45 protein-coding genes, 2 tRNA genes and 1 pseudogene are annotated in these 44,145 nt (G+C 70.6%); 24 read left to right on the top strand and 24 right to left on the bottom strand.

The features are described 5' to 3' along the window. Positions 1-401 precede the first annotated feature (401 nt). From CEK66_RS18220 to CEK66_RS18185, 8 genes are all read right to left on the bottom strand, one after another. Positions 402-1,376 (bottom strand): phosphatidate cytidylyltransferase, encoded by a 975-nt coding sequence (locus CEK66_RS18220; RefSeq protein ID WP_017909398.1) that lies wholly within the window; start codon positions 1,374-1,376, stop codon positions 402-404. Continuing rightward, positions 1,373-2,005 (bottom strand): lysophospholipid acyltransferase family protein, encoded by a 633-nt coding sequence (locus CEK66_RS18215; RefSeq protein WP_152237847.1) that lies wholly within the window; start codon positions 2,003-2,005, stop codon positions 1,373-1,375. The genes CEK66_RS18220 and CEK66_RS18215 overlap by 4 nt, the downstream gene beginning before the upstream one ends. Then, the gene (locus CEK66_RS18210; protein ID WP_152237846.1) at positions 2,002-2,655 is read right to left on the bottom strand and encodes a CDP-alcohol phosphatidyltransferase family protein; all 654 of its coding nucleotides are present in this window, start codon (positions 2,653-2,655) and stop codon (positions 2,002-2,004) included. The genes CEK66_RS18215 and CEK66_RS18210 overlap by 4 nt, the downstream gene beginning before the upstream one ends. Then, the gene (locus tag CEK66_RS18205; RefSeq protein ID WP_152237845.1) at positions 2,655-4,124 is read right to left on the bottom strand and encodes a TIGR04222 domain-containing membrane protein; all 1,470 of its coding nucleotides are present in this window, start codon (positions 4,122-4,124) and stop codon (positions 2,655-2,657) included. Before CEK66_RS18205 ends, CEK66_RS18210 begins: the two co-directional genes overlap by 1 nt. Continuing rightward, entirely contained in the window at positions 4,121-4,570 is a 450-nt protein-coding gene (locus CEK66_RS18200) for a hypothetical protein (protein WP_152237844.1), read from the bottom strand. Before CEK66_RS18200 ends, CEK66_RS18205 begins: the two co-directional genes overlap by 4 nt. Then, positions 4,567-5,904, bottom strand: a complete 1,338-nt coding sequence (locus CEK66_RS18195; RefSeq protein ID WP_152237843.1) for a phosphatase PAP2/dual specificity phosphatase family protein — start codon at positions 5,902-5,904, stop codon at positions 4,567-4,569. The genes CEK66_RS18200 and CEK66_RS18195 overlap by 4 nt, the downstream gene beginning before the upstream one ends. Next, the gene (locus tag CEK66_RS18190) at positions 5,901-7,655 is read right to left on the bottom strand and encodes a bifunctional alpha/beta hydrolase/class I SAM-dependent methyltransferase (protein WP_152237842.1); all 1,755 of its coding nucleotides are present in this window, start codon (positions 7,653-7,655) and stop codon (positions 5,901-5,903) included. The genes CEK66_RS18195 and CEK66_RS18190 overlap by 4 nt, the downstream gene beginning before the upstream one ends. A 62-nt stretch (positions 7,656-7,717) precedes the next feature. After that, entirely contained in the window at positions 7,718-8,332 is a 615-nt protein-coding gene (locus CEK66_RS18185) for a CDP-alcohol phosphatidyltransferase family protein (protein ID WP_017911013.1), read from the bottom strand. Between the two features lie 256 nt (positions 8,333-8,588). On the opposite strand from CEK66_RS18185, the gene purH reads away from it, so the two are divergent. The 6 genes from purH to yccS all read left to right on the top strand — a co-directional run bounded on the left by purH (position 8,589) and on the right by yccS (position 16,415). Beyond that, a complete protein-coding gene (purH, locus tag CEK66_RS18180) occupies positions 8,589-10,172 on the top strand; it encodes a bifunctional phosphoribosylaminoimidazolecarboxamide formyltransferase/IMP cyclohydrolase (protein ID WP_152181636.1) in 1,584 nt (527 codons plus the stop codon). A gap of 11 nt (positions 10,173-10,183) precedes the next feature. Further along, entirely contained in the window at positions 10,184-11,047 is an 864-nt protein-coding gene (locus tag CEK66_RS18175) for a hypothetical protein (RefSeq protein ID WP_193312707.1), read from the top strand. Positions 11,048-11,102: 55 nt separating this feature from the next. Continuing rightward, positions 11,103-12,392: a phosphoribosylamine--glycine ligase gene (gene purD, locus CEK66_RS18170; protein WP_152237841.1), complete on the top strand. Its 1,290-nt coding sequence runs from the start codon at positions 11,103-11,105 to the stop codon at positions 12,390-12,392. 798 nt (positions 12,393-13,190) lie between these two features. Beyond that, entirely contained in the window at positions 13,191-13,721 is a 531-nt protein-coding gene (locus tag CEK66_RS18165; RefSeq protein WP_226978674.1) for a uracil-DNA glycosylase family protein, read from the top strand. Between the two features lie 212 nt (positions 13,722-13,933). Further along, positions 13,934-14,134 (top strand): hypothetical protein, encoded by a 201-nt coding sequence (locus tag CEK66_RS18160; RefSeq protein WP_226978673.1) that lies wholly within the window; start codon positions 13,934-13,936, stop codon positions 14,132-14,134. A 52-nt stretch (positions 14,135-14,186) separates the two neighbouring features. Beyond that, entirely contained in the window at positions 14,187-16,415 is a 2,229-nt protein-coding gene (yccS, locus tag CEK66_RS18155; RefSeq protein WP_152237840.1) for a YccS family putative transporter, read from the top strand. Here yccS and CEK66_RS18150 read toward each other — a convergent pair. After that, a complete protein-coding gene (locus CEK66_RS18150; RefSeq protein ID WP_152237839.1) occupies positions 16,354-17,571 on the bottom strand; it encodes an MFS transporter in 1,218 nt (405 codons plus the stop codon). The two genes, yccS and CEK66_RS18150, sit on opposite strands and share 62 nt — an antisense overlap. Positions 17,572-17,785: 214 nt before the next feature. Between CEK66_RS18150 and CEK66_RS18145 the strand changes: the two genes are divergently transcribed. The 8 genes from CEK66_RS18145 (at position 17,786) to CEK66_RS18110 (ending at position 23,723) form a co-directional block, all read left to right on the top strand. Then, a complete protein-coding gene (locus CEK66_RS18145; protein ID WP_152237838.1) occupies positions 17,786-18,712 on the top strand; it encodes a hypothetical protein in 927 nt (308 codons plus the stop codon). An 88-nt stretch (positions 18,713-18,800) separates the two neighbouring features. Continuing rightward, entirely contained in the window at positions 18,801-19,745 is a 945-nt protein-coding gene (locus tag CEK66_RS18140; protein WP_043093558.1) for a LysR family transcriptional regulator, read from the top strand. A gap of 27 nt (positions 19,746-19,772) precedes the next feature. Continuing rightward, entirely contained in the window at positions 19,773-21,695 is a 1,923-nt protein-coding gene (locus CEK66_RS18135) for an MFS transporter (RefSeq protein WP_152237837.1), read from the top strand. Positions 21,696-21,848: 153 nt separating this feature from the next. Beyond that, complete coding sequence (locus CEK66_RS18130) at positions 21,849-22,076, top strand: CD225/dispanin family protein (protein ID WP_017915514.1); 228 nt, start codon at positions 21,849-21,851, stop codon at positions 22,074-22,076. 46 nt (positions 22,077-22,122) lie between these two features. After that, positions 22,123-22,404 (top strand): CD225/dispanin family protein, encoded by a 282-nt coding sequence (locus CEK66_RS18125; protein ID WP_152237836.1) that lies wholly within the window; start codon positions 22,123-22,125, stop codon positions 22,402-22,404. Between the two features lie 56 nt (positions 22,405-22,460). Further along, the gene (locus CEK66_RS18120; RefSeq protein WP_043093564.1) at positions 22,461-22,883 is read left to right on the top strand and encodes a DUF2752 domain-containing protein; all 423 of its coding nucleotides are present in this window, start codon (positions 22,461-22,463) and stop codon (positions 22,881-22,883) included. 76 nt (positions 22,884-22,959) lie between these two features. Beyond that, the gene (locus CEK66_RS18115) at positions 22,960-23,310 is read left to right on the top strand and encodes a CD225/dispanin family protein (RefSeq protein WP_017912540.1); all 351 of its coding nucleotides are present in this window, start codon (positions 22,960-22,962) and stop codon (positions 23,308-23,310) included. Positions 23,311-23,315: 5 nt separating this feature from the next. Then, positions 23,316-23,723 carry a DUF2752 domain-containing protein gene (locus CEK66_RS18110; protein ID WP_152237835.1) on the top strand — a complete coding sequence of 136 codons (408 nt, stop codon included), beginning with the start codon at positions 23,316-23,318 and terminating at the stop codon, positions 23,721-23,723. Between the two features lie 73 nt (positions 23,724-23,796). On the opposite strand, the gene CEK66_RS18105 is transcribed toward CEK66_RS18110, so the two are convergent. Genes CEK66_RS18105 through CEK66_RS18085 form a run of 5 tightly spaced genes read right to left on the bottom strand, consistent with a single transcriptional unit; the run spans position 23,797 to position 27,333 of the window. Continuing rightward, positions 23,797-24,693, bottom strand: coding sequence for a membrane protein (locus tag CEK66_RS18105; protein ID WP_043093566.1), 897 nt, complete (start codon positions 24,691-24,693; stop codon positions 23,797-23,799). Between the two features lie 52 nt (positions 24,694-24,745). Beyond that, positions 24,746-25,675: an NAD(+) diphosphatase gene (gene nudC, locus CEK66_RS18100; protein WP_152237834.1), complete on the bottom strand. Its 930-nt coding sequence runs from the start codon at positions 25,673-25,675 to the stop codon at positions 24,746-24,748. A 48-nt stretch (positions 25,676-25,723) separates the two neighbouring features. Next, positions 25,724-26,110, bottom strand: coding sequence for an iron-sulfur cluster insertion protein ErpA (gene erpA / locus CEK66_RS18095; RefSeq protein WP_017908990.1), 387 nt, complete (start codon positions 26,108-26,110; stop codon positions 25,724-25,726). A gap of 31 nt (positions 26,111-26,141) precedes the next feature. Further along, positions 26,142-26,591 carry a polymer-forming cytoskeletal protein gene (locus CEK66_RS18090; protein WP_017908989.1) on the bottom strand — a complete coding sequence of 150 codons (450 nt, stop codon included), beginning with the start codon at positions 26,589-26,591 and terminating at the stop codon, positions 26,142-26,144. Positions 26,592-26,598: 7 nt separating this feature from the next. After that, on the bottom strand, positions 26,599-27,333 hold the full coding sequence (locus tag CEK66_RS18085) for a DUF6776 family protein (RefSeq protein WP_043093568.1): 735 nt from the start codon (positions 27,331-27,333) through the stop codon (positions 26,599-26,601). 185 nt (positions 27,334-27,518) lie between these two features. Here CEK66_RS18085 and CEK66_RS18080 point away from each other — a divergent pair, with 185 nt between their 5' ends. The 3 genes from CEK66_RS18080 to CEK66_RS18070 are packed head-to-tail and all read left to right on the top strand — an operon-like array spanning position 27,519 to position 32,811. Beyond that, the gene (locus CEK66_RS18080) at positions 27,519-28,148 is read left to right on the top strand and encodes a DUF4126 domain-containing protein (protein WP_043093569.1); all 630 of its coding nucleotides are present in this window, start codon (positions 27,519-27,521) and stop codon (positions 28,146-28,148) included. Between the two features lie 41 nt (positions 28,149-28,189). After that, positions 28,190-30,124: an EAL domain-containing protein gene (locus CEK66_RS18075; RefSeq protein WP_152237833.1), complete on the top strand. Its 1,935-nt coding sequence runs from the start codon at positions 28,190-28,192 to the stop codon at positions 30,122-30,124. Between the two features lie 2 nt (positions 30,125-30,126). Beyond that, positions 30,127-32,811: a hybrid sensor histidine kinase/response regulator gene (locus tag CEK66_RS18070; RefSeq protein WP_152237832.1), complete on the top strand. Its 2,685-nt coding sequence runs from the start codon at positions 30,127-30,129 to the stop codon at positions 32,809-32,811. Between the two features lie 645 nt (positions 32,812-33,456). On the opposite strand, the gene bfr is transcribed toward CEK66_RS18070, so the two are convergent. From bfr to CEK66_RS18055, 3 genes are all read right to left on the bottom strand, one after another. Beyond that, on the bottom strand, positions 33,457-33,927 hold the full coding sequence (bfr, locus tag CEK66_RS18065) for a bacterioferritin (protein WP_017910327.1): 471 nt from the start codon (positions 33,925-33,927) through the stop codon (positions 33,457-33,459). A gap of 103 nt (positions 33,928-34,030) precedes the next feature. Continuing rightward, the gene (locus CEK66_RS18060; RefSeq protein WP_017912292.1) at positions 34,031-34,240 is read right to left on the bottom strand and encodes a (2Fe-2S)-binding protein; all 210 of its coding nucleotides are present in this window, start codon (positions 34,238-34,240) and stop codon (positions 34,031-34,033) included. An 80-nt stretch (positions 34,241-34,320) separates the two neighbouring features. Further along, on the bottom strand, positions 34,321-34,932 hold the full coding sequence (locus CEK66_RS18055; protein ID WP_010341422.1) for an RNA pyrophosphohydrolase: 612 nt from the start codon (positions 34,930-34,932) through the stop codon (positions 34,321-34,323). A gap of 120 nt (positions 34,933-35,052) precedes the next feature. Between CEK66_RS18055 and CEK66_RS18050 the strand changes: the two genes are divergently transcribed. Further along, positions 35,053-35,129, top strand: a tRNA-Met gene (locus CEK66_RS18050). 41 nt (positions 35,130-35,170) lie between these two features. Continuing rightward, a tRNA-Gln gene (locus tag CEK66_RS18045) sits at positions 35,171-35,245 on the top strand. A 493-nt stretch (positions 35,246-35,738) separates the two neighbouring features. Here CEK66_RS18045 and rpsI read toward each other — a convergent pair. Next, the gene (gene rpsI, locus CEK66_RS18040; RefSeq protein ID WP_010341421.1) at positions 35,739-36,131 is read right to left on the bottom strand and encodes a 30S ribosomal protein S9; all 393 of its coding nucleotides are present in this window, start codon (positions 36,129-36,131) and stop codon (positions 35,739-35,741) included. A gap of 2 nt (positions 36,132-36,133) precedes the next feature. Next, positions 36,134-36,562 (bottom strand): 50S ribosomal protein L13, encoded by a 429-nt coding sequence (gene rplM / locus CEK66_RS18035; RefSeq protein WP_010341420.1) that lies wholly within the window; start codon positions 36,560-36,562, stop codon positions 36,134-36,136. A gap of 214 nt (positions 36,563-36,776) precedes the next feature. Between rplM and coq7 the strand changes: the two genes are divergently transcribed. After that, the gene (gene coq7 / locus CEK66_RS18030; RefSeq protein WP_017913963.1) at positions 36,777-37,421 is read left to right on the top strand and encodes a 2-polyprenyl-3-methyl-6-methoxy-1,4-benzoquinone monooxygenase; all 645 of its coding nucleotides are present in this window, start codon (positions 36,777-36,779) and stop codon (positions 37,419-37,421) included. 228 nt (positions 37,422-37,649) lie between these two features. Then, the gene (locus CEK66_RS18025) at positions 37,650-38,114 is read left to right on the top strand and encodes a hypothetical protein (protein WP_017910330.1); all 465 of its coding nucleotides are present in this window, start codon (positions 37,650-37,652) and stop codon (positions 38,112-38,114) included. 24 nt (positions 38,115-38,138) lie between these two features. Here the strand turns inward: CEK66_RS18025 and CEK66_RS18020 are convergent, their stop codons facing one another. Both CEK66_RS18020 and speD read right to left on the bottom strand, forming a co-directional pair. Then, positions 38,139-38,456, bottom strand: a complete 318-nt coding sequence (locus CEK66_RS18020) for a multidrug efflux SMR transporter (RefSeq protein ID WP_017910331.1) — start codon at positions 38,454-38,456, stop codon at positions 38,139-38,141. A 116-nt stretch (positions 38,457-38,572) separates the two neighbouring features. Next, on the bottom strand, positions 38,573-39,367 hold the full coding sequence (speD, locus tag CEK66_RS18015; RefSeq protein ID WP_017910332.1) for an adenosylmethionine decarboxylase: 795 nt from the start codon (positions 39,365-39,367) through the stop codon (positions 38,573-38,575). A gap of 147 nt (positions 39,368-39,514) precedes the next feature. Here speD and crp point away from each other — a divergent pair, with 147 nt between their 5' ends. The 3 genes from crp (at position 39,515) to CEK66_RS18000 (ending at position 42,201) form a co-directional block, all read left to right on the top strand. Then, a complete protein-coding gene (gene crp, locus CEK66_RS18010) occupies positions 39,515-40,204 on the top strand; it encodes a cAMP-activated global transcriptional regulator CRP (protein ID WP_010341415.1) in 690 nt (229 codons plus the stop codon). Between the two features lie 27 nt (positions 40,205-40,231). Next, positions 40,232-40,990 carry a sulfite exporter TauE/SafE family protein gene (locus CEK66_RS18005; protein ID WP_152237831.1) on the top strand — a complete coding sequence of 253 codons (759 nt, stop codon included), beginning with the start codon at positions 40,232-40,234 and terminating at the stop codon, positions 40,988-40,990. 194 nt (positions 40,991-41,184) lie between these two features. Beyond that, a complete protein-coding gene (locus CEK66_RS18000; RefSeq protein ID WP_226978672.1) occupies positions 41,185-42,201 on the top strand; it encodes a glycoside hydrolase family 5 protein in 1,017 nt (338 codons plus the stop codon). A 27-nt stretch (positions 42,202-42,228) separates the two neighbouring features. On the opposite strand, the gene CEK66_RS17995 is transcribed toward CEK66_RS18000, so the two are convergent. From CEK66_RS17995 to trpD, 3 genes and pseudogenes are all read right to left on the bottom strand, one after another. After that, complete coding sequence (locus CEK66_RS17995) at positions 42,229-42,966, bottom strand: haloacid dehalogenase-like hydrolase (RefSeq protein WP_152237829.1); 738 nt, start codon at positions 42,964-42,966, stop codon at positions 42,229-42,231. Continuing rightward, a complete protein-coding gene (trpC, locus tag CEK66_RS17990; protein ID WP_017910188.1) occupies positions 42,963-43,760 on the bottom strand; it encodes an indole-3-glycerol phosphate synthase TrpC in 798 nt (265 codons plus the stop codon). The genes CEK66_RS17995 and trpC overlap by 4 nt, the downstream gene beginning before the upstream one ends. 172 nt (positions 43,761-43,932) lie before the next feature. Then, positions 43,933-44,145, bottom strand: a pseudogene (gene trpD / locus CEK66_RS17985) (anthranilate phosphoribosyltransferase); the annotation flags it as partial.

Here is a 44,145-nt window from a genome sequence, read left to right as displayed (position 1 = left end):
GGAATCGGGAATCGGGAATCCAGCGTACTGTCCTGCATGACTTGAGTGTCAAGCGATCCGACACACATCGCGACCCAGCGTGTAGCGCCTGCACATCGCCCTCATAGGTGCGGCTTCAGCCGCGACGCCTGAAACCCACCCTGGCGATAGCAAACGCGCTACCGCAGCGAAGAAACCACAGAACGCCGAACGCGGCGCCTCGCCATTGTGGGAGGGGCTTCAGCCCCGACGCGACATCGTCTGAAGATGCGGGTGCAGAAGCCATGCTGTGCTCCTGCGCGATCAGCCGTTACGCGCTCTCGGTAAAGCATCGCGGCTGACGCCGCTCCTACGCAGGCGCAACACTCGCAGCGCGCGCCACTCCAACGAATCCCCAATCCCACCATCCCCACTCCCCGCCCTCACACCCACCCATAGCGGATCAGGTGGAAGAACACCGGCGCCGCGAAGCACACCGAGTCCAATCGATCGAGCACGCCGCCGTGGCCTTCGATCATGTGGCCCCAGTCCTTGATGCCGCGGTCGCGCTTGATCGCCGACATCACCAGGCCGCCGAAGAAGCCCATCAGGTTGGCGACCAGCGCCAGCGCGAACGCCTGCAGCGGCGAGAACGGGGTGATCCACCACAGCGCCGCGCCGAGCAGGCTGGCCGAGAGGATGCCGCCGACGAAACCTTCCACGGTCTTGGACGGCGACAGCTTGGGCGCGATCAGGTGCCGGCCCAGCAGCTTGCCCCACACGTACTGCAGCACGTCGGAGGACTGCACCACGATCACCAGGAACGCGAACAGCAGCAGGTTGCGGTCCTCGTAGCCGGGAATGCGCAGGTTCAGCAGCGCCGGCACGTGCGAGATGCAGAACACGCTGATCATCAGCCCCCACTGCACCTTGGCGGTGCGCTCCAGGTAGCGCGTGGTGTCGCCGCCGATGGTGGACAGGATCGGCAGCACCAGGAACGCGTAGACCGGGATCAGCAGCGTGTACAGGCCGTACCAGTCGCTCCACACCAGCCAGTACTGCCACGGCAGCACCACGTAGAACGCGGCCAGCAGCGCGTAGTAGTCACCGCGCCGGGTGGGAGTGAGGGTGATGAACTCGCGCAGCGCAAACAGCGACACCAGCGCGAACAGCACGATCACGCCGAGCCGTCCGAAGGCGAACGCCAACGCCACCACCGTCGCCATCACCCACCAGGCGCGGATCCGCGCCACCAGGTTGTCCAGCACCGCGCTGGGCCGTTCGCGCGCGCGCCAGCGCAGGGTCTCGGCGATCAGCGTGGCCACCACCAGCACCGTGGCGATGCCCAGGAACAGCCATACCGTCTGTTGCCGCAGCGAGGATTGCTGCAGGTGTTCGCTCAGCGCGATCGGATTCATCGGGCGGCCTCCGCCTGCTCCGGCGCCAACGCCAACAAGGCCGCGCGCGCGCGATCGAGGAAGGCCTGCTTGTCCTCGCCGGCGCCCAGCCGCAGCGGTTCGCCGAAGGTGGTGGTGCACAGCAACGGCAACGGCAGCCACTTGCCCTTGGGCATCACCCGCTTGAGGTTGTCGATCCACACCGGCACGAACTCCAGTTCCGGGCGCTGCCGTGCCAGGTGATAGAGACCGCTCTTGAACGGCAGCAGCCCCTCCTCGGTATTGCGCGTGCCTTCCGGGAACAGGATCAGCGAGCCGCCGCTGTCGACCGCCTCGCACAGGCAGGCGATCGGATCGCGCTGGCGCTGCTGCGGATCGCGCTCGATCAGCACGCCGTTGAACACCGCGTGGATCAGGTAGCGGCGCAACGCGTCGCGCTGCCAATAGTCGGCCGCCGCCACCGGCCGCACCTCGCGTCGCAGCGCTGCCGGCAACGACGACCAGATCAGCACGAAATCGCCGTGGCTGGCGTGGTTGCCGTAGTACACGCGGCGCTCGCTGGACGGCATGCAGCCGCGCCACAGCGCACGTGCGCCGGTGAGCAGACGGATCGCGGCACTGCAGCCGCGGGCGATCAGACGGGCGATCATTTCCACTCCAGTTCGCGCACGATGGCGCGCACGCGAATCACGATGGTCAGGGCGGCGGCGGCGATCAACAGCGCCAGCGCCACGGCAAGCAGCATGTAGGCCAGTGTGGCGTGCTGCAGCAGCAATGCAGCGGCCGCCGCCAACGCGGCCAGCGACAGCCAATGCATGCGCTGCACGCGCGCCATCGGCCCCTGCAACGGTTCGCGCACCGCGCAGGCCAGGCCGAGCATGCGCACGTAGGCGGTGCCCATGCACACCAGCGCAGCGGCCCAGCCCAGCTCCGCACCGACGCCCAGCACCGGCTGCAGGCCATAGCCCACGCCCAGGCACACCGCCACGTCCGACAACCGGTCCGGCGCTTCGTTGTACACCGCCCCGGCACGGCCGATCATCTGCGCCTGCTGCGCCAGCAGCCCGTCCAGGCGGTTGCACAGCAGCCGCGCCTGCAGCGCCAGCGCCGCCAGCACCAGCAGCGCGGCGGCATTGGCCGGCGGCTCGCGCCAGGCCAGGGCGAACATCAGCGCCGCCAGCACCGCGCACGCCAGTCCGGTCCAGGACACGCCATTGGGCGTGGCCCCACGCGCGCGCAACGCCAGCGCCAGCCGCGCGCGCCACTGCGCCCGCCGCGCCTGCCAGGTCGAAGCGGCCATCAGTCGCCGCCTCCACAGCCGCCGCAGCCACCCCCGCCGCAACTGCTGCCGCCGTCGCTGCTGCCACCTCCCCCACCGCAGTTGCTGGTCGAACAGCTGCCGCCGCGGCCGTTGGCTGCGGGCGCACGCAAGGCGTGATAGTCGGCCCAGGGCGTGGTCATCAGCACGCTGGTACCGGCCAGGGCCAGCGGCAGCGCCAGGTGCGAACCGGGCGCCAGCGAGGGCGCGGCGACGCCATCGCGCCAGGCCGCCTCGCGGTCGGCCAGCAAGGCATCGCCGGCGACGCTGCGCCGCGGCGGCGTGAGCAGGAAGCCGAGCGCAACGACGCTGACCACCACCATCGCCGCCACCAGAAAGCCGATCGGGCGCTGCAACTGCAGGCCGATCCGCACCTTCATCACGCCCAGGGTCCACAGCGCCAGCAACGGCGCGGCGCCGAACAGGCGGGCGCACAGCGCCTGCCCGTGGCCCAGCCACAGCCCCTTGGCGACCAGCGCCCGACGCAGCGGCGCGGCATCACGCTGCAACGCGGCCAGCGCCGGGCGCAGGTGCGGCTGCGCGCGCACGATCGCCAGCGCGCGTTGCAGCGCCGGCGGTACCGCGACCGTGGTGGACTGCAGCCGCGCCTGGCGGCGCACGTGCGGCTCCGCCTGCAGGCGCACCGCGCCGGCCGCCAGCAGCAGAGCCAACTGCTGGTCGGCGACGCGTTCGCTGCCGCCGGCCAGATAGGCCAGTTCGGTGGCATCGAGCGACGTGTCGAGCGCGGCGCGGCGCAGTCCGCGCACGGCCAGGCGCAGGCGCGCGCCCAGGCTCCAGGCCAGGCCGATGCCGGCCAGGAACAGCAGCAGGAACGGCGGTCCCGGCCAGTGCAGCGGCGACAGCGGACCGTGGCGTTGCCAGAGCACTGCGAACAGCAGGGCAACGCCCAGCATCCAGCCCCACAGGGCGACGCCGCGGCGCGTGGGCGCGCTGCGGCGCGTGCGTGCCTGGCGCGGTGCCGGCGCGGGCGGCCGCGTGCCGGCCGGGGCCGGCCAGCACGCCGTTGGCGGTTCGCCGAAGTAGTGCCGGTAATGCGCCAGGGTGGCCGCGTACTGGGCCTGGAAGCGCGCGGCGTCGGCCGGGTCGCCGCGCCCGGGGTGGTGGTGCAGGGTGCGGCGCAGCACCTGTGGACAGAACCGCTGCCAGTATTCGCGGGTGTCGGTGAGGTGTGCATGCCAGGCCTGGTCGACCAGCGGACTCGGCGTGATCTCTTCGCCGGCGACGCAGGCCAGGAAGCAGAAACGCCGGTATTCCTCGACCAGTTGCGTGGCCAGCGCCGGCGACACGCCGGCCTCCTCGGCGACGCGACGCTCGAACGCCGCCAACGCCGTCTCGCCCTCGCCGAAGTCGTCGGCCTGCAGACGCTGCCACAACGCCGCGTGATCGGGATCGACGCTGGCCGGCAGCAGTGGCGTCGGCGTTCGCGTCATCGCAGCGCTCCCCAGCCAGCGGGCGCCGAGCACAGTGCCAGCAGCAGTGACAGAACCTGCAGGGCGAAACACAGCAGCTGCCGCCGCAGCAGGCGGCGCATGCCCTGCCAGCGCGCCAGCCAGTCGCGTGGCGGCGGCAGCATGCGCAGCAGGCCCAATCGCTGCAGGGCCGCGTCCAGATCGGCACCGGCGCGCGGCAGGTCCGGTTCGGCCAGCACCGCTTCAAGCAGCGCCACGTCCAGGCCGACCCGCGCCGCCCAGTAGCGCTGCAACAGGCCCGCCAACGCGGCGACGCCGCACCAGACCACCGCAAGCAGCGCGCCGCCGCCGGCGTACCACGCCGCCAGCGCCACCGTCAGCGCGAGCAACAGCAGCGACAGCCGATCCAGCGGCGCACCCTGGCGCAACACCGCCGCCATCGTGCGCAGTTCCAGCGGCGTGCTCATGCCGGCACCTCCTGCGCCTGCAGCGGCGCCGGCGGCGCGGTGCAGGCGGCGGCGATGGCGGCACGCTGCGCCGGTCCCAGCACGATGCGTGGCGCGCGCGCCCGCAACAGGGCCAGCGCGTCGTCCAGCGTGGCGGCACGGCCGCTGCGCAGCAGCCAGGTGGCCACCGCGGCCGCACTGCGCGAATAGCCCAGCGCGCAGCAGGCCAGCACCGCGCCGTGCGTGCGCGCCGCCGCGATCGCGTCGGCGGCCGCGCGCAAGGCCGCGGCCGGCGGCGCCACCAGGTCCAGCATCGGCACCACACGGTCGTGCGCCTGCGCCTCGCGCAACGACAGTTCGGCACTGACATCGACCACCGCGGCGAAGCGCGTGCGCTCGCCGCGGCCGGGCAGGCGCCCGAGCCAGACGCCGTCGGCGATCTCGCGCGGCGCAGGATCGCGCCAGGTCCAGGCACGCGAGTTGAGCCAGGCGGCGGCCAGGTACGGCGCGTACAGCCAGCGCGCGGCCAGGCTCAGGCGGCCGTCGTCACGTTTCTGCATGCCCGGCGGGCCGAGCAGCGCGTAACTGAGCGCCACCAGCAGCAGCGACAGCGCCGGCCACAGCAGCCACCAGCCGGCGCCGCCGAGCGCGCGTGCGGCGGCCACGCAGACCGCGCTGCCGAGCAGGTACAGCGCGGCCAGACGCCAGCGCCGCGGATCGCGCGCGGGTGCCGCGGCGCGCCACGGCGCGGCGATGCGCTCCGGCCACAGCCACACGCACAGCCAGCCGGCGGCCAGGCCGGTGGGCACGTCGAGGAAATGATGCTGGTAGGTGGTCAGCACCGACAGGCCGATCAGCGCGAACCAACCGTGCAGGGCCAGCCGCGCCAGCCCGTGCAGGTGCTGCGCATAGCGCACCCACAGCACCACCAGCAGCACGATGTGCAGCGACGGCGCCTGGTTGAACGGCTTGTCGAAGCCGAGCAGCACCGCGAACAGCCAGCCGAACACGCCCTCGGTCGGCGGCCGCTCGAAACTGAAGCGCAACGGCCACAGCAGGAAGCAGCCCACCGCCAGCAGTTGCGCGGTGAGCAGACGCCGCGCATGCGTGTCCAGTTCGACACGCGTGCGGCAGACGAAGAACGAGATCACGTAGAACAGGTCGATCGACCAGTACGGCACGATGGTCCACGGCCAGAACGGGATCTGGGTTTCCCAGGCGAACGGCAGCGACGGCACGGCGGCGCGACGCGCGGCCAGCGTGTTGGCCAGGCCGTAGCTGAGGAAGAAGAACGGCCCCAGCAGCGCCAGCCAGGCCAGCGCCCGCCGCCACGGCCGCGCGGCCGCGGCGCTCATGGCGCGATCCGCTGCGCCAGCGACACGGTGAAGATGCCCCATTCGTCGATGCGCTGCTCCAGCTTGCGGAAGCCGGCCGTGCGCACCAGTTCGTCCATCTCCTGCTGGGTACGCCGGCGCATCACCCAGGCCGCGCCGCCGCGGTGGCTGGTCAGCGCGCGGGCGATGAACTCCAGCTGCGGATGCCAGGGCTGGCCGGTGTAGGCCAGGTAGCCGCCCGGCTCCACCGCCGCGGCCACGCCCTGCAGCGAGCGCAGCACCTGGTCGTTGTCCGGGAACAGCTCGTACAGGCCCGACACCACCGCCAGCGTCGGCCGCGGCTGCAGCGCGGCCAGCGCGTCGCGGTCGAAGGCGTCGCCCTGTTCGAAGCGGGCGATGTCGGTGGCGCCGAGCGTGGCGATCAGCGCGCGACCCTGCGCCACGTTCAAGGGGCTGAAATCGCGCAACAGGATCGCGTCGGCGCGCTGGCTGCCGCCGGCCAGCGCTTCGAGCACGTAGCGGCCGTGGCCGGCGGCGATGTCCAGCGCGCGCACCGGCAGGCCGGCGGCACGCAGCCGCTGCATCGCCAGGCCCAGCAGCTCATGCAGATGCTGGCGACGCACGCGGATGCCGCGCCAGCCGATCGCATCCAGGTAGTTGCGGTCGATCATCCGCCCCAGCGGGCCGCGCCCGGCCGCCTGGTCGCGGTAGATGTAGTCCAGCGTGCTGCCGGAATCGAAACCGGTCTGCAGGCCGAGGGCGATGCCTTCGGAGAGCTGCCCGCCCAGGCGCAGGCCGGCGCGCACGCCGCGCCAGCGCAGATCCTGCAGGCTGTACCGTTCCGGTGGCCAGGCCAGACGCTCGGCTTCCTCGAAGGTCGGCCCGCGGCGGTGCGCGTGGCGCAGACTGGGCAATGCCGGTTCCTCGGCGAAGCGCTCGCGCACGAAGCGACGGATCTGCGCCAGCGCCGGCGCGCGATCGCGCTCGCCCAGCGTGTCGTGGAAGAAACCGGGCAGCAGGTGGCGCTCCTTCACCGGCGAGGACAGGCGCTCGTAAAAGCGGTCCTGCGGGCCGCGGTGCACCACGAAGTCGCTGCCGGACACCAGCAATTGCACCGGCACGGTGATCGCCTGCGCATCGCCGACCACGCGATCCGCCGCCGCGTACAGGCCCAGCAGCACGCGCACCGAGATCGGCCGGGTGATCAGCGGATCGTTGCGGTAGCTCTCGACCCGCGCCGGGTCGTGGGTCAGCCACTGCGGCTTGACGTAGCTGTTGACGAAGAAGTTGCCGCGCAGCGTCTGCATCAGGGCCAGCCCGGGCCGCGCGAACGGCACGTACAGCTTGACCTTGAACGCCGGCGAGGCCAGCACCAGCGCGCGCAGCGGCGGCGCGTAGTCGTGCACCCAGGTGCTGGCGACCACCGCGCCCACGCTCTGCGCCACCACCACGATGTCCTGCACGGCGATGCCGTGGACCTCGCCGATGTGCGCGACGAAGCGGTCCAGGTCGCGCACCAGCGCCGAGAAGCCGGGCGCGTCGCCGCGCGCGCCGGGCGAGCGGCCGTTGCCGCGCGCATCCCAGGCGAACAGCGCGCACTCGTCCAGGCCCAGTTCCTCGGCCAGGTGCATGACCCGCCCGGAATGCTCGTGGCCACGGTGCAGCAGCACCACCGCCCGCGGCGGCGCCGCCGGCGTCGTGGCCGGCCAGTGCCGGTAGAACAATCGTGTGCCGTCGAAACTGGCGAATTCGCTTTCGTTGACCTGCCGCATCCGTTGCCGATTCCTTGTCTGTCTTGAATCCCTGTTCGCCGCGGCCACGCCGGCCGCCCCGCTCACGCGCGTGCCGCCGCCTCGCGCAATCCCGCCGCGACCCGGCGCAGCACGGTCGCCGCGCACAACAGCGCCACCGCCATGGCGACGGCCGTGACCGTCGCCGCGCCGATCCAGGCGCCGGCCAGCAGCAGCCCCAGCACGCCGATGACGAAGGCACGGTCGCTCTTGCCCATCGGCCCATCGTAGCGGCGGCTGGCGCCGACCATCAGCCCGAGCACGCCGGCATATTCGGTCAAGGCCGCGGTCAGCGCCATCAGCCACAGCCAGCCGGCACCGACGCCGGGCACGCCGAGCAGGCTCAGGTACAGCGCCGCATCGGCGACCACGTCGCATAGTTCGTTGAGGTAGGCGCCCAGCCGCGACTGCTGGCCGAACTCGCGCGCCAGCATGCCGTCCACCGCGTTCAAGGCCATCCGCAGCAGCATCCACAGCGGCAGCAGCGCGTACCACAGCGGTTGCGCCGCGCCTTGCGTGTAGACCACCGCGGCGACCAGCAGCGACAGCAGCGCCGCGGCCGCCGTCACCTGGTTGGCGGTGACGCCGAGCCGGTACAGCACGCGCACGCCGGGCCGCAGCAGGTCCTGGAAACGTCCTTTGAGGGCATAGATCGACACGCGCGTGGTCCTGACGGCGAGGGCGGGGCGGCGACAGCCTAATGCATCGCAGCGGCTGCGCGCGCGGCCGAAGCCACGGCGCAGGTGTTCTGCACGGTCCGCACGCACCGCGCGCGCGGCTCCACGGCGAGGCGCGCACACCGTGTGCCAGCGCCGCCGCCCACGCGATCCGCAGGCCCGTAGGCCCGCCCGGCCGGGCGTCGGCGGGCCTCAGCGCCTACAATGGCGGCCCGTTCCGCTGCCCCCGCCCTGCCCCATGTCCTCCGATTTCCTGCCCGTGCGCCGGGCGCTGCTGTCCGTTTCCGACAAGACCGGCCTGATCGACTTGGCCCGCGCGCTGGCCGCGCGCAACGTCGAACTGCTGTCCACCGGCGGCACCGCCAAGGCGCTGCGCGAGGCCGGGCTGGCGGTGAAGGACGTGTCCGAACTGACCGGCTTCCCGGAAATGATGGACGGCCGGGTCAAGACCCTGCACCCGCTGGTGCACGGCGGCCTGCTCGGCCGCGCCGGCACCGACGATGCGGTGATGGCCGAGCACGGCATCGCCGCGATCGACCTGCTGGTGCTCAACCTGTATCCGTTCGAGGCGGTCACCGCCAAGGCCGACTGCACGCTCGCCGACGCGGTGGAGAACATCGACATCGGCGGCCCGGCGATGCTGCGCTCGGCGGCCAAGAACTTCGCCCGCGTGGCGGTGGCCACCGACCCGGCGCAGTACGCCGAACTGCTGGCCGAGCTGGAGGCCAACGACGGCCGGCTGTCGGCGGCCAAACGCTTCGCCCTGGCCGTGGCCGCGTTCAACCGCGTCGCCCAGTACGACGCGGCGATCAGCAACTACCTGTCCGCGGTCACCGCCAGCGACGCCGCCGTGCCCACGCGCAGCGCGTTCCCGGCGCAGATGAACTCCAGCTTCGTCAAGGTGATGGAACTGCGCTACGGCGAGAACCCGCACCAGCAGGCCGCGTTCTACCGCGACCTCTCCCCCACGCCCGGCACCCTGGCCACCTTCACCCAGCTGCAGGGCAAGGAGCTGTCCTACAACAACATCGCCGACAGCGATGCGGCCTGGGAGTGCGTGCGCCAGTTCGATGCGCCGGCCTGCGTCATCGTCAAGCACGCCAACCCGTGCGGCGTGGCGGTCGGCGCCGGCTGCGGCGATGCCTACGAACTGGCCTACGCCACCGACCCGACCAGCGCCTTCGGCGGCATCATCGCCTTCAACCGGCGCCTGGATGCGGCCACCGCGCAGGCGATCCTGGACCGCCAGTTCGTCGAAGTGCTGATCGCCCCCGACTACGACGACGCCGCGCTGGAGTACGCCAAGAAGAAGGCCAACGTGCGCGTGCTGCGCATCCCCGCCGGCGACGGCGCCTACGGCATCGACAGCAAGCGGGTCGGCTCCGGCATCCTGCTGCAGACCAGCGACGCGCACGTGGTGCCGCGCGATGCGCTGAAGGTGGTGACCCGGCTGGCGCCGACCGAGGCGCAGTTCGATGACCTGCTGTTCGCGTGGAAGGTGGCCAAGTACGTCAAGTCCAACGCCATCGTCTACGCCAAGGACCACCGCACCATCGGCGTCGGTGCCGGGCAGATGAGCCGGGTGTACTCGGCGCGTATCGCCGGGATCAAGGCCACCGACGCCGGCCTGGCCGTGGAGGGCTCGGTGATGGCCTCCGATGCGTTCTTCCCGTTCCGCGACGGCATCGACGCCGCCGCCGCGGCCGGCATCAAGGCGGTGATCCAGCCGGGCGGTTCGATGCGCGACGCCGAAGTGATCGCCGCGGCCGACGAGCACGGCATCGCCATGGTGTTCACCGGCGTGCGCCACTTCCGCCACTGAGGTCTGCAGCGATGCGCCTGTCCGCTGTCGTGCCCCGTCCGCTCGCCGTGCTGGCCGTGGCCGGTGCCCTCGTGCTGGGCGGTTGCACGCCGGCCGCGCCCCCCGCCCCCAGCGCCGCACCTGCGGCCGCGCCCGCCAGCGCCGCCGCGCCCGCGCACGTCAGCCGCACCGCGCGCCTGCAGACGTTCCTGCAGCAACGCTACGGTAGCGCCGCGACGCTCGCCGGGCATTGGCCGGGGCAATGGACCCAGGGGGGCGACAGCCATGCGGTGGACTGGCAGGTGTGCGCCGAACAGCCGGTGGTCACCGGCGACGGCTGGCAGCAGTTGCTGGCGGTGTGCGGCGCGCTGCGCGACGCCGGCCATCCCGAACCGGGCACCATCGACTTCTACGTGTTGCGCCCCGAGGGCCAGGGCTTCGCCGTCGCCGCCGAGCGCACCGGCGGCACCTACGGCAGCCAGGGCCAGCCCGGCGAGGTCGGCATCGTCCGCGCCGGCAGCGATTTCTACGGGTTCCGCGTCGAGGACGGCTGGTTCGGCCAGGGCTACGCGCTGCAATCGCAGACCCTGATCCTACCCGGCCCCAAGGGCCTGGTGGACGCCGGCAGCGTGCGCAGCCACATCGACAACAGCGCCGCCGCCGACTGCGATGCCGCCGATGCGGCCGCGGACTGCAAGGCTGGCCAGTTCGCCATCGACTTCGCCCTGCGCTTCGACGACCGCGACCACGCCGCCCGCGTCTGGCCGCTGCTGATCGAGGAAACCGGCACGGAGTGCGGCCAGCGCCCGGTGCAGCGCAGCCACCGCTTCGCCCTGGACGCGAAGACCTGGACCTACCATTTCCCCGAGGCGCTGCAGCGCGAAGGCTGCACGTGAGGCGCGCGCGCCCGGCGCAGCCGTTCCCCTTTCCCCTGCAATCTGGAATTCCGCGATGAAACTGCTCGTCATCGGCTCCGGCGGCCGCGAACACGCCCTGGCCTGGAAGCTGGCCCAGTCCCCCCGTGTCGACGAAGTGCTGGTCGCGCCCGGCAATGCCGGTACCGCCGGCGAGGCCAAGTGCCGCAACGTGCCGGTCAAGGTCAACGACCTCGACGGACTGCTCGCGCTGGCCCTGGACGAAGGCGTGGCACTGACCGTGGTCGGCCCGGAAGTGCCGCTGGTGCTGGGCGTGGTCGACCGCTTCCGCGCCGCCGGGCTGCGCATCTTCGGCCCCAGCGCTGCCGCCGCGCAGTTGGAAGGCAGCAAGGCCTACGCCAAGGATTTCCTGCAGCGCCACGGTATTCCCACCGCGTTCTACGCCGTGCACACCGAGGTCGAGGCCGCGCTGGCCTATGTCCGCGACAAGGGCGCGCCGATCGTGATCAAGGCCGACGGCCTGGCCGCCGGCAAGGGCGTGATCGTGGCGATGTCGCTGGACGAGGCCGAGGCCGCGGTGCGCGACATGCTGTCCGGCAACGCGTTCGGCGACGCTGGCGCGCGCGTGGTGATCGAGGAATTCCTCGACGGCGAGGAAGCCAGCTTCATTTCCATGGTCGACGGCCACACCGCGCTGCCGATGGCCACCAGCCAGGACCACAAGCGCGTCGGCGACGGCGACACCGGCCCCAACACCGGCGGCATGGGCGCGTACTCGCCGGCGCCGGTGGTGACGCCCGAGGTGCACGCGCGGGTGATGCGCGAGGTGGTCGAGCCGACCGTGCGCGGCATGCGCGACGACGGCGTGCCGTTCACCGGTTTCCTGTACGCCGGGCTGATGATCGACGCCAGCGGCGCGCCCAAGGTGATCGAGTTCAACGTGCGCTTCGGCGACCCGGAAACGCAGCCGGTGATGCTGCGTCTGCAGTCGGACCTGCTCGACCTGCTCGAGGCCGCGCTCGACGAGCGCCTGCACGCCACCGAGGCGCAGTGGGATCCGCGCCCGTCGCTGGGCGTGGTGCTGGCGGCGGCGCCGTATCCGGAAACCCCGGTCACCGGCGAAGCGATCACCGGCCTGGACGCGGTGCCGGGCAACGCCAAGGTGTTCCATGCCGGCACCACGCTGGACGCGCAGGGCCGGGTGCTCAGCGCCGGCGGCCGCGTGCTGTGCGTGGCGGCGCTGGGCGACAGCGTGGCCGAGGCGCAGCGGCATGCGTATGCCGGCGTGGAGCAGATTCACTGGGCCAGCGAATTCCACCGCCATGACATCGGCTGGCGCGCGATCGCGCGCGAGCAGGGGGCGTAGCACGTCGCCACGGGCAGGAGCGGCTTCGGCCGCGACGAGCAAAGCCCAGCGCTCGCTGACATCATCCAGCGTCGGGACTGAAGTTCCTCCCACAAGGACACCCGATCCACTCCTTGTGGGAGCGGCTTCAGCCGCGACGAGCAAAGCCCGATGCTGGCTGACACCATCCGGCGTCGGGACTGAAGTCCCTCCCACAAGGACACCCGACCCACTCCCTGGGGGAGCGGCTTCAGCCGCGACGAGCAAAGCCCGATGCTGGCTGACACCACCCGGCGTCGGGACTGAAGTCCCTCCCACAAGGACATCCGATCCACTCCCTGTGGGAGCGGCTTCAGCCGCGACGAGCAAAGCCCGATGCTGGCTGACACCATCCGGCGTAGAGACTGAAGTCCCTCCCACAACGACACCCGACCCACTCCCTGTGGGAGCGGCTTCAGCCGCGACGAGCGAAGCCCGATGACGGCTGACACCATCCGGCGTCGGGACTGAAGTTCCTCCCACAAGGACACCCGACCCACTCCCTGTGGGAGCGGCTTCAGCCGCGACGAGCAAAGCCCGATGCCGGCTGACATCATCCAGCGTCGGGACTGAAGTCCCTCCCACAAGGACACCCGACCCACTCCCTGTGGGAGCGGCTTCAGCCGCGACGAGTGAAGCTCAAAGTGCGGCTGACATCCTCGCTTGCCGGGACTGGTGTCCCTCCCACAAGGAGCGCACACCGCTCTCGCGTGGAAGCCCGCACGCAGCCACCATCGCCGCTGCGCTAGCCTGGATTCCCCACCGATTCGCACACGCTCCATGGCCCTCTCCCCCGCTCTCCGCACCCGCTTCCGCGCGCTCGCCGCGCAGACCGACGGCATCGATACCGCGGCCTATGCCGCCTGCGGCAAGGATCCGCTCGATCCCATCATCGGCCTGGGCCGCCGCGATGCGAAGGTGTGCATCCTCGGTCGCGACCCGGGCCGCAGCGAGGTGGAACACGGCGCGCCCTTCGTCGGCAGCGGCGGCCAACTGGTGCGCAAGGCGCTGTACCGGCACCGGCACCACGGCGCGGAGATGCCCGACTTCGCGGCCGGGCTCGAGGCCGGCCGCGTCGCCTTCTGGCTCAACACCGTGCCGTACAAGCCGGTGGGCAACAAGGCGTGGTCGATGCCGGTGAAGCGGCGCTTCCACCCGCTGATGCGGCGCCTGCTGCTCGAGCAGTGGCGCGGCGATGCCATCCTCACCCTAGGGCGCGTCATCCGTTCCCGAGCATGCCGCGCCGTGATTGCGCGTGCCTGTGGCAAGGAAGAGGGAGGAAGTGGACGTCCGTCCACGCCCGAGCGATGACGCGGTCACGGGCGCGCGCAATCACGGCCCTTCGGGTTGGGCCTGGCAGGCGCGCGGCCGGCGCCGCGCGGCTTGACCTGACGGCCAGTCAGGCGCTGCGCCACGCAACGCCGGCCGCGCGCCTGCCAGACCCAACGCGGTATCCTCGGGAATGGACGACACGCCCTAGCCGCGAGGCCTTCCTGTGGTTCGGCATCGACCAGCCGCGCGAGGTGCGCGCGGCGCTGGAGGCGTTGTGGGCGCGTGAGGACCGCTTCCAGGCGCAGACCGAGGTGGAGCTGCGCAGCGAGGACGGCCGCCGCACCCGCCGCGTGACGCTGTACCCGCTGCCGCATCCCTCGCCGCTCAACCAGACCTGGTACAAACGCTTCCCGGCGCTGCTGGACGCACGCCTGCGACAACTCGCGGTCTGAGCCGGCCTCTAAAAGGGGATCGCATACAGCGACGGTGCGCTATCGTGTCGCCGTGCCGACCCCCTCGATCGAAACCCGCCTCAGCCGCCTGTGGGCCCACGAAAAGGCCAGCTACGGGCTGCGCGTGTTCATCGCGCTGGCGGTGGCGATGGGCGTGTGCTGGCACCTGCAGCAACTGGAGGCGGTGCCGGCGATTTTCCTGGGCACCATCGCCAGCGCCATCGCCGAGACCGACGACAACTGGCTGGGCCGGATCAAGTCGGTGCTGCTGTCGCTGCTGTGTTTCGCCGCCGCCGCGGCCGCGGTGGTGCTGTTGTTCCCGTATCCGTGGCCGTTCGCGGCCGGCCTGGCGCTGTCCACCTTCGCCCTGACCCTGCTCGGCGCGCTCGGCGAACGCTACGCCTCCATCGCCCAGGCCACGGTGGCGCTGGCGATCTACGCGATGATCGGCCTGGACCACGGCACCCAGAACGGCCATGTCGGCGGCAACGCCTGGCACGGCGTGGCCTTGCTGCTGCTCGGCGCCGGCTGGTACGCGGTGCTGTCGGTGCTGTGGACGGTGCTGTTCGCCAACCGGCCGGTGCGCGAGCGGTTGTCGCGGCTGTACCTGGAGCTGGGCCGCTACCTGCGGCTCAAGGCGGCCCTGTTCGAGCCGGTGCGGCAGAGCGACCTGCACGCGCGGCGGCTGGCGCTGGCCGAGCAGAACGCGCAGGTGGTGGCCGCACTCAACGCGGCCAAGACCGCGATCATCAGCCGCTTCGGCCGCTCCGGCCGGCCCGGCGTGCAGTCGGGCCTGTATTTCCGCCTGTACTACATGGCGCAGGACTTCCACGAGCGCGCCAGTTCCTCGCACTACCCGTACGAGGCGCTGACCGACGCGTTCTTCCACAGCGACGTGCTGTACCGCTGCCAGCGCCTGCTTGCCCTGCAGGGCAAGGCCTGCGCGGCGCTGGGCGAGGCGATCCGGCTGCGCCAGCCGTTCGACTACGGCGAGCAGACCCAGCAGGCCACCACCGACCTGCGCGAGTCGCTGGATTTCCTGCACGCCCGTGCCGACCCACGGCAGGCGCGGCTGCTCGGCTCGCTGGAATTGCTGGTGACCAACCTGCACAGCATCGAGCGGCGCCTGGCCGAGGCCGCGCAATCGGACACCACCAGCGACACCCTCGACACCCGCCTGCGCGACTCCTCGCCGCACACCCTGCGCGAGATGCTGCGGCGCCTGGGCCAGCAGCTCACGCCCGGCTCGGTGCTGTTCCGGCACGGGCTGCGCATGGCGATTGCGCTGGTGGTGGGCTACGCCATCATGCAGTCGATCCACGCCAGCAACGGCTACTGGATCCTGCTGACCACCGCCTTCGTGTGCCGGCCCAACTACGGCGCCACCCGCCTGCGCCTGGCCCAGCGCATCGCCGGCACCCTGATCGGCCTGGGCGCGGCGTGGGCGCTGATGCAGCTGTTCCCGGGCACCGAGCTGCAGTTGCTGTTCGCCCTGCTCGGCACGCTGGTGTTCTTCGTCACCCGCACCGACCGCTACATGCTCGCCACCGCGGCGATCACGGTGATGGCGCTGTTCTGCTTCAACCTGATCGGCGACGGCTTCATGCTGATCTGGCCGCGCCTGCTCGACACCCTGATCGGCTGCGCGATCGCCGCCGCCGCCTCGTTCCTGATCCTGCCGGACTGGCAGGGCCGTCGCCTCAACCAGGTGCTGGCGACGGTGCTGTCCAGCAGCGCGCGCTACCTGGCGCAGGTGCTGGAGCAGTACCGCAGCGGCATGCGCGACGACCTGCCCTACCGCATCGCCCGCCGCGACATGCACAACGCCGACGCCGCGCTGTCGGTGGCGCTGTCGAACATGCTGCGCGAGCCCGGCCGCTACCGCCGCAACCTCGATGCCGGCTTCCGCTTCCTGGCTTTGTCCAACACCTTGCTCGGCTATCTGTCGGCGCTGGGCGCGCATCGGGCGGCGCTGGCCGGCGAGACCGATCCGGACATCGCCCGCGCCGGCGACTACCTGCCGCAGGCTCTGGGCGCGCTGGCCGACGCGCTTGCGGAACGACGTGCGCTGCCGGCCGCCGACGAGCCGGCCGAGATCGCACTGGCCGAGGCGCTGGAGCGCGAGGACGGCATCGACGAGGCCAAGCGCCGGCTGGTGCGCAACCAGCTCGCGCTGACCCTGCGCCTGCTGCCCAAGCTGCGCGACGCCGCGCAGGCGGTCACTGCCGCGACGGTGCCGTCGGCGCCTGCGCCGGCGCTTGCCGCGCCGGCCGCACGCTGAGGCCCATCCACAGCAGCGCCACCACCGCCAGCGCCGCACCGCCGAGCGCTACCCCGCGCCAGCCGGCGTAGGCATAGGCCGCGGTGCCGAGGCTGGACCCGATCGCACCGCCGATGAAATAGCAGGTGACGTAGGCCGAGGTGATGCGGTTGCGCGCGGCCGGATCCAGTTGGTAGATCACGCTCTGGTTGCCGATGTGCACGCCCTGCACCGCCACGTCCAGCAGCACCACGCCGGCGATCAGCAGCCACAGCGAGTGCGGCGCGCCGAGCAACAGCAGCCACGACAGCAGCAGCATGACCAGGCCGCCCCAGCCGACCAGATGGCCGGCGCCGCGGTCGGACAGCTTGCCGGACAGGTTGGCGGCGAACGCGCCGGCCGCGCCGATCAGCCCGAACAGGCCGATGGTGGCGGTGCCGTAGCGGTAGTCCGGGCCGGACAGCAGGAACGCCAGGGTGGTCCAGAACATGCTGAAGCCGGCGAACAGCAGCCCGCCCAGCACCGAGCGCGCGCGCAGCACCGGCTCGTCGCGCAGCAGCGCCAGCACCGAACCGATCAGGTGCGGATAGGACAGGTGCGGGTTGCCCGGGTGCCGTGGCAGGCCGCGCCACAGCAGCCCCGAGGCCACCAGGATCAGCGCCGCCGCGACCCAGTACACGGTGTGCCAGCCGCCGATCCCGGCCAGCAGGCCGGACACCGTGCGCGCCAACAGGATGCCCAGCAGCAGGCCGCTCATCACCGTGCCGATGACCCGGCCGCGCTCGTGCGGCGCGGCCAGGGTCGCGGCGAACGGCACCAGGATCTGCGCCGCCACCGAACTCAGGCCGGTGATCAAGGTGCCGAGCAGCAGCAACGCGAAGCTGTGCGCCATCGCGCTGACCAGCAGGCCGACCGCGCTGAGCGCATACAGCCCGACGATCAGGCTGCGGCGCTCGAAGCGGTCGCCCAGCGGCACCAGGAACAGCAGGCCGGCGGCGTAGGCCAGCTGCGCGGTGGTGACCACCGCACCGGCGCGGCGCACGTCGATGGCGAAGGTCTGCGCCAGCACCTCCAGCAGCGGCTGCGCGTAGTAGTTGCTGGCCACCGCCAGGCCGGTGGCGGTGGCCATCAGCAGCACCAGGCCGCGGCGCATCGGCGGATGCGAAGTCGTTTCCATGGACGGACACCGGATCGTGGGGAGGGGCGCAGTCTGTGGCGGTGGCAGCGATCTTTCAAACGCATTTTTTTCACCACTTCCATCTGTTTTCGAGATAGCGTGATTCCCGCGCCGACAGGCCGGCCGGTTCGCCGGGGCCGCCGCTTCGAACGCAGGCGGCGTCCGGACTGGAGCGCCGCCCCACCACCGCCCCCGCGCCGAAGGAACCCGCACCATGCCCAGCACCGACATCGCCGAGGCGCTGCAGCAGCACGGGTATGCGGTGGTCCGCGGCTTCCTGGGCGACGGCGACATTCCCGACAGCCTGCTGCGCTTCCTGGAAGGCGCCGAGAAGTTCCACGACGGCGTGATCGGCGACCTGCCGGCGGCGGACATGCAGCGCATCCAGGCCCGCATCGCCGCCACCGTGCCGGCGGTGGCAGCGGCCATGGGCCTGGCGATCGCGGTCGATCGCTTCGGCTACTGCGCCATCCGCATCCGCGAAAGCCATGCTGCGCCAAGCCTACGTCTGCCGTTCGACCAGCACCGCGATCCGAAGACCGCGCCGGGCGGCGCGCTCAACTGGCACCTGGATCACTTCAGCTATTTCCTGCATGGCGACCACCGCAACTACCTGATCTGCTACATGCCGGTGCGCAAGCCCGATGCCGACCTGGCCAACGTGGCCATCGTCGCCGACGACGTGGTCGCGCGGCTGGATCCGCAGCTGCACCAGCGCATCCAGGGCCGCGGCGCGCTGCGCTTCCGCTGCGTGGAGGCCGACACGCTGGACTGGTTCCGGCTGCGCTTTCCTGGCGAGGCCCTGGCCATCGGCGACTGGTACGCGATCGAGGATCTGTACGACGCCAGCCCCGGCTGGAAGATCGGCTTCGACCTGGAAGCGCACAAGGTGGTGCCGCACCTCGCGGTCGGCGATCTGCTGATCATGCGTGCCGACGTCATCCACCGCACCCACGACGCCGGCTGCGACCGCATCTCGGTGCGCTGCGACGCGCTGCCCGCGCAGGCGCCGCGGCTCGACACGCTGCGCGGCCTGCTCGGCATCACCCTGCGCTACCCGTTCATGAGCCGCAAGCGCCGCTACAACATCCGCCTGTGGCTGCGCCAGCAATGGCGCAAGCGGCTCGGGCGCACAGCATGAGGCGGGCACTGCGACAGACGGCGCGTGGCGCATGCAGCCCCGGCGCGGATCGGCTGCGGCCTCGCCACCGTGCGCGCCAGGCAGCGCCATGCTGACCCTGCGCCAGCTCGAATTCGCCGTCGCCGTCGCCGAGGAAGGCAGCTTCACCGCGGCCGCACGCCGCTGCCACACCGTGCAGTCGGCGCTGAGCCACCAGATCGCCAAGATCGAGCAGGCGCTGGGCGCGCGCCTGTTCGAACGCGGGGCGCGCCACGTGCGGGCCACCGCCGCCGGCGAGGTGTTCCTGCACAACGCGCGCGCCACCCTGCGCGCCGCCGAACGCCTGCACGAGGAAATGGCGCAGACCCTGGGCACGGTGCGTGGCCGCCTGCAGATCGGGCAGATCTCCTCGTTGAACGCGGTGCAGGTGCCGGCGGTGCTGCGCCGCTTCCGCGAAGCGCACAGCGCGGTGGACGTGCACCTGCGCACCGGCATGAGCGATGCGCTGCTGCTGGAACTGGGCGAAGGCCGGCTCGACGTGGCCCTGGTCGGGGTCGGCCCGCACGTGGCGCTGCCGCCGCAACACCTGCTGCTGCACGAGGAACCGCTGGCGCTGATCGCCGCACCCGGCAACCGCTTCGCCGCGCGCCGCCAGGTCTCCCTGCGCGACCTGGAAGACGCGCCGATGGCCGGGCTGATCCCCGGCGCCGGCGTGCGCGGCATCATCGACCGCGCCTTCGCCGCCGCCGGCCTGCGCCAGCGCCTGCAGTACGAGGTCACCCATGCCGACCTGCAGCGGCAACTGGTGGCCGAGGACCTGGGCCTGGCGGTAGTGCCGCAGACCATGGCCACCGGCATGCACGGTGTGGCGACGGTGGCATTGCGCGAGCGCTTCCGCTTCCTCACCTACGCCGTGTGGCGGCCGGATCCGACCCCGGCCGCACGCGCCTTCATCGCCCTGCTGCGCGCCCAGCGCGACGCCCTGCAGGCCGCAACCGACAGCGCCAGCACCGGCCGCCGCGCGCCGCGCCTGCGCGCGCGGCGAACCTGCTAGGCTGCGCGCGTTCGCAAAGGAGCCTGCATGTCCGCCCACAGCCAGTTCGCCCTGTTGCGGCAACGCCGCTTTCTGCCGTTCTTCGTGGTCCAGTCGCTGGGCGCGTTCAACGACAACGTGTACCGGCAGGCGATCATCGGCCTGCTGTTCTATCTGGGCGTGACCCCGGAGCAGCGCACGCTGTACACCAACCTGGCGCCGGCACTGTTCATCCTGCCGTACTTCCTGTTCTCCTCGCTGGCCGGGCAGATCGCCGAGAAGCTGGAAAAGTCGCGGCTGGTGGTCATCACCACCACGATGGAGATCGGCATCATGTCGCTGGCCGCGGTCGGCTTCCTGACCGAGAACATGGCGGTGCTGCTGGTGGCGCTGTTCTGCACCGGCCTGCAGTCGACCCTGTTCGGGCCGGTGAAGTATTCGATACTGCCGTCGGTGCTCAAGCCGGAGGAACTGACCGGCGGCAACGGCCTGGTCGAGATGGGCACCTCGATCTCGATCCTGTGCGGCATGATCCTGGGTGGGCTGATCTTCCAGATCGCCGGCAGCCACGGGCCGGTGGCCGCCGCCACCGCGGTGGTCGCGCTGGCGGTCACCGGCAACCTGATGGCGCGCTGCATCCCCAAGGTCGACGCCGGCGCACCCGAGCTGAAGATCAACTGGAACCCGCTGCCGGAATCGCTGGCGATCATGCGCCTGACCCGGCGCCAGCTGGCGGTGCGCAACGCCGTGCTCGGCGTGTCCTGGTTCTGGTTCGTCGGCACCGTGCTCACCGCGCAGTTGCCGACCTACGCCGAACTCAACCTGGGCGGCGCGCAGGACCTGTACATCTTCGCCCTGGCGCTGTTCTCGATCGGCACCGGCACCGGCTCGTTGCTGTGCGAGAAGCTGTCCGGGCGCACCGTCGAGATCGGCCTGGTGCCGCTGGGCGCGTTCGGCATCAGCGCCTTCATGCTCGACCTGTACTTCGCCCGCCCTGGCGCCGCGCTGCAGACCGGCCTGGGCATCGGCCAGTTCGTCCACCAGGCCGGCAGCTGGCGGATCATGCTCGACCTGGTCGGCATCGGCCTGTGCACCGGCCTGTTCGTGGTGCCGCTGTTCGCGCTGATCCAGAGCCGCACGCCGAAGGCGGAACTGTCGCGCGTCATCGCCGGGCTCAACATCCAGAACTCGCTGTTCATCGTGCTGGCGGCGATGATCGGCATCGTCCTGCAGATGCAGGAACTGCACCTGTTCGGCATGCGCATCCCGCTGCCCGGGCTGAGCATCCCGCAGGTGTTCCTGGCGCTGGCCATCGCCAACGCGGTGGTGGCGATCTGGATCTTCAGCATCGTGCCCGAGTTCCTGATGCGCTTCCTCAGCTGGGTGATGGTGCGCACCCTGTACCGGCTGCGCCTGCACGGCGTCGAACGCCACGTGCCGGAGGAGGGCGCGGCGCTGATCGTGTGCAACCACGTCAGCTACATGGACGCGCTGGTGCTGGCCGCGGCGATCCCGCGACCGGTGCGTTTCGTCATGTACTACCGCATCTTCAACATTCCGGTGATGCGCTGGATCTTCCGCACCGCCAAGGCGATTCCGATCGCCGGGGCGCGCGAGGATCCCGAGCTGATGCAGCGCGCGTTCGACGCCATCGACGCCGCGCTGGCCGAGGGCGAGCTGGTGTGCATCTTCCCCGAAGGCGCGCTGACCAAGGACGGCGAGATCGCCGCGTTCAAGTCCGGCGTGGAGAAGATCCTGGCCCGGCGCGCGGTGCCGGTGGTACCGATGGCGCTGCGCAACATGTGGACCAGCATGTGGAGCAAGCGCGATTCGCGGCTGCGGCGCATGCGCGTGCCGCGGCGCTTCCGCGCCCACATCGAGGTGATCGCCGATGCGCCGGTAGCCGGGGCCCAGGCCACCGCCGAGACGTTGGAGGCGCAGGTGAAAAGGCTGCGTGGCGATGCCGCCTGAGTGCGGCGCAGGTGCCCTGGGCACGCGCTTCGGGTAAATTAACCTCAGGGGAGACGCCACAGGCCGTGGCGTCCAGTGCGAAGGACCGAGCGGACAGTGAACCAGCCCGAACCACCAGCAGCGCCCAACGCGGGCGTCTATGTGCCCAACAACATGGTCTGGGCGATCCTGTCCACGCTGTTCTGCTGCCTGCCGCTGGGCATCGTGTCCATCGTCTACGCGGCGCAGGTGGATGGCCGCCGCGCTGCCGGCGACATCGAGGGCGCGCGCGCCGCCGCACGCAAGGCCGGCTGGTGGGCGCTCGCGTCGCCGATCCTGGTCGTCGTGTGGATCTTCGTGGCCATCCTGCTGGAGGCGATCGGCAGCCTGGCCGGCAACTGACCCCCACCGTTTCCCGTTCCACCACCCAACCACCGGAGTAACACGGATGAATACCACCGCACCGCAAGTGTCCAACAACCTCGTCTGGGCGATCCTGACCACGCTGTTCTGCTGTCTGCCGCTGGGCATCGTGTCCATCGTCTACGCCTCGCAGGTCAACACCAAGCTCGCCGCGGGCGATGTGGCCGGTGCGCGCGATTCGTCGGACAAGGCCAAGAAGTGGGCGATCTACTCGGCGGCGACCTCGGTGGTGCTGATCGTGCTGTACATGATCTTCCTCTTCGCCCTGGGCGGCCTGGGCATGATGCAGCAATCGTCCATGTCCTGAGCGCCGCGGCCGCCGTCGCCTGCGACGGCGGCCGACCACGCGATCGTCCGCCTGCCATGTCCCTTCAGCGCCTGCAGTCCCTGCCCCGCTGGCTGCCGCTGGTCGCACTGAGCGGCGCCGCGGTGGTGGCCACCGTGGTGCTGCGTCGGATCGATCCGAATGTCCCCGGCAATCCACTACCGGGCTGCCCGTTTCGCGCCCTCACCGGCCTGTATTGCCCCGGCTGCGGCAGTACCCGCTGCCTGCACGCGCTGGTGCACCTGGACCTGGCCCATGCCTGGACCAGCAATCCCCTGCTGGTGGTGGCACTGCCGCTGCTGGCGATCATGGCGCTCAACGCCGCCGGCCTGCGCCTGCGCCCGCTCGCGCCGCTGCTGAAGATCCTCGCCGACCCGCGATTATGGCTATGGGTGCTGCTCGGCTATGCGCTGCTGCGCAATCTGCCCTGGTATCCCTTCACGCTGCTCGCGCCGCACTGACGGCCCGCCACCTCCGCACCGCAGCGACTCGTCTAGACTCACCGACTGCCGTGCACCACCCATCCAGGAGATCCACATGAGTACCGTCAGCCCCGTCGCGCCCCCGCCGCCTCCCGCCTCCGGCGTCCCCGGTCCGGTTCCCAACCACCTGGCCTGGGCGATCATCTCGACGGTGCTCGGCTTCTGCCTGTGCTGCCCGGCGCTGATCACCGGCATCGTCGCCATCGTGTTCTCCAGCAAGGTCAACGGCCTGCTCAACCAGGGCGACCTGGAAGGCGCGCGCCGCGCCTCCAACACCGCCAAGACCTGGTGCTGGGTGACCACCGCACTGGCCATCATCGGCCTTCTGATCAATGCCGTCATGGTCGCCACCGGCGGCATGCAGAGCTACATGGACTACATGCAGCAGATCCAGCACGCGAGCTGATCGGCATGCGCGCCTGGCAACAACGGGCGTGCCTGGGCGCCGCCGCCGCATTCGCGGCCGGCGGCGCCACGCTGCTGTACCGCTTCGATCCCAATGCCGCGAACAACCCGTTCGCACCGTGCATGTTCCATGCGCTCACCGGCTATTACTGCCCGGGCTGCGGCATGACCCGCGCCCTGCATGCGCTGGTGCACCTGGACCCGGTCGGCGCGTTCGCGATGAATCCCGGCGCGATGCTGGGCCTGGCCCTGTTGCCGGGCCTGATTGCCTGGAAGGCCGGCTGGCGCGCGGCCTGGTTTGCGCCAGTCGTGAGCGTGATCTCGCGGCCGAATTTCTGGCTGGTCGCGCTGCCGGGCTACTGGATCGCGCGCAACCTGCCGTGGTTCCCGTTCACCCTGCTGGCGCCGCACTAGCCGGACGCAACACCTTGCGATTCGCACCGGGCGCGAGCAAGCGCCTGCGCGTAGGCGATTCTCGGCGCCTTGCTCAGCTGACCCAGCCGGCGATCACCAGCAGCGCCAGCAGCACCAGCCACAGCAGCAGCACCCGCCACACCTGGCTCATCGCATCGCGCAGTTCGGGCAGGCGCCGCAGCGCCGGCACCACCATGCCCGCGTCGCTGTAGTCGTGCGCCTCGGCATCGAGTTCGCCGCGTACGCTGGCGCACGCCACCGGCCCGAGAAAGCCGGTGTCCAGTTGCCACCGCTTGCCGCCGGCGGCGCGCCAGGCGCCGAACACCGCTTCGAAATTGCCGACCAGGGCCAGCGAGAAGGTCATCAGGTGCGCCACCGGCCATTCCAGCGCCGCCAGCAACGCGCGCGCGCCGGCGGCGGTCGCCGGCGGCAGCCGCGCGGCATAGGGGCCGACCGCAGCCAGCGCCAGCAGCCGATAACCCAGCGCGCCGAACGGCCCCAGCAACAGGAACCAGAACAGCACCGCGAACCAGCGCCGCAGCGCGCTGACCGCCACCGCCTCGACCAGCCCGGCCGGATCCTCACGCAGCGGCCCGCCATCGGCCTGCAGTTGCGCCACCGCCAGGCGCCGCGCGCTGGCGTCATCGGCGTCGATGATCGCCTCGACGTCGGTGTCCAGGTCGCGCGGACCCCAGCTGAAGGCCAGCACCACGATCCCGAACAGCAGGATCAGCAGGCCCAGGTGCGGTGCCGCCAGCAGCCACTGCAGCAGGCCGACCAGCAGCAGCGGCGGCAGCAGCGCCAGCGCGATGCCGTAGCGGCCGCGCCAGGCGCTGCCCTCGCCGGCATGCGTGTCCAGCCAGCTCAGCCAGTCGCCGAAGGCGTCGAAGCGGCGCAACGAGGCCACCATGCCGGGCGCGACATGGCCCAGCACCAGGGCGACGATCACAGCGACGAGGGTCGTGAACATGCAGGTCCTCCGGGACCGTTCTGAAGCGGGTGCGCGGAACGTACCGGCGCGGTCAGGCCGGCGCGCCGTGCCGGTACCAATCCTCGATCAGCGCGCGGGCGATGGAGATGCGTGGCGGCAGACGCAGGCCGTGCCCATCGTCGGCACTGTCGCCCTGCGCCGCCAGGCGCGCCAGCGCGGCGCCGACCTCCTCGCGCTCGAACCAGCGCGCGTCTTCCAGTTCGCCGTCGACCTGCGGCGTGTCCGCCTCCGCCTGCGCACTGAAGCCCAGCATCAGCGCGCCAGGAAACGGCCACGGCTGCGCGCCGTAGTAACGGCAGCTGCCCGGCCGCACCCGCACCAGGGTCTCTTCGGCCACTTCGCGCGCCACCGTCTGTTCCAGCGATTCGCCGGGCTCGACGAAGCCGGCGATCACCGAGTAGCGCCGCGCCGGCCAGCTCGCCTGGCGCCCCAGCAGCAGGCGCCGGCCATCGCTGACCGCGACGATCACCGCCGGATCCACCCGCGGATAGTGTTCGCTGGCGCACTGCGTGCAGACGCCGAGGAAGCCGCCGCGCTGCAACGCGATGGTGCCGCCGCACACGCCGCAGAAACGGGTGCGCGATTGCCAGTGCAGCATCGCGCGGGCGTAGGCGAACAGGCCCGCCTCCGGCGCCGGCCACTCGGCCGCGGCGCGGCGCAGGTCGATGCGCTGCGGCGGCGCCAGCGCCTGCGGCAGCGCGTCGGCGGCCAGCGCGAACCAGGCCTGATCCTGGTCCAGGCCAAGGAAGATGGCCTGCTCTGCCAGCGCGCCCAGGGCGGCGGCGCTGGCGATCAGCGGGCGTCCGTCGGCATCGGCATGCGCCTGGCCATCGGCTTCCAGCACCAGCACCCTGGCCTGTTCCCAGGCCTGGCGCAGCGCGGCCGGGTCGTTGCGTACGGCATCGGCACGGTCGATCGCAGGACCGGCGAAGGCGAAAGAGGCAGGCGTCGGATCGGACATGCGCCGCAGGGTGCAGGCAAACCGTGCGTCCCGCAAGCCGCAGCGTGTCTACACGCTGAAGCTGCTGCCGCACCCGCAGGTGGTCTTGGCGTTGGGATTGCGGATCACGAACTGCGCCCCGTGCAGGCCTTCGCTGTAATCCACTTCCGCGCCCATCAGGTATTGCAGGCTGAGCGGGTCGACCAGCAGGGTGACCTGGTCGGTCTGCACCGCCAGGTCGTCCTCGGCGCGGTTCTCGTCGAACTCGAAGCCGTACTGGAAGCCGGAACAGCCGCCGCCCTGGATGTAGACGCGCAGCGCCAGCGCATCGTTGCCTTCCTCGCGGATCAGTTCGCGCACCTTGGCCGCAGCGGCCGCGGTGAAGTTCAACGGCCGGTCCAGCGACTGGTAGTCGGGCGTGGGCGCGGCGCCGGGCAGGGAGACGAGAGTGCTCATGGCGGGAGAATGGGGACGGCGGACGGCCGAATCAAGCCTCGGCGGTGAGCGCGCGCGGCGGCTCGGCGTCGCCGGCGGCCTCGCGGTGCGCTTCCGGCGGCGCCAGTGCGGCCAGGCTGCCGGCGTGGATCAGGCGCCCGGTCAGCTGCGCGCCGGCGTTCATCTCCACCACCTGGTAGTGCACGTTGCCCTGCACCCGTGCCTTGGACGCCAGTTCCACGCGCTCGGCGGCATGCACGTCGCCGATCAGCTGGCCGTTGATGATCACCACCGGTGCGCGCACCTCGCCCTCGATACTGCCGTGCTCGGACAGGGTCAACGTGGCCGGCGCGCCGTCTTCGGCGACGACCTTGCCGAGGATGCGCCCTTCCACGTAGAGGCCGCCGCTGAACACCAGGTCGCCGCGGATCACCACCTGCGCGCCGATCAGCGTATCGACCACGGTCTGGCCGCTGTTGCGGCTGTTCTTGTTCCCAAACATAGGCTGATTATTCCCCTTTGCCGTTACCGGCCAATGTCCAATCGAAGGTCTGGCTGACCGGCGCCCCGCCGCCGCTCAATGCCACCCGCACCCGTTGCGGGGTGAAGCCCTTGGGCAGGATCACGCTGCCGTCCAGTTGCTGGAAGTAGCGGAACGAGTAGTCCTGCCCGGGCACACCGGTCTTCTGGTGCAGTTCGTCCCAGCCGACGCTGGTCAGTTTGCCGCCGCGCACGCCTTCCACGGTCAGCCGCAGTTGCCCCTGGCTGATCGCGCCGCGGTTGAGGTTCTGGGTCAGCACCACGTTGTAGCGCCAGGTGCCGCCGGCCTCGGCGGAGAACTCCACCGAATGCACGCTCAGGCCCTTGCGCTGGCTGGTCGCGCCGACCAAGCGCTCGTAGAACGCCACGTCGGCCCGCAGCCCGGCGATCTCCTCGTCGCGCTCCGCCAGCGAACTCTGCACCTCGTTGTTGGCGGCGCGGCTGATCTGGTCGGAACGGGCCAGGGTCGCCTGGCGCTGGTTGAGCGTCTCGATCTGCCGCTGCTGCGCCTGCAGGTTGCGTTCGGCCTCGCGCAACTGCGCGCTGACCGCACCGAGTCGCGGCGCGGCCTGGCGGCTGGCCAGCCACCAGGTCAGCGCCAGCGACAGCAGCCACAGCCCGGCGAGCAGCAACCACAGCCCGCGGCCGCGGCGGGGCGCGGCGCCATTGGCCACGATCTGGAAACGGGGAACGGGTCGGTTCATGCGCGCTGCCGCGCCACCGAGGCGGCGCCGGCGTCGATCCTCGCGGGTCGGCCTGCTGGGCCACCTAGTGTAAGCCACCCTCCTGAGCGGCGCCGGACTGCGCGGCCGGCCCGCGCCGCGGGCTGGCCTTCGTGGCGGGCTTGGCCGATAGTGACCGGCATCCGTGCTTTGCAGGAGCGCCTGCCATGACCGACGCCCATCTCTTCGTAATCGGCATCCTGCTGGCCTGGCTGGCCGGCATCCGCGTCTACCTGACCGTGTTCGGCATCGGCCTGGCCGGCCTGCTCGGCTGGCTGGAGCTGCCGCCGGCGCTGCAGGCGACGCAGTCGTGGTGGGTGCTCGGCACCTCCGGCGCGCTGGCGCTGGCCGAGTTCTTCGCCGACAAGATCCCCGGCGTGGATTCGGTGTGGGACCTGCTGCAGACCCTGACCCGGATTCCGGCCGGCGCCTTCCTGGCCGCGGCCACGCTTTCGCCTGACGGCCAGCTGAGCGCCGGCGCGCTGGCCACCGGCGCGGGCGTGGCGCTGACCAGCCACGCGCTCAAGGCCGGCACCCGCGCCCTGCTCAACACCTCGCCGGAACCGGCCAGCAACTGGATCGCCTCGCTGGCCGAAGATTCGGTGGTGATCGCCGCGCTGGCCCTGGCCCTCGCGCACCCGTGGCTGGCACTGACCGTCGTGCTGGCGGCGAGCGCGCTCGGCGCGTTGCTGGTGTGGTGGACATGGCGCCTGCTGTGGCGGGGCATGCGCCGCCTGCTGGCCTCGCCGACGGCACCGGCCGGCAACGTCTCGCATCCCGGCGCACAGCCATCGTGAACTTCGTCGCATAATTGGACGCGCCCCAGGAACCAGACGCGATGCCCGCCAACGACACCGCTCCGCTTTCCCCTCGCGAGGACGCGCGCGCGCGCCATGTCCGCGCCGAGACCCCGCCGCCGCACTACTGGCGGCGCTGGGTCGGCGACGCGGAGCGCGCGGCGCCCGCCGATCCCGCCGCCGGTGACGGCATGGCCGATCCGGTGCCCACCGAACTGGCGGCAGCCGCCACGCCACTGGCCGCCAGCGAGCACGACGACGGCACCGGCGACGCCAACGCGGCCGCCTTCGTCGTCGCCGACGCCGCCTCCGATCCCGCCGCACCGGCCGCGGCCGCGCCGTACCGCGTGCTGATCGTCGAGGACGACCGCGCGCAGGCGCTGTTCGCGCAGAGCGTGCTGCATGGCGCTGGCATGCATGCGCAGGTGCAGATGCAGGCCGAAGGCGTGCAGCAGGCCATGGTCGACTACCGGCCGGACCTGATCCTGATGGACCTGCACATGCCGGGACTGGACGGCATGCGCCTGACCGCGCTGATCCGCCAGCAGCCACAGCACCAGCTGCTGCCGATCGTGTTCCTGTCCGGCGACGCCGATCCGGAACTGGAATACGAAGTGCTCGACAGCGGCGCCGACGACTTCCTGACCAAGCCGATCCGGCCGCGGCACCTGATCGCCGCGGTCTCCAACCGCATCCGCCGCGCCCGCCAGCAGGCCCAGCAAGGCCACGCCGAGGCGGTGCCGCTGAACAACCCCGAGACCGGCCTGCCGACCCGCGCCCACGTGCTGCAGTTGCTGGACACGACGCTGCGCGCGCGCCGCCCCGGCAGCCTGTACTTCATCGAGATCGCCAGCGCGCTCGGCCTGCGCGAACGCTATGGCTACGCCGCGTTCGAGCGGCTGATGGTGCAGGCCGGGCGCCGCCTGGCCGGCATCACCGCGCCGCAGCCGCTGGCGCGGCTCAACGACAACAGCTTCCTGCTGCTGGCCGACGACGCCGATGCCGACGCGCAGCGGCAACGCGCGCAGAGCCTGCGCGACACCCTGTCCGGCCACGCCTTCCCGTTGCGCGAGGACGAGGCGCTGCACCTGCGCTGCGCGATCGGCTACGCCGACTTCGGTCATGGCTTCGAGGACGCCGGCAGCGCGCTCGAAGCGGTCGAACGCACCGCGCTGCAGGCGCGGCTGCATCCGCAGAGCATCGCCGCCTACGTGCCGCCGCGCACCGACGAGGACCTGCAGCGCATCGCGATGCTGGAGGGACAACTGGAGCCGGCCTACCAGCCGATCGTCGCCGTCGCCGGCGGCGACATCGCCCAGTACCAGGTGCTGCTGCGCCTGCGCCAGCGCGACGGCAGCCTGCTCTCGGCCGGCCAGGTGCTGCCGGCCGCCGAGGCCGGCGGACGCCTCGCCGACCTCGACCAGCAGGTGCTGGACCACGCGCTGGGCCTGCTGCATCTGTACCAGCACGCCACTCCGCCGCTGCGCCTGTTCGTCTCGCAGTCCACGCGCACGCTGGCGCGCACCGCCTTCGCCGAATGGCTGATCGACACCATCGGCCGGCGCGGCGTCACCGGCACCTCGCTGGTGATCGACCTGCGCCTGGACGATGCGCTGGTCCACACCGCCACGCTGCAGCAGTTCTGCGCACGGCTGATGCCGCTGGGCGTGCAGTTCTGCATCAGCCAGTTCGAACCGGGCGCCGAGGCCGAAGCGCTACTGGCGCATCTGCCGCTGGGCTATCTGCGCCTGTCGGCACGCTTCGCCGGCGCGCATGCCGATCCCGAACTGCGCGACCAGCTGCGCGCCACCATCGACCTGGCGCACCGCGCCGGCCTGCTGATCATCGGCCAGCAGATCGAACAGGCGCAGGCCGCGGCCGCGATGTGGATGGGCGGGGTCGACTTCATCCAGGGCAACCTGGTGCAGTCGGTCGGCGACCAGCTGAACTTCGACTTCCAGAACGCGGTGCTCTAGCCATGTCCGTCCGCAGACGTCGGCCCGTCCCGCGGCCGGCGACCTTCGCCGCGGCGCTCGCCGTCGCCGGCACCTTGCTGGCGCTGCCGCCGCTGGCGCTGCCGTTGCCGCCGCTGTGGCATTGGTTGGCGCCGCTGTGCATGGCCGCCGCCGCGGCGCTGGCCACCCTGGCTGGCTGCCGCGCGCGCCAGCAGATCGAACGCCTGGATGCGGCGCTGGCGCGTGCCGCGCTGGCCGAGTCCGAGCGCAACGCCCTGCAACACGACGTGCACGTGCGCGAGCGGCTGGAACAGGAACTGCTGCAGGCCAAGCAGGCCGCCGAGGCCGCCGTGCTGGCCAAGGGCGAGTTCCTGGCGACGATGAGCCACGAGATCCGCACCCCGCTCAACGGCATCATCCCGATGCTGGAACTGATCGGGCGCGGCCCGCTCGGCCTGGACCAGCGCGAGATGCTGCGCGCGGCCAACACCTCCTCGCTGCAACTGCTGCGCATCGTCGACGACATCCTGGACTACTCCAAGCTGGAAGCGAACCGGCTGGAGCTGGAGATCACCACCTTCAACCTGCGCGAACTGCTCGACGGCGTGCTGGAGCTGATGCAGCGCGCGGCCGAGGCCAAGGGCCTGCGCATGGCGCTGCAACTGGACCCGGCGGTGCGCCTGCCGGTGCGCGGCGATCCGGTGCGCCTGCGCCAGGTGCTGAGCAACCTGCTCGGCAACGCGGTCAAGTTCACCGCGCGCGGCGGCATCGACCTGGGCGTGCGCCGGCTCGGCGAGACCCCGGCACAGCACCTGCTGCGCTTCGAGGTACGCGACACCGGCATCGGCATCAGCGCCGAGCGCCAGGAGCACCTGTTCCAGGCCTTCACCCAAGCCGACGCCTCCACCACCCGCCTGTACGGCGGCACCGGGCTGGGCCTGACCATCTGCAAGCGCATCGTCGAACTGATGGGCGGGCGCATCGGCGTGGCGTCGCGGCAGGGCCATGGCGCCACGTTCTGGTTCGAGATCCCGCTGCTGAAGGTGATCGGCGACCTGCCGCAGAATCCGGGCGGCCTGCCGCGGCTGCATGCGCTGCTGGTCGGCGCCGACCAGCGCCTGCAGCAGCGCCTGAGCGTGCTGCTGCCGAACTGGGGCGTGCAGGTGAGCAAGGTCGATTCGACCCAGGAGGCGCTGGAGCGGCTGCGCGGCAACGGCAGTGGCGGTAGCGTGCGCCCGACCTACGATCTGGTGATCGGCGACCTGGATGGACTGCGGCAGAGCGCGCGCGCCCTGCAACGCGCGGTGGCGCGCCTGCCGGCGCCGCAGACCGCGCGGCTGATCTGGCTGTACGGCGAGGCCGACATTCCCGAGGAAATCCGCGCGCACGGCGCGCTGCTGTCGCGGCAGGCGGCGGACATCGACCTGCGCAGCATGCTGGCGCTGGCCCCGGCGACGCCGAGCCTGGCCAGCGAGACCGCTGGCGATGGCGCCGACACCGCCGACGCGTTCTACCACGACGCCTTCGCGACGGACGTCATGGATGCCCCCGCACCGGCCCGCGCCGCGGAACCGACGACCGTCGTGGCCGACGCGCCGCCGCCGCGCAGCGGCTACCGCCTGCTGCTGGTCGAGGACAATCCGGTCAACCTGATGGTGGCGCGGCGGTTGCTGGAATCGCTCGGCCACCATGCCGACAGCGTCGAGGACGGCGCCGCCGCATTGGCGCAGTTGTCGCGGCAGCCGTACGACCTGGTGATGATGGACTGCCAGATGCCGGTGCTGGACGGCTACGCCGCTACCCGGCAGTGGCGCCAGCGCGAGGCCGATGCGTCGCGCCCGCGCCTGCCGATCGTGGCGATGACCGCCAACGCGATGGCCGGCGACCGCCAGCGCTGCCTCGATGCCGGCATGGACGATTACCTGTCCAAGCCGCTCGATCGCGCGCGGCTGGAGGACTGCCTGCAGCGCTGGCTGCCGCTGCAGCCGGCGGCCGCGCCGGCCAGCGCGGCGTTCGCGCCGGAGGCGGATGCAGCCGCGGACGGGTCCGCGGCGATCGCCAGCGGGCCAGCGGCGGATGCGCTCGCCGACGCGGTGGACGTCGAAGCGCAGGACACCCGCCACACCACCCTGCACACGACGGACGCCGCCACGGCGTCCAGCCCCAGCACCACGTCGACCGCCTCGATGCCATCGCCCGATCACGCCACGCTCGACGTCCCCCCGGCAGCGCCTGCGTTGGAACAGGACCTGGCATCGCGCGGCACCACCGCAACGTCGACGCTGCCGCTCGCCGCGCCGGAGGCAGACGATCCGGAACCGCCCTCAGCGGTGCCGGCGCCGGTGCTGGAGATCGCCGTGCTCGACGAGTTGCGCGAGGTCATCGGCTCGGCCAGCGTGGCGCAGATCGTCGAGCTGTTCCTGGCCGATGCGCCGCTGCTGATCCAGCGCCTGGAGCAGGCGGCGGCGACGGCGCAGAGCGACGCGCTGCGCGAGGCCGCACACACGCTGAAGTCCTCGGCCGCCAACCTCGGCGCGCTGGCGCTGTCGGCGGCGGCGCTGCGCATCGAGTCGGGCGTGCGCACCGGCACGTTGGATCGCCCCGTGGTCGCGGTCGCCCTGGTGATCGCCGAGTTCGCGCGCGCGCGCCTGGCGCTGAGCGGCTACCGCGCCAGCGTCCGCGACACTGCCGAACCCGCCGAACCCTAGCGTGGTATCGCGCTACGGCGCGTCTGCAGGCGACACGATCGCCCGCAAGACCCGGCCACAGTGCATCGAAGACATCGACGCACGGCCTACTGCCTTTCTTGTAGGAGCGCTTCAGCGCGACAAGGCGCTACCCGTAACGCCATCGCGGCTGAAGCCACTCTTAAAGGAACAGTGGCGCTGTGCATGCATGGCTGTCGTGGTGCACCTGCATGGCCTTCGCCAAGCCGCATGCTCCGCCCGCGATCACGCGCAGAGGACGCCGCGAGATTCAGCAGCGACGTGTTGCGGTGGTCCGCACAGGAAGGTCTCGCTGCGCTTGCGCCGTACCGCCGCAGTCGCCGCCTACCCGGTGCGTGCAGAAACGGCTTCAGCCGCGACGATCACCATCAACGCGTCGCGGCTGAAGCCGCTCCCACAGGAGAGCGAGGTGGTGCGATGCCGATGCCATGTCGGCCGCATGGACTCTCGCAGGAGCGGCATGTGCCGCTGTTCGGGATCAGCGGCGACCTTGCGCCAGCCACGCGTCGCGGCTGCATGACAGTTGACTCCTGCACGTGCATGTCAGCGCCATCCCGGAGCGCAGAGCGAACAACATCCTGCGCGGCGCCGACACAGGCCAGCGCCGCGGCCTCATGCGCCGACGATTCAGTCGTCGAGCTTGGTCAGCAGGTAGTTCGGCTCGCCGATCCGGTCGATCAGGTCGAGCTGGGTTTCCAGCCAGTCGATGTGCTCTTCTTCCGATTCCAGGATGTCGGCCAGGAGCTGGCGGCTGACGTAGTCCTGGATCGATTCGGCGTAGGCGATGCCTTCGCGCAGGGTGACCGTGCCGTCCTGTTCCAGCGCCAGGTCGCACTCGAGGATTTCCTTGGGGTTCTCGCCGATGCGCAGCTTGCCCAGCGCCTGGAAGTTGGGGAGCCCCTCGAGGAACAGGATGCGGTCCGCCAGCTTGTCGGCGTGCTTCATCTCGTCGATGGATTCCTTGTACTCGTGCTCGGCCAGTTCCTTCAGGCCCCAGTTCTTCAGCATCTTGGCGTGCAGGAAGTACTGGTTGATCGCGGTCAGCTCGTTGTAGAGGACCTTGTTGAGGAACTCGATGACTTTGCTGTCGCCCTTCATTGCATCGCTCGCGTAAGCCGGAAAGCGCAGACTCTAGCGAATCGCGCTGCGGCGTGAAGGAACGCGAATCGTGATCATCCCGCGCTGCAGCGCGGCGACGGCCTCAGGCGGCGCGGGCCAGACCGCCGAGCACCGGCAGGGGCAGCTCGCGGCTCAGCGCGCGCTCCAGCAGGTCGCCCGCCATGTCCAGGCAGGAGCCGCAGGTGGCGCCGCAGCCCGTGCGCATGGTCAGTTCGGACACGCTGCGGCAGCCGGCTTCGGCGGCTTCGCGGATCTGGCGATCGGTGACCCCATTGCAGATGCAGACGTACACGGCGGGCTTGGCGGCGGACGGCGCGGACTGCGCCTGGCGCCCATTCAAACCAAAGTGAGAATGGTTGTCAATTCCGCCCGTTAATCGTTATTAATCCGCGCCGCCCAGGGCCCGCCGCGCTTGCGTGGACGCTTGCGCGGCCGCTCGTGGCCCGCCGTATTGCCCGGCAGCCAGGCCTCCTGGGCCAGGGTCGGCATGGCGCGGATGCCGGCGCCGGCGATGGTCTGCGCCAGCGGCGCCAGGTGGCGCAGCGCCCGCGCATAGACCCCGCGCTTGAACAGCACCACGTGCTCCACCGGGTACCAGAAATCGACCCAGCGCCAGTGGTCGAACTCCGGCGTCTCGGTCAGTTCCAGGTTCAGCTGGCTCTCGTCGCACTGCATCCGCAACAGGAACCAGACCTGCTTCTGGCCGATGCAGACCTGGCGCTCGTTGCGGCGGATGGCCCGGCTGGGCAGGCGATAGCGCAGCCAACCGGGAGTGGCGCCGAGCACTTCCACATGCTCGGGCAACAGCCCGGTTTCTTCGCGCAACTCGCGGTACATGGCCTCCACCGGGGTCTCGTCGGTGTTCATGCCGCCTTGCGGGAACTGCCAGCCGTCCCGGCGCACACGGCGTGCCCAGAACACCTGACCATCCGGCCGCATCAGCACGATGCCTACGTTCGGTCGATAGCCGTCCGGATCGATCACGATGCGGACTCCTGAAAAATCTACTGGCTCCGACTCTGCCATGGCTGCGGCCGGGCCACAAGCAGCGCAGAAACCCGTTGACAGCCGCCCGCTTCTCCATAAGAATTGGCGGTTCACCAGGGCTATGTAGCTCAGCCGGTTAGAGCACAGCACTCATAATGCTGGGGTCGGTGGTTCGAGTCCACCCATAGCCACCATGGTGTGTACGCCCAAGGCGTGCGATACTTGCAGTCCACATTGCCCCGTCGCCAAGCGGTAAGGCACCTGACTCTGACTCAGGCATTCGGTGGTTCGAATCCATCCGGGGCAGCCAAACAAAAAAAGAAGGCCGATCGAAAGATCGGCCTTCTTTTTTTGTTTGGCGCGGGGTTTGCGCAGGCGCTTCGCGCCTACGCCCCACATCTTGCTGCGCAAGATGTGGGCCCCAGCCCTTCCGCTTCCACATCCCCGCGCCTGTCGGCGCGCCCCCTTGGACTCCAAGGGGGCTACTCCACCAGATGGAATTCGATCCACCGAAGCGGGCGCTGACGGGAAACGAACTCATTCGCCCCATGCCGACGAGACACACGCGGCCCTGGCTCAGCAGACCTGTAGCTCTGCAGACATGAATCTTTTGCGGCGACGCCGAGTCCCCAAGCCAGACGGGCAATCGCCCGAATACTGTTCGCGCCAAACCCGCGGCGGCACACACACATGCTGCCAGCCAACACAAACCACGGACCCCAAACGACAAAAGCCCGGCCGAAGCCGGGCTTTTGCTTGGTCCCCAGCAGGCTCCCGAGGGAGCCCACGCCAGGCGCGATGGATCAGCGCTTGGAGAACTGGGTGGCGCGACGGGCCTTGTGCAGACCGACCTTCTTACGCTCGACTTCGCGGGCGTCGCGGGTCATGAAGCCGGCCTTGCGCAGCTCGGTCTTCAGGGTTTCGTCGTACTCGACCAGCGCACGGGCGATGCCCAGGCGGATCGCACCGGCCTGGCCGGTGGTGCCGCCGCCGGTGGCGGTGACCAGGATGTCGAAGCTTTCGGTGTTCTTGGTCAGCTCCAGCGGCTGGCGCACGATCATGCGCGCGGTCTCGCGGCCGAAGAACTCGTCCAGCGGACGGCCGTTGACGGAGATGTTGCCGGTGCCCTTGCGCAGGAACACGCGGGCGGTGGAGGACTTGCGGCGGCCAGTGCCGTAGTTTTGCGAAATCGCCATGATTAGATATCCAGAACCTGCGGCTGCTGAGCGGCGTGCGGATGCTCCGCACCGGAATAGACCTTGAGCTTGCGGTACATCGCGCGGCCCAGCGGGCCCTTGGGCAGCATGCCCTTGACCGCGATTTCGATCACGCGCTCCGGGTGGCGCTCCAGCGCCTGCTCCAGGCTCTCGGTCTTCAGGTTGCCGATGTAGCCGGTGAAGCGGTGGTACTTCTTGTCCTTGAGCTTGTTGCCGGTGACGACGATCTTCTCGGCGTTGATCACCACCAGGTAATCGCCGGTATCGACGTGCGGGGTGTAGACCGGCTTGTGCTTGCCGCGCAGGCGGCGGGCCAGTTCGGTGGAAAGCCGGCCCAGCGTTTTGCCGGCGGCGTCGACGAGATACCAGTCGCGCTGGACGGTCTCGGACTTAGCAGTGAAGGTGCTCATGATCAGACTCGGTTGGTCGGGCGGATTCCTGCAGCGAACGGCCGGAACTTTGCCACGCGTTGTGAATTGCAAAAACGCAAGAGGCGAAATTCTACGTGGCCCGGCCGCCGCGCGCAAGTGCGCCCTAGACTGCGGTGCCAGGGGCGGTGGCGCGCTTGGCAGCACACCGGCCGGCGGCGAAAATCGAGGACCCCACCGCTTCCGGGCTTCCCCCATGACCGCCAGCCGCCAGCATTCCCCGCTCGATCGCGCCCTGGTCGAGGCCCAGCGCGCGCTGGAGACCGTATTCGGCGACCCGCCGGCGCAGCGCCCCTACCCGGCCGCGGCCACCGCCGATGTGGTGCTGGCGCCGGACGAGCGCCGCCATGCCGCCGGCCTGATGCGCATCAACCACGTCGGCGAGGTCTGCGCCCAGGGCCTGTATTTCGGCCAGGCCGCGGTCGCGCGCGATCCGGCCACCCGTGCGCACCTGCTGGAGGCGGCGCAGGAAGAGACCGACCACCTGGCCTGGTGCGCGGCGCGGCTGCGCGAGCTGGACAGCCGCCCCAGCCTGTTCAATCCGCTGTGGTACGCCGGCAGCTACGCGATCGGCACCCTGGCCGGGCTGCGCGGCGACGGCTGGAACCTGGGCTTCGTGGTCGAGACCGAGCGCCAGGTCGAGGCGCACCTGGACGAACACCTGCAGACCCTGCCGCCGGCCGACCTGCGCAGCCGCGACGTGCTGACAGTGATGAAGGCCGACGAGGCCCGCCACGCCGAGCATGCCGAACAGGCCGGGGCGCGGCGCCTGCCGCCGCCGATCCCCACGGTCATGGCCGCCGCCTCGCGACTGATGAAGGCCGTCGCCTATCGGCTGTAGCCGCCCGCCGGTCGGGCCGATGCCACCCCGGCTGGCATTGCCGCGCCGATCGCGTTAAAGTGAACGAACGCTGACTGATTCCACGTCGGCGCACGCCGTTCCGGCTGCGGTATCGCCATGTGCCGCAGCCACCGATGTACCCGTGCCGAGTCGCGCCCGCGTGCGCTCCGCCTGCAGACTGTCATGCCCGCATCCTCGCCCCATCTGCCATCGCCCCGGACCCGCTGGTTGTCGCGCCTGCTGTTCGCGACCCTGTTCGCGATCGGCGGCGGCGCCCTGCTGCATCACCTGCTCGGCGACTACCGCCAGGCCAGCGCGATCCTGCGCGACCATTCGGTCGCCACCGTCCCGGTGATCGCCGACGGCGCCTTCGGCGTGCAGACCGAGCCACTGGTGCGCTACCGCTTCCACTATGTGTTCGAGAGCAAGGGCCGCCTGCACAGCGGCGCCTTCGAGGCCAGCGGCGCGGAAGCCGCGCCGTTGCTGCTGGACGGCGCCACGGTCGAGATCGCCTACGCCAATGCCGATCCCGCACGCTTCGGGCGCCTGGACCAGCTGCAGCACGCCGGCAACCTCGGCAGCGTGTTCACCCGCGCGCTGATCGCGCTGTCGATCGCCGCCCTGCTGGCGGTGGTCGCGCACCGGCTGCTGATCGGCCGGGTGCTGACCCGGCGCCGCATCGCCGCCGCCTGAGGCCCACGCGCGCGCGGGCTGCGCTCAGTGCCCGACCAGCTTCAGGCCGATCACCCCGACCACGATCAGGCCGATGCAGGCCAACCGCGCCGGCGAGGCGCTGTCGCCGAACAGGGCGATGCCGAGCACCGCCGTGCCCAGCGCACCGATCCCGGTCCAGATCGCATAGGCGGTGCCCAGCGGGATGTGCTTGAGCGCCTGGGTCAGCAGCCACAGGCTCAGGCCCGCACCGGCCAGGGTGGCCACGGTCGGCCACGGCCGGGTGAAGCCTTCGCTGTACTTCAGGCCGAGGGCGAAGCCGATCTCGAACAGACCGGCGAGCAGCAGGTAGATCCAGGGCATTGTCTTTCTCCGTAGACAAATGAAAACGAAAACGGCCCGATGTCTGCACATCGGGCCGCCGTCGGCAGGGGTCGCAGCGCGTGCTGCGGGCGGGCCGTCCCGCCGGTGTGGAGCGCTTACTCGGACAGGTTGCGCCCGTGGAACAGCTCCTCGATCTCGCGCTTGAGCAGCGCCTCGATGCGCATGCGCTCCTTGAACGAGAGATTCTTGGCCTTTTCCTCGAACAGGTACTGGTCCAGGTCGAAGTCCTTCAGGTGCATCTTGGTGTGGAAGATGTTCTCCTGATAGACGTTGACGTCGAACATCTCGTAGCGCGACTTGACGTTCTTGGCCAGGAAGTTCTGGATCGAGTTGATCTTGTGGTCGATGTAGTGCTTCTTGCCCTTCACGTCGCGGGTGAAGCCGCGCACGCGGTAATCCATGATCACGATGTCCGATTCCAGGCTCTCGATCAGGTAATTGAGGGCCTTCAGCGGCGAAATCACGCCGCAGGTGGCGACATCGATGTCGGCGCGGAACGTGGCGATACCGTGCTGCGGATGGGTTTCCGGGTAGGTATGGACGGTGATGTGGCTCTTGTCCATGTGCGCGACCACGGCGTCGGAAATGATCTCCTTGCCGGCGGCCTTCTTGTCGATGACCGGCTCTTCGGAGATCAGGATCGTCACCGAGGCGCCCTGCGGATCGTAGTCCTGGCGCGCGATGTTGAGGATGTTGGCGCCGATGATCTCGGCCACATCGGTGAGGATCTGGGTCAGGCGGTCGGCGTCGTACTGCTCGTCGATGTACTCGATGTAGCGCTGGCGCTCCTCTTCGGAGATCGCGTAGCAGACGTCGTAGATGTTGAAGCTCAACGCCTTGGTGAGGTTGTTGAAACCTTGCAGCCTCAGGCGAGGCAACGGCTTGACCACGGCGTGGATCCTCTGGAAGTGGGTCGGGGGGAAAGCCAATCAATTATGAGCCAAATGGCCGCGCTGCGAAACGTGGCGTCCGTCTCTTGTTTGCCGCCGCGAACGCGTCCCGTTAAGCTTCGGGAATTACGCCGTAGCGAAGCCGCCATGAGCCCCGGAAACACATCCACTGCAGCACCTGTGCGCATCGCTCCAAGTCCTTTGACGTTGGACACCGCCACCATCGACCGCTTCCTGGCCCACAGCCACCGTCGCCGCTATCCGGCGCGGACGGACGTGTTCAGGCCAGGCGATCCGGCCGGCACCCTGTACTACGTGGTCAGCGGCTCGGTCAGCATCATCGCCGAGGAAGATGACGACCGCGAGTTGGTGCTGGGCTATTTCGGCAGCGGCGAGTTCGTCGGCGAGATGGGCCTGTTCATCGAGTCCGACCAGCGCGAGGTGATCCTGCGCACCCGTACGCCCTGCGAACTGGCCGAGATCAGCTACGAGCGCCTGCACCAGCTGTTCCTGGGCTCGCTGTCGTCCGATGCGCCGCGGGTGCTGTACGCGATCGGCGTGCAGCTGTCCAAGCGCCTGCTGGACACCTCGCGCAAGGCCAGCCGCCTTGCGTTCCTGGACGTGACCGACCGCATCGTGCGCACCCTGCACGATCTGGCCCAGGAGCCGGAGGCGATGAGCCACCCGCAGGGCATGCAGTTGCGCGTGTCGCGGCAGGAACTGGCGCGACTGGTCGGCTGCTCGCGCGAGATGGCCGGCCGCGTGCTGAAGAAACTGCAGGTCGACGGCATCCTGCACGCCCGTGGCAAGACCGTGGTGCTGTACGGCGCGCGCTGACCGCCATGGGTCGAGAGGCCCGGCACGATGGTGCTGAGCGAGACCTTCTACTGGTTCGTGCTGGTCGGCCTGGCCGCCCAGCTGGTGGACGGCGCGCTGGGCATGGCCTTCGGCCTGGTCTCGTCCTCGGTCCTGCTGAGCCTGGGACTGCCGCCGGCGGTGGTCAGCGCCAGCGTGCACAGCGCCGAGGTGTTCACCACCGGCGCCTCGGGCCTGTCGCACCTGGCCCTGGGCAACGTCGACAAGCGGCTGTTCCTGCGCCTGGCGCTGCCGGGCATGGTCGGCGGCGTCGCCGGCGCCTACGTACTGACCCGGTTGCCGGGCGAGCTGATCCGCCCCTTCGTCTATCTGTATCTGCTGGCCCTGGCGGTGCTGATCCTGCTGCGCGCGGCCGGCCGTGCGCTGCCGCGCCGCGAGGTGCGGCGGGTGCCGCTGCTGGGTTTCGTCGCCGGCCTGCTGGACGCCAGCGGCGGTGGCGGCTGGGGCCCGGTGGCGACCTCGACCCTGCTCGCCCACGGCGGCCAGGCCCGCACCACCATCGGCACGGTCAACGCCGCCGAGTTCCTGGTGACGCTGTCGATCTCGCTGACCTTCCTGCTGACCATGGGCGTGCAGCACCTGGACATCGTGCTCGGCCTGTTGGTCGGCGGCATGCTCGCCGCGCCGCTGGCGGCGCTGCTGGTCAAGCGCGTGCGCGAGCGCTGGGTGCTGGTGGCGGTGGGCCTGCTGGTGCTGGGCATCAGCCTGTATCAGGTGGGCGGGGCGCTGTATCGGTGGTTGGGCTGACGCCCGGGATTTGGGAGTCGGGATTGGGGATTCGCAAAGGCGGTCTCCGCGGCGCCTGAAGCCGTTGCGCTGGTGACCCGATCTGCGGTCAGGCCGCGTTCGCTTTCTCATGGGTGGACCGCGCGATGATCGCGGCCGGGACGCCGCCGCCGATGGCCGCGCGTCTCGCCACTCCCCTGCCCCGCGAGACCGCCATGCGTGCCATCCCATTGCTCCTGGCCCTGTTGTGCCTGGCGCTGCCTGCGCCGCGCGCACGGGCCGACGACGCCTTCGCCCGGCTCGGGCGCGGGGTCAACATCCTCGGCTACGACCCGCTGTGGAACGACCCGGCGAAGGCGCGCTTCCGCCCGCCGCTGTACCGCACGATCCGCGACGGCGGCTTCCGCACGGTGCGAGTCAACCTGCAGGCGTTCGCGCACATGGACGCGGACAACCGGCTCGACCCGACCTGGCTGAAGACGCTGGATACGGTGGTCGACCAGGCCACCGCCGCGGGCCTGAACGTGATCCTGGACGAACACGACTTCCACCCCTGCGCCGCCGACGCGGCGGTGTGCCGGACCAAGTTGCTGGCGTTCTGGAGCCAGGTCGCCCCGCGCTACCGCCATGCGCCGCCGTCGGTGCTGTTCGAGATCCTCAACGAGCCCAACGGCCAGATGACCAGCGCGGTGTGGAACGACCTGCTGCACGATGCGCTGCAGATCATCCGCCGCGACAACCCGACCCGCACGGTGGTGGTGGGCCCGGGCAACAGCAATTCCTTCACCGCGCTCGACAGCCTGCGCCTGCCCGACGACGATGCGCACCTGCTGGTCACCGTGCACTACTACAACCCGTTCCGCTTCACCCACCAGGGCGCGCCGTGGGCCCCGGCGGACATCCGCGACCACACCGGCGTGAGCTGGGGCAGCGCAGCCGACCGGACCAAGCTCTACGGCGAGTTCGACCGCATCGCGGCCTGGGCCAAGGCGCATCACCGGCAGGTACTGCTGGGCGAGTTCGGTGCCTACGAGCAGGCGCCGCCGGCCGATCGCCTGGCCTGGACGGTGGCGGTGGTCAACGCCGCCGAGAAACGCCATTTCGCCTGGGCGTACTGGGAATTCGAGGGCAGCTTCGGCGCCTACGACATCGATCGCGGGCAATGGGTCGCGCCGCTGCACCATGCGCTGGTGGGCAGCGACAGCGCTTACCGCGGGGCTGCCGGCGGCTGACGCCGGCCTTCCCCGCCGCGGCGCGCCCTAGCGGGAACCGACGACCTCGCCGGCGCGGTCGCGGCAGCCCCAGTTGAGGATCGGCGTGCCAGACGGCAGCAGCCGGCGGAACACCGCCACCGCGCCGTGCTTGGGATTGACCACCACCGGCGCGGCCGCGGCCTGCAGCAGCGGCAGATCGGCGGTGCTGTCGGAATAGGCCATGGCGATCTCGCCGTAGCCCAGTTCGCGCAGCATGCGCATCTTTTCCTCGTTGTGGCAGTGGCGCGTGGCGGTGACCGCACCCAGGCGCGGGCCGATCAGGCTGCCGACCACCGGCACGTCTTGGTGCGCGACGAAGCCGAGGATGGCGCGCGCCAGTTCCGGCGGCGCACCGGTGGCGACCACCACGCGATCGCCGGCGGCGCGGTGCCGGGCGAACACCTCCAGCCCCTGCGGCAGCAGCCGCTGGCGGATCTGCGCCTGATGCTGCAGCACGTACTGGTCGATGATGCGGTTGAACTCGCGCGCGCGGCGCAGGCCGAAGCTGGCGATCCAGACGTAGCCGGAAATGCCGGTGCGGCGGGTCGGCAGCATCGCCACCAGCGGCCCCAGCAACGGAGTGGCCAGCACCGCGGCGGCCAGGCGCAGCGGATTGCGCTTGATCAGCCAGGCGAACAGGTGGCTGCCGGAGTCGCCGTCGTACAGGGTGTGGTCGAAATCGAATACCACCAGCGGCGCATCGGCGCGCGGCAGCGGATACGGGCTGGCGTCCTGCCCGCTCATGCCGCGAAGAACAGCTGGCGCAGCGCCTCGCCCGGTTCCTCGGCGCGCATGAACGCCTCGCCGACCAGGAACGCGTGCACGCCGGCGCCGCGCATCAGCGCCACGTCGTCCGGGCCGAGGATGCCGCTTTCGGTGACCAGCAGGCGATCGCGCGGCACCGCGTCCTGCATCGACAAGGTGGTCTGCAGCGACACCTCGAAGGTGCGCAGGTTGCGGTTGTTGATGCCGATCAGCGGCGCCGGCACCTGCAGCGCGCGCTCCAGTTCGTCGATGTCGTGCACTTCCACCAACACGTCCATGCCCAGTTGCAGGGCCAGCGACGACAGCTCGGCCAGTTGCAGGTCGTCCAGCGCGGCCACGATCAGCAGGATGCAGTCGGCGCCGAGCGTGCGCGCCTCGTACACCTGGTACGGATCGATGGTGAAGTCCTTGCGCAGCACCGGCAGGGTGCAGGCGTCGCGCGCCTGCTGCAGATAGCGGTCGTGGCCCTGGAAGAAATCCTCGTCGGTCAGCACCGACAGACAGGCCGCGCCGCCGAATTCGTAGCTGACCGCGATGTCGGCCGGGTGGAAGTCCGGGCGGATCACGCCCTTGGACGGGCTGGCCTTCTTGACCTCGGCGATCACCGCCGGGTCGCCGTTGGCGATGGCCGCCTGCAGCGCGCGGGCGAAGCCGCGGGTGGGCGGCATGGCCTCGGCGCGGGCGACCAGCTCGGCCAGCGGCACGCGCGCGCTGCGCTCGGCGATCTCGTCGGCCTTGCGCGCGAGGATGGTGCGGAGAATGTCGCTGCTCATGCGGTGGGAATCCTGGGGGATGGCCGGATTATCGGCGATGTGGGGTAAAGAAGGGATCGGGACCCGGGACCCGGGACCCGGGACCCGCAACAGCCTGGGCCGCCATGCAAGTAGTGCAACCGACGACATGCCCGAGTGAGACGAGGGGCCGCAGATCGGCGACGCCCTGCGCTTAGCGGGTCCCGGGTCCCGGGTCCCGGGCCCCGACCAGACCCTGCGTACACGCCACATACGCCTCCAGCTTCGCCCGCGCACGCCCATCGGCGATGGCCGCACGGGCCAGGGCGATGCCGGCACCGATGTCAGCGGCCAGGCCGGCCACGTACAGCGCCGCGCCGGCGTTGAAGGCGACGATGTCCAGCGCCGGGCCGGGCACGTTGTCGAA

This window comes from Xanthomonas sp. LMG 12460, assembly GCF_009192895.1.
GTDB lineage: Bacteria > Pseudomonadota > Gammaproteobacteria > Xanthomonadales > Xanthomonadaceae > Xanthomonas_A > Xanthomonas_A sontii.
Note: the sequence above shows the minus strand (reverse complement) of the source record. Positions and strands in the feature narration are given on the sequence as shown.

Excerpts from the sequence above, each read along its gene's own strand:
- CEK66_RS18140 (WP_043093558.1), top strand. The coding sequence starts at position 18,801 with ATGCTGACCCTGCGCCAGCTCGAATTCGCCGTCGCCGTCGCCGAGGAA.
- CEK66_RS18125 (WP_152237836.1), top strand. The coding sequence starts at position 22,123 with ATGAATACCACCGCACCGCAAGTGTCCAACAACCTCGTCTGGGCGATC.
- CEK66_RS18200 (WP_152237844.1), bottom strand. The coding sequence starts at position 4,570 with ATGAGCACGCCGCTGGAACTGCGCACGATGGCGGCGGTGTTGCGCCAG.
- CEK66_RS18145 (WP_152237838.1), top strand. The coding sequence starts at position 17,786 with ATGCCCAGCACCGACATCGCCGAGGCGCTGCAGCAGCACGGGTATGCG.
- erpA (WP_017908990.1), bottom strand. The coding sequence starts at position 26,110 with ATGAGCACTCTCGTCTCCCTGCCCGGCGCCGCGCCCACGCCCGACTAC.
- CEK66_RS18210 (WP_152237846.1), bottom strand. The coding sequence starts at position 2,655 with ATGGCCGCTTCGACCTGGCAGGCGCGGCGGGCGCAGTGGCGCGCGCGG.
- rpsI (WP_010341421.1), bottom strand. The coding sequence starts at position 36,131 with ATGGCGATTTCGCAAAACTACGGCACTGGCCGCCGCAAGTCCTCCACC.
- coq7 (WP_017913963.1), top strand. The coding sequence starts at position 36,777 with ATGACCGCCAGCCGCCAGCATTCCCCGCTCGATCGCGCCCTGGTCGAG.
- CEK66_RS18075 (WP_152237833.1), top strand. The coding sequence starts at position 28,190 with ATGCCCGCCAACGACACCGCTCCGCTTTCCCCTCGCGAGGACGCGCGC.
- CEK66_RS18080 (WP_043093569.1), top strand. The coding sequence starts at position 27,519 with ATGACCGACGCCCATCTCTTCGTAATCGGCATCCTGCTGGCCTGGCTG.
- CEK66_RS18115 (WP_017912540.1), top strand. The coding sequence starts at position 22,960 with ATGAGTACCGTCAGCCCCGTCGCGCCCCCGCCGCCTCCCGCCTCCGGC.
- CEK66_RS18120 (WP_043093564.1), top strand. The coding sequence starts at position 22,461 with ATGTCCCTTCAGCGCCTGCAGTCCCTGCCCCGCTGGCTGCCGCTGGTC.
- CEK66_RS18105 (WP_043093566.1), bottom strand. The coding sequence starts at position 24,693 with ATGTTCACGACCCTCGTCGCTGTGATCGTCGCCCTGGTGCTGGGCCAT.
- CEK66_RS18135 (WP_152237837.1), top strand. The coding sequence starts at position 19,773 with ATGTCCGCCCACAGCCAGTTCGCCCTGTTGCGGCAACGCCGCTTTCTG.
- nudC (WP_152237834.1), bottom strand. The coding sequence starts at position 25,675 with ATGTCCGATCCGACGCCTGCCTCTTTCGCCTTCGCCGGTCCTGCGATC.
- CEK66_RS18195 (WP_152237843.1), bottom strand. The coding sequence starts at position 5,904 with ATGAGCGCCGCGGCCGCGCGGCCGTGGCGGCGGGCGCTGGCCTGGCTG.
- CEK66_RS18000 (WP_226978672.1), top strand. The coding sequence starts at position 41,185 with ATGCGTGCCATCCCATTGCTCCTGGCCCTGTTGTGCCTGGCGCTGCCT.
- CEK66_RS17995 (WP_152237829.1), bottom strand. The coding sequence starts at position 42,966 with ATGAGCGGGCAGGACGCCAGCCCGTATCCGCTGCCGCGCGCCGATGCG.
- CEK66_RS18215 (WP_152237847.1), bottom strand. The coding sequence starts at position 2,005 with ATGATCGCCCGTCTGATCGCCCGCGGCTGCAGTGCCGCGATCCGTCTG.
- CEK66_RS18150 (WP_152237839.1), bottom strand. The coding sequence starts at position 17,571 with ATGGAAACGACTTCGCATCCGCCGATGCGCCGCGGCCTGGTGCTGCTG.
- CEK66_RS18085 (WP_043093568.1), bottom strand. The coding sequence starts at position 27,333 with ATGAACCGACCCGTTCCCCGTTTCCAGATCGTGGCCAATGGCGCCGCG.
- CEK66_RS18070 (WP_152237832.1), top strand. The coding sequence starts at position 30,127 with ATGTCCGTCCGCAGACGTCGGCCCGTCCCGCGGCCGGCGACCTTCGCC.
- purH (WP_152181636.1), top strand. The coding sequence starts at position 8,589 with ATGTCCTCCGATTTCCTGCCCGTGCGCCGGGCGCTGCTGTCCGTTTCC.
- rplM (WP_010341420.1), bottom strand. The coding sequence starts at position 36,562 with ATGAGCACCTTCACTGCTAAGTCCGAGACCGTCCAGCGCGACTGGTAT.
- CEK66_RS18220 (WP_017909398.1), bottom strand. The coding sequence starts at position 1,376 with ATGAATCCGATCGCGCTGAGCGAACACCTGCAGCAATCCTCGCTGCGG.
- CEK66_RS18110 (WP_152237835.1), top strand. The coding sequence starts at position 23,316 with ATGCGCGCCTGGCAACAACGGGCGTGCCTGGGCGCCGCCGCCGCATTC.
- CEK66_RS18005 (WP_152237831.1), top strand. The coding sequence starts at position 40,232 with ATGGTGCTGAGCGAGACCTTCTACTGGTTCGTGCTGGTCGGCCTGGCC.
- CEK66_RS18165 (WP_226978674.1), top strand. The coding sequence starts at position 13,191 with ATGGCCCTCTCCCCCGCTCTCCGCACCCGCTTCCGCGCGCTCGCCGCG.
- CEK66_RS18190 (WP_152237842.1), bottom strand. The coding sequence starts at position 7,655 with ATGCGGCAGGTCAACGAAAGCGAATTCGCCAGTTTCGACGGCACACGA.
- bfr (WP_017910327.1), bottom strand. The coding sequence starts at position 33,927 with ATGAAGGGCGACAGCAAAGTCATCGAGTTCCTCAACAAGGTCCTCTAC.
- CEK66_RS18020 (WP_017910331.1), bottom strand. The coding sequence starts at position 38,456 with ATGCCCTGGATCTACCTGCTGCTCGCCGGTCTGTTCGAGATCGGCTTC.
- CEK66_RS18130 (WP_017915514.1), top strand. The coding sequence starts at position 21,849 with ATGGTCTGGGCGATCCTGTCCACGCTGTTCTGCTGCCTGCCGCTGGGC.
- crp (WP_010341415.1), top strand. The coding sequence starts at position 39,515 with ATGAGCCCCGGAAACACATCCACTGCAGCACCTGTGCGCATCGCTCCA.
- purD (WP_152237841.1), top strand. The coding sequence starts at position 11,103 with ATGAAACTGCTCGTCATCGGCTCCGGCGGCCGCGAACACGCCCTGGCC.
- CEK66_RS18175 (WP_193312707.1), top strand. The coding sequence starts at position 10,184 with ATGCGCCTGTCCGCTGTCGTGCCCCGTCCGCTCGCCGTGCTGGCCGTG.
- CEK66_RS18090 (WP_017908989.1), bottom strand. The coding sequence starts at position 26,591 with ATGTTTGGGAACAAGAACAGCCGCAACAGCGGCCAGACCGTGGTCGAT.
- trpC (WP_017910188.1), bottom strand. The coding sequence starts at position 43,760 with ATGAGCAGCGACATTCTCCGCACCATCCTCGCGCGCAAGGCCGACGAG.
- CEK66_RS18205 (WP_152237845.1), bottom strand. The coding sequence starts at position 4,124 with ATGACGCGAACGCCGACGCCACTGCTGCCGGCCAGCGTCGATCCCGAT.